47 protein-coding genes are annotated in these 46474 nt (G+C 65.5%); 24 read left to right on the top strand and 23 right to left on the bottom strand.

The window, feature by feature from the left end; translation table 11 throughout:
- The 3 genes from napA (IC66_RS0117365) to IC66_RS0117355 all read left to right on the top strand — a co-directional run.
- The coding region (gene napA, locus IC66_RS0117365; protein WP_038948475.1) for a nitrate reductase catalytic subunit NapA at positions 1 to 2460 on the top strand (2460 nt) is incomplete at its 5' end.
- A gap of 3 nt (positions 2461 to 2463) precedes the next feature.
- Positions 2464 to 2934, top strand: coding sequence for a nitrate reductase cytochrome c-type subunit (locus tag IC66_RS0117360; protein WP_028140228.1), 471 nt, complete (start codon positions 2464 to 2466; stop codon positions 2932 to 2934).
- The gene (locus tag IC66_RS0117355; protein WP_028140229.1) at positions 2931 to 3572 is read left to right on the top strand and encodes a NapC/NirT family cytochrome c; all 642 of its coding nucleotides are present in this window, start codon (positions 2931 to 2933) and stop codon (positions 3570 to 3572) included. The genes IC66_RS0117360 and IC66_RS0117355 overlap by 4 nt, the downstream gene beginning before the upstream one ends.
- A gap of 73 nt (positions 3573 to 3645) precedes the next feature.
- On the opposite strand, the gene IC66_RS0117350 is transcribed toward IC66_RS0117355, so the two are convergent.
- The 8 genes from IC66_RS0117350 to IC66_RS0117315 are packed head-to-tail and all read right to left on the bottom strand — an operon-like array spanning position 3646 to position 10357.
- Positions 3646 to 4257 carry a DUF2478 domain-containing protein gene (locus IC66_RS0117350; RefSeq protein ID WP_157158059.1) on the bottom strand — a complete coding sequence of 204 codons (612 nt, stop codon included), beginning with the start codon at positions 4255 to 4257 and terminating at the stop codon, positions 3646 to 3648.
- A gap of 5 nt (positions 4258 to 4262) precedes the next feature.
- Positions 4263 to 4979, bottom strand: a complete 717-nt coding sequence (locus IC66_RS0117345; protein WP_063615300.1) for a NapC/NirT family cytochrome c — start codon at positions 4977 to 4979, stop codon at positions 4263 to 4265.
- Between the two features lie 7 nt (positions 4980 to 4986).
- The gene (locus IC66_RS0117340; RefSeq protein ID WP_038948471.1) at positions 4987 to 5454 is read right to left on the bottom strand and encodes a nitrate reductase cytochrome c-type subunit; all 468 of its coding nucleotides are present in this window, start codon (positions 5452 to 5454) and stop codon (positions 4987 to 4989) included.
- Entirely contained in the window at positions 5451 to 6395 is a 945-nt protein-coding gene (gene napH / locus IC66_RS0117335; RefSeq protein ID WP_049806548.1) for a quinol dehydrogenase ferredoxin subunit NapH, read from the bottom strand. The genes IC66_RS0117340 and napH overlap by 4 nt, the downstream gene beginning before the upstream one ends.
- A complete protein-coding gene (gene napG / locus IC66_RS0117330) occupies positions 6392 to 7156 on the bottom strand; it encodes a ferredoxin-type protein NapG (protein WP_049806547.1) in 765 nt (254 codons plus the stop codon). Before napG ends, napH begins: the two co-directional genes overlap by 4 nt.
- A gap of 18 nt (positions 7157 to 7174) precedes the next feature.
- A complete protein-coding gene (gene napA, locus IC66_RS0117325) occupies positions 7175 to 9724 on the bottom strand; it encodes a nitrate reductase catalytic subunit NapA (RefSeq protein WP_038948467.1) in 2550 nt (849 codons plus the stop codon).
- A gap of 26 nt (positions 9725 to 9750) precedes the next feature.
- Positions 9751 to 10086 (bottom strand): chaperone NapD, encoded by a 336-nt coding sequence (locus IC66_RS0117320; RefSeq protein WP_049801838.1) that lies wholly within the window; start codon positions 10084 to 10086, stop codon positions 9751 to 9753.
- Entirely contained in the window at positions 10079 to 10357 is a 279-nt protein-coding gene (locus IC66_RS0117315) for a 4Fe-4S dicluster domain-containing protein (protein WP_157158058.1), read from the bottom strand. The genes IC66_RS0117320 and IC66_RS0117315 overlap by 8 nt, the downstream gene beginning before the upstream one ends.
- A gap of 482 nt (positions 10358 to 10839) precedes the next feature.
- On the opposite strand from IC66_RS0117315, the gene IC66_RS0117310 reads away from it, so the two are divergent.
- Positions 10840 to 11955 carry an ATP-dependent DNA helicase gene (locus IC66_RS0117310; RefSeq protein WP_028140233.1) on the top strand — a complete coding sequence of 372 codons (1116 nt, stop codon included), beginning with the start codon at positions 10840 to 10842 and terminating at the stop codon, positions 11953 to 11955.
- A gap of 208 nt (positions 11956 to 12163) precedes the next feature.
- Here the strand turns inward: IC66_RS0117310 and IC66_RS0117305 are convergent, their stop codons facing one another.
- A complete protein-coding gene (locus tag IC66_RS0117305; protein WP_028140234.1) occupies positions 12164 to 13846 on the bottom strand; it encodes a tetratricopeptide repeat protein in 1683 nt (560 codons plus the stop codon).
- 257 nt (positions 13847 to 14103) lie between these two features.
- On the opposite strand from IC66_RS0117305, the gene msrA reads away from it, so the two are divergent.
- From msrA to IC66_RS0117285, 4 genes are all read left to right on the top strand, one after another.
- On the top strand, positions 14104 to 14820 hold the full coding sequence (msrA, locus tag IC66_RS0117300) for a peptide-methionine (S)-S-oxide reductase MsrA (protein ID WP_028140235.1): 717 nt from the start codon (positions 14104 to 14106) through the stop codon (positions 14818 to 14820).
- 31 nt (positions 14821 to 14851) lie between these two features.
- Positions 14852 to 15271 carry a peptide-methionine (R)-S-oxide reductase MsrB gene (msrB, locus tag IC66_RS0117295; protein ID WP_028140236.1) on the top strand — a complete coding sequence of 140 codons (420 nt, stop codon included), beginning with the start codon at positions 14852 to 14854 and terminating at the stop codon, positions 15269 to 15271.
- Positions 15272 to 15377: 106 nt separating this feature from the next.
- Positions 15378 to 15542, top strand: a complete 165-nt coding sequence (locus IC66_RS43450; RefSeq protein ID WP_080670079.1) for a DUF3309 family protein — start codon at positions 15378 to 15380, stop codon at positions 15540 to 15542.
- 213 nt (positions 15543 to 15755) lie between these two features.
- Positions 15756 to 16049 (top strand): hypothetical protein, encoded by a 294-nt coding sequence (locus IC66_RS0117285; RefSeq protein ID WP_018318374.1) that lies wholly within the window; start codon positions 15756 to 15758, stop codon positions 16047 to 16049.
- Between the two features lie 135 nt (positions 16050 to 16184).
- Here the strand turns inward: IC66_RS0117285 and IC66_RS0117280 are convergent, their stop codons facing one another.
- The gene (locus IC66_RS0117280) at positions 16185 to 16739 is read right to left on the bottom strand and encodes a DUF4112 domain-containing protein (RefSeq protein ID WP_038948464.1); all 555 of its coding nucleotides are present in this window, start codon (positions 16737 to 16739) and stop codon (positions 16185 to 16187) included.
- 61 nt (positions 16740 to 16800) lie between these two features.
- Complete coding sequence (locus tag IC66_RS0117275) at positions 16801 to 17226, bottom strand: DUF5413 family protein (RefSeq protein WP_028140238.1); 426 nt, start codon at positions 17224 to 17226, stop codon at positions 16801 to 16803.
- Positions 17227 to 17368: 142 nt separating this feature from the next.
- Between IC66_RS0117275 and IC66_RS0117270 the strand changes: the two genes are divergently transcribed.
- The 3 genes from IC66_RS0117270 to IC66_RS43445 all read left to right on the top strand — a co-directional run bounded on the left by IC66_RS0117270 (position 17369) and on the right by IC66_RS43445 (position 18432).
- Positions 17369 to 17611: a hypothetical protein gene (locus tag IC66_RS0117270; RefSeq protein WP_028140239.1), complete on the top strand. Its 243-nt coding sequence runs from the start codon at positions 17369 to 17371 to the stop codon at positions 17609 to 17611.
- Between the two features lie 37 nt (positions 17612 to 17648).
- On the top strand, positions 17649 to 17879 hold the full coding sequence (locus IC66_RS0117265) for a hypothetical protein (protein ID WP_026202008.1): 231 nt from the start codon (positions 17649 to 17651) through the stop codon (positions 17877 to 17879).
- A gap of 259 nt (positions 17880 to 18138) precedes the next feature.
- Positions 18139 to 18432, top strand: a complete 294-nt coding sequence (locus IC66_RS43445; RefSeq protein WP_162832256.1) for a hypothetical protein — start codon at positions 18139 to 18141, stop codon at positions 18430 to 18432.
- A 64-nt stretch (positions 18433 to 18496) separates the two neighbouring features.
- Here IC66_RS43445 and IC66_RS0117255 read toward each other — a convergent pair whose 3' ends face one another.
- Together IC66_RS0117255 and IC66_RS0117250 are read right to left on the bottom strand one after the other, a co-directional pair.
- Positions 18497 to 20104 carry a hypothetical protein gene (locus IC66_RS0117255; protein WP_038948462.1) on the bottom strand — a complete coding sequence of 536 codons (1608 nt, stop codon included), beginning with the start codon at positions 20102 to 20104 and terminating at the stop codon, positions 18497 to 18499.
- A gap of 37 nt (positions 20105 to 20141) precedes the next feature.
- Positions 20142 to 21434 (bottom strand): adenylosuccinate synthase, encoded by a 1293-nt coding sequence (locus tag IC66_RS0117250; protein WP_028140242.1) that lies wholly within the window; start codon positions 21432 to 21434, stop codon positions 20142 to 20144.
- A 420-nt stretch (positions 21435 to 21854) separates the two neighbouring features.
- On the opposite strand from IC66_RS0117250, the gene IC66_RS0117245 reads away from it, so the two are divergent.
- The 3 genes from IC66_RS0117245 (at position 21855) to IC66_RS0117235 (ending at position 25224) form a co-directional block, all read left to right on the top strand.
- Positions 21855 to 22787, top strand: coding sequence for a DMT family transporter (locus IC66_RS0117245; RefSeq protein ID WP_038948461.1), 933 nt, complete (start codon positions 21855 to 21857; stop codon positions 22785 to 22787).
- Between the two features lie 289 nt (positions 22788 to 23076).
- Complete coding sequence (locus IC66_RS0117240; RefSeq protein ID WP_038948459.1) at positions 23077 to 24012, top strand: DMT family transporter; 936 nt, start codon at positions 23077 to 23079, stop codon at positions 24010 to 24012.
- Between the two features lie 234 nt (positions 24013 to 24246).
- A complete protein-coding gene (locus IC66_RS0117235; RefSeq protein WP_038948458.1) occupies positions 24247 to 25224 on the top strand; it encodes a Bug family tripartite tricarboxylate transporter substrate binding protein in 978 nt (325 codons plus the stop codon).
- A gap of 158 nt (positions 25225 to 25382) precedes the next feature.
- Here IC66_RS0117235 and IC66_RS0117230 read toward each other — a convergent pair whose 3' ends face one another.
- Positions 25383 to 27068, bottom strand: a complete 1686-nt coding sequence (locus tag IC66_RS0117230; protein ID WP_028140246.1) for a methyl-accepting chemotaxis protein — start codon at positions 27066 to 27068, stop codon at positions 25383 to 25385.
- Between the two features lie 258 nt (positions 27069 to 27326).
- On the opposite strand from IC66_RS0117230, the gene IC66_RS0117225 reads away from it, so the two are divergent.
- The 5 genes from IC66_RS0117225 to IC66_RS0117205 all read left to right on the top strand — a co-directional run bounded on the left by IC66_RS0117225 (position 27327) and on the right by IC66_RS0117205 (position 33233).
- Complete coding sequence (locus tag IC66_RS0117225) at positions 27327 to 28370, top strand: C-terminal binding protein (RefSeq protein WP_038948457.1); 1044 nt, start codon at positions 27327 to 27329, stop codon at positions 28368 to 28370.
- 83 nt (positions 28371 to 28453) lie between these two features.
- On the top strand, positions 28454 to 29800 hold the full coding sequence (locus IC66_RS0117220; RefSeq protein ID WP_038948454.1) for an ABC transporter substrate-binding protein: 1347 nt from the start codon (positions 28454 to 28456) through the stop codon (positions 29798 to 29800).
- 140 nt (positions 29801 to 29940) lie between these two features.
- Entirely contained in the window at positions 29941 to 30897 is a 957-nt protein-coding gene (locus IC66_RS0117215) for a carbohydrate ABC transporter permease (RefSeq protein ID WP_018317857.1), read from the top strand.
- Positions 30890 to 31792 carry a carbohydrate ABC transporter permease gene (locus IC66_RS0117210; protein WP_038948453.1) on the top strand — a complete coding sequence of 301 codons (903 nt, stop codon included), beginning with the start codon at positions 30890 to 30892 and terminating at the stop codon, positions 31790 to 31792. The genes IC66_RS0117215 and IC66_RS0117210 overlap by 8 nt, the downstream gene beginning before the upstream one ends.
- Positions 31793 to 31877: 85 nt before the next feature.
- Entirely contained in the window at positions 31878 to 33233 is a 1356-nt protein-coding gene (locus IC66_RS0117205; RefSeq protein ID WP_038948452.1) for an esterase-like activity of phytase family protein, read from the top strand.
- Between the two features lie 213 nt (positions 33234 to 33446).
- Here the strand turns inward: IC66_RS0117205 and IC66_RS0117200 are convergent, their stop codons facing one another.
- The 6 genes from IC66_RS0117200 to IC66_RS0117175 all read right to left on the bottom strand — a co-directional run bounded on the left by IC66_RS0117200 (position 33447) and on the right by IC66_RS0117175 (position 38839).
- A complete protein-coding gene (locus IC66_RS0117200; protein WP_038948451.1) occupies positions 33447 to 34277 on the bottom strand; it encodes an energy transducer TonB family protein in 831 nt (276 codons plus the stop codon).
- The gene (gene exbD, locus IC66_RS0117195) at positions 34277 to 34723 is read right to left on the bottom strand and encodes a TonB system transport protein ExbD (protein ID WP_028140253.1); all 447 of its coding nucleotides are present in this window, start codon (positions 34721 to 34723) and stop codon (positions 34277 to 34279) included. The genes IC66_RS0117200 and exbD overlap by 1 nt, the downstream gene beginning before the upstream one ends.
- Before the next feature lie 4 nt (positions 34724 to 34727).
- Positions 34728 to 35498, bottom strand: a complete 771-nt coding sequence (gene exbB, locus IC66_RS0117190) for a tonB-system energizer ExbB (RefSeq protein WP_038948450.1) — start codon at positions 35496 to 35498, stop codon at positions 34728 to 34730.
- A 26-nt stretch (positions 35499 to 35524) separates the two neighbouring features.
- Positions 35525 to 36040, bottom strand: a complete 516-nt coding sequence (gene hutX, locus IC66_RS0117185) for a heme utilization cystosolic carrier protein HutX (protein WP_038948449.1) — start codon at positions 36038 to 36040, stop codon at positions 35525 to 35527.
- Between the two features lie 24 nt (positions 36041 to 36064).
- Complete coding sequence (locus IC66_RS0117180; protein ID WP_028140256.1) at positions 36065 to 36397, bottom strand: antibiotic biosynthesis monooxygenase family protein; 333 nt, start codon at positions 36395 to 36397, stop codon at positions 36065 to 36067.
- A gap of 93 nt (positions 36398 to 36490) precedes the next feature.
- Complete coding sequence (locus tag IC66_RS0117175; RefSeq protein WP_038948448.1) at positions 36491 to 38839, bottom strand: TonB-dependent hemoglobin/transferrin/lactoferrin family receptor; 2349 nt, start codon at positions 38837 to 38839, stop codon at positions 36491 to 36493.
- Positions 38840 to 39106: 267 nt separating this feature from the next.
- Here IC66_RS0117175 and IC66_RS48315 point away from each other — a divergent pair, with 267 nt between their 5' ends.
- From IC66_RS48315 to IC66_RS0117155, 4 genes are read left to right on the top strand one after another with little or no spacing between them, the layout of a single operon-like run.
- Positions 39107 to 39313 carry a hemin uptake protein HemP gene (locus tag IC66_RS48315; RefSeq protein WP_028140258.1) on the top strand — a complete coding sequence of 69 codons (207 nt, stop codon included), beginning with the start codon at positions 39107 to 39109 and terminating at the stop codon, positions 39311 to 39313.
- 6 nt (positions 39314 to 39319) lie between these two features.
- Positions 39320 to 40273 (top strand): heme/hemin ABC transporter substrate-binding protein, encoded by a 954-nt coding sequence (locus IC66_RS0117165; protein ID WP_038948446.1) that lies wholly within the window; start codon positions 39320 to 39322, stop codon positions 40271 to 40273.
- Positions 40270 to 41355, top strand: a complete 1086-nt coding sequence (locus IC66_RS0117160) for a FecCD family ABC transporter permease (protein ID WP_038948445.1) — start codon at positions 40270 to 40272, stop codon at positions 41353 to 41355. The genes IC66_RS0117165 and IC66_RS0117160 overlap by 4 nt, the downstream gene beginning before the upstream one ends.
- Entirely contained in the window at positions 41352 to 42179 is an 828-nt protein-coding gene (locus IC66_RS0117155; RefSeq protein WP_049806545.1) for a heme ABC transporter ATP-binding protein, read from the top strand. Before IC66_RS0117160 ends, IC66_RS0117155 begins: the two co-directional genes overlap by 4 nt.
- A 4-nt stretch (positions 42180 to 42183) precedes the next feature.
- On the opposite strand, the gene IC66_RS0117150 is transcribed toward IC66_RS0117155, so the two are convergent.
- Positions 42184 to 43860 (bottom strand): mucoidy inhibitor MuiA family protein, encoded by a 1677-nt coding sequence (locus IC66_RS0117150; RefSeq protein ID WP_038948442.1) that lies wholly within the window; start codon positions 43858 to 43860, stop codon positions 42184 to 42186.
- Positions 43861 to 44031: 171 nt separating this feature from the next.
- Positions 44032 to 44652, bottom strand: a complete 621-nt coding sequence (locus IC66_RS0117145) for a response regulator transcription factor (protein WP_038948441.1) — start codon at positions 44650 to 44652, stop codon at positions 44032 to 44034.
- Between the two features lie 205 nt (positions 44653 to 44857).
- On the opposite strand from IC66_RS0117145, the gene IC66_RS0117140 reads away from it, so the two are divergent.
- Positions 44858 to 45892, top strand: a complete 1035-nt coding sequence (locus IC66_RS0117140) for an AraC family transcriptional regulator (RefSeq protein WP_038948440.1) — start codon at positions 44858 to 44860, stop codon at positions 45890 to 45892.
- 3 nt (positions 45893 to 45895) lie between these two features.
- Here IC66_RS0117140 and IC66_RS0117135 read toward each other — a convergent pair.
- Positions 45896 to 46474 (bottom strand): NnrS family protein (locus tag IC66_RS0117135; protein WP_038948439.1); only part of this gene is annotated, 579 nt, incomplete at its 5' end.

Raw genomic sequence — 46474 nt, 5'->3', positions numbered from 1 at the left:
GCTGCCGCGATCGCGGCCGCCGCTGCCGGCATGCCGGTCCCGGCGCTCGCCGCCAATCTCGCCGCCGAGCGGGAGGCGAGCGAATTGAAATGGGACAAGGCCGCCTGCCGCTTCTGCGGCACCGGCTGCTCCGTGATGGTCGCCACCAAGGACAACCGCGTGGTCGCGACCCACGGCGACATCAAGGCCGAGGTCAATCGCGGCCTCAACTGCGTCAAAGGCTATTTCCTCTCCAAGATCATGTACGGCCACGACCGCCTGACGCAGCCGATGCTGCGCAAGGCGAACGGCAAGTACGACAAGAACGGCGAGTTCACGCCCGTGTCCTGGACCGAAGCCTTCGACATCATGGAGGTGAAGTGGAAGGAGGCGATGAAGAAGCGCGGACCGAACGGCGTCGCCATGTTCGGCTCGGGCCAGTGGACGATCTGGGAAGGCTATGCCGCCTCGAAACTGTTCAAGGCCGGCTTCCGCACCAACAACATCGATCCCAACGCGCGGCACTGCATGGCTTCGGCCGTCGCCGGCATGATGCGCACCTTCGGCATCGACGAGCCGGCCGGCTGCTACGACGACATCGAGGCGACCGACGCCTTCGTGCTGTGGGGCTCCAACATGGCGGAGATGCACCCCATCCTGTGGACGCGCCTCGCCGACCGCCGGCTCTCGGCGCCGCATGTCCGCGTCGCCGTGCTCTCGACCTTCGAGCACCGCTCGTTCGACCTCGCCGACATCGGCATGGTGTTCAAGCCGCAAACCGACCTCTACATTCTCAACGCCATCGCCCATCACATCATCAAGACCGGCCGGGTCCACAAGGACTTCGTCGCCGCACACACCATCTTCAGGCGCGGCCAGACCGACATCGGCTACGGCCTGCGGCCCGAGCATCCGCTGCAGAAGAAGGCGACGGGTGCGGCGAAGGCCAATGACTCCACCGACATGAGCTACGACGAATTCGTCAAGTTCGTCTCGGACTACACGCTGGAGAAAGCGGCGGAGATGTCCGGCGTGCCGCTGAACCGCCTCGAGGTGCTGGCCGAGCTCTATGCCGACCCGAAGACCAAGGTGGTCTCGTTCTGGACCATGGGCTTCAACCAGCACACCCGCGGCGTCTGGTGCAACAACCTCGTCTACAACATCCATCTGTTGACCGGAAAGATCTCCTCGCCCGGCAACAGCCCGTTCTCGCTGACCGGGCAGCCCTCCGCCTGCGGCACCGCGCGCGAGGTCGGCACCTTCTCGCACCGCCTCCCCGCCGACATGGTGGTGACCAACAAGCAGCACCGCGACCACGCCGAGCATCTCTGGCTGCTGCCCGAGGGCACCATTCCCGACAAGCCCGGCGCACATGCCGTGTTGCAGAGCCGGATGCTGAAGGACGGCCTCATCAACGCCTATTGGGTGCAGGTCAACAACAATCTCCAGGCCGGGCCCAACACCAACGAGGAGACCTATCCGGGCTTCCGCAATCCCGACAATTTCATCGTGGTCTCGGACGCCTATCCGTCGGTGACGGCCCTGGCCGCCGACCTGATCCTGCCGACCGCGATGTGGGTGGAGAAGGAGGGCGCTTACGGCAACGCCGAGCGGCGCACGCAGTTCTGGCACCAGCTCGTCAACGCGCCCGGCGAGGCGAAGTCCGATCTCTGGCAGCTCATGGAGTTTTCCAAGCGCTTCAAGATCGAGGAGGTCTGGCCCGAGGAGCTGATCGCCAAGAAACCCGAGGTTCGCGGCAAGACCCTGTTCGACGTGCTCTACAAGAACGGCCAGGTCGACAAATTCCCGACCTCCGAGATCGAGAAGGGCTACGCCAACGAGGAATCCAAAGCATTCGGCTTCTACGTGCAGAAGGGACTCTTCGAAGAATACGCCTCGTTCGGCCGCGGCCACGGCCACGACCTCGCGCCGTTCGAGACCTATCACCGCGAGCGCGGCCTGCGCTGGCCTGTCGTCAACGGCCAGGAAACCAAATGGCGTTTCCGCGAGGGCAGCGACCCCTACGTCAAGCAGGGCACCGACGTGCAGTTCTACGGCTATCCGGACGGCAAGGCGCGCATCTTCGCCCTGCCCTACGAGCCGCCGGCGGAATCGCCCGACGGCGAATATCCGTTCTGGCTCTCGACCGGCCGCGTGCTGGAGCACTGGCATTCCGGCACCATGACGCGCCGGGTGCCCGAGCTCTACAAGGCCTTCCCCGAGGCCGTGTGCTTCATGCACCCGGACGATGCGCAGGAGGCCAAGCTCCGTCGCGGCGACGAAGTGAAGGTGGTCTCGCGGCGCGGCTTCATCCGCGCCCGTGTCGAGACACGCGGCCGCGACCGGCCGCCGCGTGGGCTGGTCTTCGTGCCGTGGTTCGACGAATCCAAGCTGATCAACAAGGTGACGCTGGACGCCACCGATCCGATCTCGCTGCAAACCGACTACAAGAAATGCGCCGTGCGCATCGAGCGGGTGTGAGCCATGATGAAGCGACTTGGCATTGCCGTGCTGGCGCTCGCGATTGCCGCGGGGGCGAGCGCGCTGACCGCGCAGACGCTCAATTCAGGCCTGCGCGGCCCGACCCCGCTTAACGACGAAGGGCCGGCGCCGACGATGCTGCCGAACCGCAACACCTCCGAGAAGGAGACGCGCAACTACCCGGAGCAGCCGCCGGTGATCCCGCATACGATCGACGGCTACCAGATCGACCTCAACGGCAACAAGTGCCTGTCCTGCCATGCCCGCGCGCGCACGGCGGAGTCGCAGGCGCCGATGGTCTCGATCACCCACTTCATGGACCGCGACGGCCAGTTCCTGGCCTCGATCTCGCCGCGGCGCTTCTTCTGCACGGAGTGTCACGTGCCGCAGAACACCGCCAATCCGCCCGTGAGCAACGACTTCGTCGACATCGACACGCTGCTCTCGCGCGCAAGCCCCGGTGGCCGCCGATGAGCGCGACCACGGAGGAGTCCAAGCCCAGGCGCGGCTTCATCGCGCGAACCTGGAGCTTTGTGCTCGAGCTCTGGGGCGTGCTGAGGCGCCCGAGCTCTGTGTTCGCGCTCGGCACGCTCGTGCTCGCGGGCTTCGTGGCGGGCGTCATCTTCTGGGGCGGCTTCAACACCGCGCTGGAACTGACCAACACCGAAAAGTTCTGCACCGGCTGTCACGAAATGAAGGACAACGTCTATGCGGAGCTGAAGTCCACCATCCACTTCTCCAACCGCTCCGGTGTCCGCGCCACCTGTCCCGACTGCCACGTGCCGCACAACTGGACCGACAAGATCGCGCGCAAGATGCAGGCGTCCAAGGAAGTCTGGGGCAAGATCTTCGGCACGATCGACACCCGCGAGAAATTCATGGATCACCGGCTCGAGCTGGCCGCGCATGAATGGGCGCGCTTCAAGGCCAACGATTCACTGGAATGCCGCAACTGCCACAGCGCGGATTCCATGGACATCACGAAGCAGTCGCCGCGGGCCTCGGTTGCGCATCAGCGCTACCTGTTCAGCGGCGAGAAGACCTGCATCGATTGCCACAAGGGCATCGCGCACAAGCTGCCCGACATGCGCGGCGTTCCCGGCTGGCAATAGCGCTTCTGCCCCCGCTTGAACCAGCGGGAGCAATGGCGCCCGCCGGTCCGGTGGGACGAGCCGGGATGCGGCCTCAGGCCACGTGCAGCTGCTCGCTGCCGGCCTTCGCGCGACCAGTCTTGGGCTGAGCGAGCAGAGCCGCAAGAGCCGCGATCGCCTCCTGGCTCGGCTCCGGCGTTGCCGCGACCGTCCTGAAATACTCGCCGCAGAAATCGGTCCAGGCTTGCTGATTGCCGCTGGGAACGCCGATCACGAGGCTCTTGCCGGACTCGATGCAATGGGCAATCAGGTCGCGCAGCCCTCCGCCTTCCGCCTCGGCCTTGCCGAACTTGTTGAGAAACACGATCTCGGCGTCGGCGAGCTGGGCTTCGACCAGTTGCGCCGCTTCGAGCAGGCGCGGCGTGGACAGACGGCAGGAGGTCGCACCTGCGCCGAGATCCTCGGAGATCGACATCGACCGGCCGGTGGCGAGCTCGTGCAGAACCATGTCGCAGCGTGTGCGACCCGGCTGCGGCACGTCCTCCTGGATCAGGCCGGCCAGGCTCTTGCCCGAGCCGCGAAGCTCGGTGACGAGACCGGCGAACCACCGGTTCACGGCCGGGCCCGAATCATAGACCAGGGCAACGCTGACGGCGGCGGAAGGCCGGGGCGCGCTATCCGCCGTATCGCGGGATTGCTGAAGCATGTCCATCACCTCGCCGCCTTCGCCTTGGCGACGTCGGCATCCTGCAGGAAGTCGATCATGCGCTGCACGGGGCCGACCTCGTCGATATGCTCGAGCATATCGCGATATCCCTCCTGCGCCTTGGGCGGCAGCTTGTGCGCGATGCCCTGGTGGCAATCGATGCAGGTCTTGCCCTGCGCGAACGCGGTCTGGTGCAGCTTGGAGGCGCGCGGCTCCTGCACCGCATACTCCATGTGGTCGAACTTGTGGCAGTTGCGGCACTCACGCGAATCCGTCGTCTTCATGCCGCGCCACACGCTCTTGGCAAGGTCGATGCGGTGGGCGTTGAACTTCTCGGGCGTGCCGATGGTGCCGAGGATCTTGTGCAGCACCTCGTTCGAGGCCTGGATCTTGCGGACGACCTTGTGGCTCCATTCCTTCGGCACGTGGCAATCCGGACAGCTGGCGCGCACGCCGGTGCGGTTCGAATAGTGAACCGTGTTGCGGTATTCGAGATAGACGTTTTCCTTCATCTCGTGACAGGAGATGCAGAACTGCTCGTTGTTCGTCATCTCCATCGCCCAGTTGAAGCCGCCCCAGAACAGGACGCCGCCGGCGAATGCGACGATGGCGATCAGTCCCCAGGCGTAGCGCGCGGTCGGCGAGAAGAACCATCGCCACAGCCGTTTCAGGCGACCCGGCTGCGCTGCTGCGACGGCGGCAGAAGTGCTGGTGTCCTGCATGTCAGCCTCACTTCGCCTGCGTCGCGTTCTGGAAGATGTTGCCGACCAGCGGCTTCGCGTCGGCCTGCGGCACGTGGCATTGCTGGCAGAAGTAACGCGTGCCGGCGACCTTATCGAGCCGCACGCCCTGGCGGTCGACGTAATGCGTCTCCGAGATCTTCGGCGCGTTGACGCGGGTATTGCCGGGCCAGTCGTGGCAGCCCATGCACGCGTTGTTCTCCGTCGTGATCTGGTAGCCGTCGATCTTGTGGGGGATCAGCGGCGGCTGCTGGCGATAGGCACGCTCGAAGCCGCTTGCCGGCACGGACTGCTTGGTCACGTCGGGCGGCGCCGACATCTCGGTCAGCGGGGCCTCGCGCAGCGCCTTGGGCTGCTTGGCCTCCTGCGCAAGCGGGCCCGACGCCGCGAACGGAATTGCAACTGCGACGGCGACGGCCGCCGCCGCGATCAACGGAATCAGTCGAACAAACGTCATGGGAGGTCCCTTTCAAGGACGGCCGGCTGGGAAGAGACGACGCGCGCCGCTGGCGATGGCGCGGTCATGGAGGGGTCCGGACGCGCCGCATTGCGGCCGCGCAGACCGAGATGAAAGACCTGCTTGGAGCAGACGTCGATGCAGGCTCCGCAGAGCGTGCAATCGCCCGCGATGATGACCGGCGTGGCGCCGCTGCGCTCGCCCCTGAGCGCGGGGCCGATGACATGCGGCTCCGGACAGACGGCGAAGCAATCCATGCAGTCGTTGCAGGCGGCACGGTTGTCGGCGGTGACGCGCAGCAGCGCGACCTTGCCGATCTGGCCGTAGAACGCCCCGACGGGACAAAGATGACCGCACCAACCGTGCCTGGCGACGAGGAGATCGAACACGAAGATCGCCGCCGTGCCGCCGGCGCCGAACCAGAGACCGAACACCAGCGCGCGATGCAGCGCCGTCACCGGGTTGATCAGCTCCCAGGCGATCGACCCTGATAGTGCGGAGGCCGCGAGCACCGCGCCGACGAAATAGAGCCTGAGCTCCGGGCGGATCTTGGCCGTGAAGGTGATGCCGAGCCGCCGCCGCAGCCAGGCAGCAAGATCGGTCGCCGGATTGACCGGGCAGACCCAGGAACAATAGGTCCGGCCGCCGAACAGCAGATAGGCGGCGAGCACGATCGCGGCGCCGATCACCGAGAGGGCCTCCGGCCAGTGGCGCGCCGCGAGCGATTGCAGCAAGACGAAGGGATCGGTCAGCGGCAGCGTGCCGAGCGTCATCGACGAGGCCAGCGTGCCCTTGGCGATCCAGACGCCCAGAAGCGGCCCCGACAGGAACAGCGCGAGGAAGAACAGCTGGCTCGCCCGCCGCAGCACCAGAAACCGCGAGGCGGCCCAAAGTCCCTTGACCGCGCGCGCTTCGACATAAGGCCTGGCATTCGCCGTCATGGCGTGCCTCCCTCGGGTCTGCGCACCGGCAGCTTGAGCGGCGCATCGACCAGGGCTCCGCCGGCCCTGGACTTCTCTTCCCAGCCGCGCTTGTAGTGCTCATCCTGCTTCAGCGCGGCGACCTCGATCGGCAGCACCTTGATCGCGGCATCGGTCAGCACGCAGGACTTCTCGCACTTGCCGCAGCCGGTGCAGGACTCGGCGTGAACGACCGGCTCGAAGATCGCGTGCTTGGTCGTGCGCGCATTGTGCGAGACCTCGAGCGTGATCGCCTTGTCGATGGCCGGACAGACCCGATAGCAGACGTCGCAGCGCAAGCCCTGCAGATTGAGGCAGGTCTCGCGGCTGGTGATCACCGCGACGCCCATCTTGGCCTTCGCGATGTCGGTCAGCGCATGCTCGAGCGCGCCGGTCGGGCAGGCCTTGACGCAGGGAATGGTGTCGCACATCTCGCAAGGCACGTTGCGGGCGACGTAGAACGGCGTTCCCATCGCGGGCCCGCCGGCCCAGTCCGCGAGCTTCAGGGTGTCGTAAGGACAGTCGCGAACGCACAGGCCGCAACGGACGCAGGCCGCCAGAAAATCCTTCTCGGGAAGCGCACCCGGCGGCCGCAGCGTCTGCGCGGGCTTGGCCCGCGAGGACACGCCGAATGCCGTCAGCATCGTTGCGGCGACGGCTGCGCCGCCGCCGAAACGCGTCATATCCTGCAGCGCCTTGCGGCGGCGCGGATCGCGCGGGATGCCTGAGCTGGAATCCGACATGGCTCGTCCATCGAGGGTTTAGGCCGACGTCACGCGGCAGGCGCACTTCTTGAAATCGGTCTCCTTCGAGATCGGACAGGTCGCATCGAGCGTGAGCTGGTTGGCGAGCTGGCTTTCGTCGAAGAACGGGAAGTAGACGAGGCCCCGCGGCGGCTTGTTGCGGCCCTTGGTCTCGACCCGCGTGACCACCTCGCCGCGCCGCGTCTGGATCTTCACCGGCTGTCCGCGCAACAGCTTGCGCTCGGCCGCGTCGTCCGGATGCATGAACAGCGTCGCGGCCGGCACGGCACGGTGCAGCTCGGGGACGCGGCGCGTCATCGAGCCGGAATGCCAGTGCTCCAGCACGCGGCCGGTGCACAGCCACAGATCGAACTCCTTGTCGGGCGTTTCGGCCGCCGGCTCGAACGGACAGAAGATGATGCGCGCCTTCTTGTCCGGCTTGCCGTAGAACGACACGCCCTCGCCCGGCTTGACGTAGGGATCGTAGCCCTCGCGGAAGCGCCAGAGCGTCTCCTTGTTGCTGACGACCGGCCAGCGCAGGCCGCGCGCCTGGTGATACTGCTCGAAATCCGCCAGATCGTGACCGTGACCGCGGCCGAACTTGGCGTATTCCTCGAACAGGCCCTTCTGCACGTAGAAGCCGAATGCGGCACTCTCCGAATTGTCAAAACCCTTCTGGCACTCGGTGATCGGGAACTTGTTCACCTCGCTGTTGGCATAGAGCACGTCGAACAGCGTCTTGCCGCGCACCTCCGGCTTCTTGGCGATCAGCTCCTCCGGCCACACGTCCTCGATCTTGAAGTACTTGGAGAACTCCATCACCTGCCAGAGATCCGAGCGCGCCTCGCCCGGCGCCTTCACCTGCTGGCGCCAGAACTGGGTGCGCCGCTCGGCATTGCCATAGGCGCCCTCCTTCTCCATCCACATCGCCGTCGGCAGGATGAGGTCCGCAGCCAGCGTGGTCACGGTCGGATAGGGATCGGAGACGACGACGAAGGCAGCCGGATTGCGATAACCGGGATAGCCCTCCTCATTCATGTTCGGGGCCGTCTGCATGTTGTTGTTGCACTGGACCCAATAGGCGTTGAGCTTGCCGTCCTTCAGCATCCGGTTCTGCAGCACGGCATGGTAGCCGATGTTGCCCGGGATGGTGCCCTCGGGCAGCTGCCACACCTTCTCGGCCGTCTCGCGGTGCTTCGGGTTGGTGACGACCAGATCGGCCGGCAGGCGATGGGCAAAGGTGCCGACCTCGCGCGCGGTGCCGCAGGCCGAGGGCTGGCCGGTCAGCGAGAACGGGCCGTTGCCGGGCTCCGAGATCTTACCCATCAAGAGGTGCACGTTGTAGATCATGTTGTTGACCCACGTGCCGCGTGCATGCTGGTTGAAGCCCATCGTCCAGTAGGAGACGACCTTCTTCTTGGGATCGGCATAGAGCTTTGCGAGCCGCTCGAGATTCTCCTTCGGCACGCCCGACATCTTGTGAGCATAGTCGAGCGTATAGGGCTCGAGCAGCCTCTTGTACTCGTCGAATCCGATCTTGTCCTTGAACCCGGCCGGATCGAGCGCGCCGTCCTTGCCGGCCTTGTGCGAGGCGTTGAGCGCCTTGATCTCGAGGGCGTGCGTCGGCCGCAATCCGTAGCCGATGTCGGTCACGGTCGATGCGAACTCGACGTGCTTCTCGACGAAGTCCTTGTTCGTCGCACCGGAGTTGACGATGTAGTTCTGGATGTAGTTGAGGATCGCCATGTCGCTCTGCGGGGTGAACACCAGCGGATTGTCGGCGAGCTCGAACGAGCGGTGCTCGAAGGTGGAGAGCACGTGGACTTCGCAGCCCTCATGGGTCAGACGGCGGTCGGTCAGGCGCGACCACAGGATCGGATGCATCTCCGCCATGTTCGAGCCCCACAGCACGAACGCATCGGCATGCTCGATGTCGTCGTAACAGCCCATCGGCTCGTCGATGCCGAAGGTGCGCATGAAGCCGGTGACGGCCGAGGCCATGCAGTGGCGCGCATTCGGATCGAGGTTGTTGGAGCGGAAGCCGGCCTTGTAGAGCTTGGCGGCGGCGTAGCCTTCCCAGATGGTCCACTGGCCCGAGCCGAACATGCCGACGGTCGAGGGACCACCGGCCTTCAACGCGGTCTTCCATTTCTCGGCCATGAGCTTGAAGGCGTCGTCCCACGAGATCGGCGCGAACTCGCCGTTCTTGTCGAACTTGCCGTTCTTCATGCGCAGCATCGGCTGGGTCAGCCGGTCCTCGCCGTACATGATCTTGGACAGGAAGTAGCCCTTGATGCAGTTGAGGCCGCGATTGACCGGCGCATCGGGATCTCCTTGCGTCGCCACGACCTTGCCGTTCTTGGTGCCGACGATCACGCCGCAGCCGGTGCCGCAGAAGCGGCATACGCCCTTGTCCCAGCGGATGCCGTCGGTCTTCCCCGGCTGCGCGATCGCCGCATCCGGCAGCGTCACACCGATGGTCGAGGCGGCAGCAACCGCTGCGGCTGCCTTCAACGCATCGCGGCGGGTCGCCGTGGCTTCATTTCCGTTCGTCAACTTCGTAACCATCGTCGGTCTCTCCGGCTCAACGAATCTCAAATTGCGGAAGGGCGCGCGTGCGCGCCGGAATTCTGGCAGAGGCCGCCGCAGCAGGCGGCCGGCTCGGTCTCGATCGCGCTCTCGTCGTCGGGCGCATCGAAGGCGTGAAAGATCAGCGAGGCACTGACGACGCCGGGCAGGCGATGCATCGCGGCGATCTGGTCGATCGCCAGCGAGGCCGGCGTATCGACGACGGTCAGCGCAAGCCGGTTCTCGCCGGATGCGGCCTCGAGCTCGACGCCGGGCAACGCCAGGATCCGGTCCGTCAGACCGTCCGCGGCATCCGGTGCGAGATAGACGGCAACGCCGCAGATGTTGGTGGCCTCAGCCATTGTGCACGACCAGGTTTGCAAGTTCGGATACCAGCGCGATCCGGTCCCGCGGCGCGAGCGCGATGGCTTCGACCGGGCAGACCGGGATGCAGTCGCCGCAGCCGGTGCAGGCCGCGGCATCGATGACGGCGCCGAGCTTCTCGCGCGCGAGAATGCGGATGGCGGAATGCTCACAGGCTTCGACGCAGCGACGGCAGACCACGCCGTGTCTTTCGACGCAGGCGCTCGCGCTGGAGACGGTCGCCACCTGTTCGGGGCACGACTCGTTCACGCGCGGCGCAAGCGCGTCGCGGCCGGATGCGAAAGGCAGAACAGCAGAGAATAGTGAGCGTCGCGACATTGGTCTCGGCATATCCGAATCCTCACGGGCAGACCCGTGTTGAGGAATTTTCCAGGAGAATGCGCCCCATCGGGCACATCTCGGTCGACGCCGTTGTCACCGCTGCGGACCATAGGTTCGCGCTGTCCATGTTGCATTGCGCTAGATCAACCGGCGTCGCGAACGCGCGCAAGCAACGATTAACCTGCGGGTCGTTTGCCGCACGAAATTGCGCAAACCGGGCAAGGCGTTTACTTCGCCTTCACCTGCGACGTGATGAGGCGGATTTGCGGCCGCGAGGCGGGCCAGCGAAAGCTGACGACCGCCCGCTGACGCCTCGATCTTCGCTGCTGCATCCGGCTTGAAAGCGGGGGTCGAATGATTAACTTGGGGCGTAGCGAATCGCCGCCTTTTCGCCCTTCCTCAAGACAGATATGGCCAGTTTCACACCGCATCAGGATGCCGCTCTCAAGGCCGTCGGCGACTGGCTGAAGGCCAAGCCGGGCCGCAATGGCACGCCGCCGATCTTCCGCCTGTTCGGCTTTGCCGGCACCGGCAAGACCACGCTGGCGCGGCACATCGCCGACGGCGTCGACGGCGAGGTGAAGTTCGCCGCCTTCACCGGCAAGGCCGCCCTCGTCATGCGCAACAAGGGATGCGACGACGCCTCCACCATCCACTCCCTGATCTACCGCGCCCGCGAATCCGGCGAGGAGCAGCCGAGCTTCGAATTGTGGGACGACGCGCCGGCCTCGAAGGCGAAGCTGATCGTGATCGACGAATGCTCGATGGTCGACGCCGAATTGGGCCGCGACCTGATGTCGTTCGACTGCCCGCTGCTGGTGCTGGGTGATCCCGCGCAGCTGCCGCCGATCCAGGGCGGCGGCTTCTTCACCAACACCGAACCGGACGCGATGCTGACCGAGGTGCACCGCCAGGCGCAGGACGATCCGATCGTGCGGATGTCGATGGACGTGCGCGAGGGACGCGAACTCGACATCGGCCGCTACGGCGAGAGCGAGGTGGTGTCGCGCAAGGAGCTCGATCCTGACAGGGTCATGGGCGCCGACCAGGTGCTGGTCGGCCGCAACAACACCCGGCGCGCCTACAACATGCGGGTGCGCCAGCGCCAGAACATCGAGGACGTCTTCCCGGTCGCCGGCGACAAGCTGGTATGCCTGCGCAACAACCGCAAGAAGGGCCTGTTCAACGGCGGGCTATGGCGCGTGAAGTCGCGCAACACCTCGCGCGCGAAATCGCGCATCCTCAGCATGCGGCTGTCGCCGGACGAGGATTTCGGCCACAAGGTGACCAAGGTCTCGGTGCGCGCCGATTGCTTCGAGGGCGGCGTCGAGCAGATCGCCTGGGAGCAGCGCAAGCCCTATGACGAGTTCGACTACGGCTACGTGCTCACCGTGCACAAGTCGCAGGGCTCGCAATGGGACGACGTCGTGCTGTTCGACGAGAGCTTTGCGTTCCAGGACTCAAGGGCGCGGTGGCTGTACACAGGCATCACGCGAGCGGCGAAAAGGTTGAGTATCGTGGTTTAGGCGCCGAGGCCCGAGCCTCGACCTCCGCTGTCGTCCCGGACAAGCGTAGCGAAGCGGAGCGCCGATCCGGGACCCATACCCACAGGAAGATGATTGACGAAGACTCGGAGTGGGAGTTTTGCCTCACGCTCCTCCCTGGGGTTATGGGTCCCCGCGTTCGCGGGGACGACAGCGGTTATGAGGTGGCGTTGCCGCGCCTCACGCTCAGTTACTTCCCCGCGACAAAATAAAAATCTTCCCGTCCCGGCGGCGAGCCGTAGGTGAACGGCTGCTGCTCGTGCCTGGTGGCGGCCCAGACGTCGTCGCGGATGATGTCGAACAGTTTTCGGATCTCGATGCGCGGCTGCTTGATCTCGCGGGCCAGCGCGGTGGCGAACGGGCTGTTGGCACTGCCGTCGCCGTCCATCGCGGTCTCGCCGTGCTTGGCGGCGTAGACCACCATGAAGCCGGCGCCGGGCTCGATGTTGGAAAAGCCCTTGTCGACCAGCTTCAGCGACAGCGTGCGCTGCATGCTCGGCGCGAACGGATTGTCGCGGCAGGCATCCAGGACCACGAGACGCATTTTTCGCGCGGCACCGACCGCGGCGATCACCTGCTCGAGGGCGACCGCCTGGGTCTCGGCGTCCTTGTCGGCGGCGAGCTTGGCGTCGACGGGAACGAGATAGTTCACCCCGCCGATCTCGAAGCCGTGGCCGGCGTAATAGACCACGGCCCAGTCGGCCTTCTCCGCTTCCTCCGCGAAGGCCTTCAACGCGTCGAAGAACTTGTCGCGGGTGAGGTCATTGACGGAAATCACGCTCTGGAAGCCGACGTCGCGCAGCACGCTCGCGATCAGTTTGGAATCGCGCGGCGGATTGGGCAAGGCGTGGACGTTCTTGTAGGCGCCGTTGCCGATCACCAGCGCCACGCGGCGCCCGGTTGCCCCGGCCGGCGCCTGCGGCGTCAGCGCGGCGAGCCGCTCCTGCGCGACGGCACGGGCGCGGGCGACGTCGGGCTCGTCGAACTTCGTCAACGAATAGGCGGCCGCGCGGAAATCGGCGCGCGCCTGCGCGAGATCCTTCTTCCGCTCATAGATCTGGCCGCGACCGGAATGCGCGCGGATGTTGTTCGGATTGATCTGGATCGCCGTGTTGTAGTCCTTCAGCGCGGCGTCGAGGTCGCCCTTCATCATGCTGACGTCGGCGCGGTTGTTGATCGCGAACACGTTTTTCGGCTGCCGCTCGATCAGGCCGTTGCAGTCGGCAAGGGCCTGCGCGTACCTGCCCATCATGCCGTACGTGATGCAGCGGTTGCTGGCGATCTGCGGCGCGGCCGGGTCGATCTTCTCGGCCTCCGCGAAATCCGCGATCGCGCCGTCGAAATCCTTCATCAGCGTCCGCGCGCGGGCGCGATTGGTCCAGCCGAGCAGGAATTTGGGCGTGTATTTGATCGACAGGCTGAAATCGTCGATCGCGCTTTGCAAAGCGCCGCGGCGCGCATAGATGACGCCCCGATTGTTGTAGGGGACACCGTAGGTGGGGCGCTTCTGGAGGGCGAGGTTGTAGTCCGCCATGGCGAGATCGTCCTGGCCCTTGCGCTCATAGGCGAGGCCGCGCAGGTTGAGGGCAATGACATAATCCGGATCGAGATCGACCGCGATGGACAGGGTCTCGATCGCGTGGTCGTAATCGCGCTTGCTGATCAGCGTGTTGCCGCGCACGGAGAGCGCGATGGCCTTGTCCTTGCCGCTGAGCTTGTCGGCCTTCAGCAGATTGTCGCAGGCGCTCGCGCGGGCCTGGGCCTCCGCCTGGCGGTCACGGCAGAGGGTGAGATCGTCGGCCTGCGGGTCGGCCGCCGCGCTGAACAGGCCGGCCGTCAGGATGACGAGGGTCAGGGAAACGACGCGCAGCATGGGTCAGGCCTGCTCCAGCCAGATTCTTCTTGAGTCGATCATCGATCGCACCGGTTCATCTAGCGCGGAGTTCCCGGTCTCGCCAAGCCGCCGGCGCCCGGCTATCCCGCGCGGCTCATTTCACAGACTCGTGTCCGTCCCGTCGTAACAATCGGCGGCCGCGTCCGTACCTCGGATGGTGCGAAAACGCAGCCGGGCAACTGTTCGTCCGGCCCCGACCGCCCTAGACTGTCAGACCTTCCGAAAGAGGATCCGCCATGCGCCGACCTGCCCTCGCCTCCCTGCTCGCCGCAACCACCGCCCTCTCGCTTGCCTTTGCGCTGGCCTTTGCCGCGCCGTCCCGGGCCGCGGAGGATGCGGTCGTGATCCCCGCCCCAGCCATGGATGCGGCACCCGCGAGCGGGATCCAGACCGCCGTGATCGCCGGCGGCTGCTTCTGGGGCGTGCAGGGCGTCTTCCAGCACACCGCGGGCGTCGTCAACGCGGTCTCCGGCTATGCCGGCGGCACCAAGGCGACCGCCGACTACCAGACGGTCTCGAGCGGCCGGACCGGCCATGCCGAGGCGGTCGAGATCAAGTACGACCCGAAGAAGATCTCTTACGGCAAGATCCTCCAGATCTACTTCTCGGTGGCGCACGACCCGACCCAGCTCAACCGCCAAGGCCCCGACGTCGGCACGCAATATCGCTCGGCCGTCTTCACCACCTCCGACGAGCAGAAGAAGGTGGCGGAGGCCTATATCGCCCAGCTCAACGGCGCCAAGGTGTTCAGCAAGCCGATCGTGACCAAGGTCGGCGCGCTGGAGGCGTTCTACCCGGCGGAGGCCTACCACCAGGACTATCTGACGCTGCACCCGAACCAGCCTTACATCGCCTATAACGACCTGCCCAAGGTCGAGAACCTGAAAAAGCTGTTCGCGGATAACTACATTGAAAAGCCGACGCTGGTGAGCGCCAGCAAGGCCACCAACTGATCGCGAGATCACCGAAACAAACGGGAGACCCATGCCCGACACCAAAATGAAAACCACTGATAACAAGGTCATCAAGAGCGAAGAGCAGTGGCGGCGCGAATTGTCGCCGATGCAGTACGCCGTGCTGCGCGAGAAGGCGACCGAGCGTCCCTTCTCCGGCGAGTATGAGCACGACCACCGCGCCGGCACCTACACGTGCGCCGGCTGCGGCAATGTGCTGTTCGAGTCCGACGCCAAGTTCGATTCCGGCTGCGGCTGGCCGAGCTTCACCCAGCCCGCCGTCGAGAGCCATATCGACGAGGAGCGGGACGTGAGCCACGGCATGGTCCGCACCGAGGTGCTCTGCTCCAAATGCAGCGGCCATCTCGGCCACGTCTTCCCCGACGGCCCCGGGCCGACCGGCCTGCGCTACTGCATCAACTCGGCCGCGCTGAAGCTGGAGCCGAAATAAGGTTGCGCGCGGCCCGGTTCCTTCGTGGAACCCGGCCGCGCGATGTGCTTTTCTTGTCTGGCGGTGCGGCCGATCATCGCATTTGGCGGCCGCCAGGGAGGATGCCATGTCACTCGGGACCGTCCTGATCATCCTGGTGATCATCTATCTGCTCGGCGGCCTGTCCGGCCGCATCGGCGGTTACGGCTATGGGATGGGCCATTCCGGCATGGGCATCGGCGGCGTCGTGCTGGCGGTGCTGGTCGTCCTGCTGCTTCTTGGCAAATTGTAATCCATATAAGCCATTGTAATAATTTGATTAATTTCATCCGCGGAGCTGCCATGCGCGGATTCATCATCTCCCATCGCGGGGGTCGCATTTTTGTCAAATCGGCCTATATTAGAGGGCGAAATGGCATGTGCGGCGGGCTCGCTCGATGGCGGCCCCTGCCCTCCCAAACCCCACGCGCTTAAAGCCCCAGAGAAGATCACGAGGTCTTTGACCATGCGTCCACTGCGTCCGTTCAACTTCAACACCTCCGCCGAACTCTTCCCCGCCGCGATCCGCAAGAAGAAGCGCGCAGGCTTCACCTATCGCCGGTTCGGCACCGCGGCCGAAGCCGTGCAGTTCGCGATGGAGCAATTGCCGACGGATTCACTGAACGGCGCCTATCTCCAGGTCGAGGAAGCGCGTTTCGACCAGAACGGCATCCGCTCGCTCTATGAGAGCGAAGCCTTCCCGTTGCCCCGCCGTCCCAAGCCGGCGCCGGCCGAGACCGACGCCGCCGACGCGGCCTAAGTTTTCGCAAGCCTCCGATGTGCGCAGAAAGCGCGATGGCCGAAAGGCTGTCGCGTTTTTTGCGTTTGGGGGTTCTCCCCGCAGCGGCGCATCATCGACCAGATGGACTCGCGGCAAGCGCTCCCAGCCGCCGCGCTAAATCCGCGGCTGCTTGTCGAGCCAGCGGCGGAGCAGACGCACGTTGCGCATGTTGGCGCGGAACATCACGTCGAAAGCGTCGCCCGCGAACGGGACCATGCCGACCACGCCGTCGAGCGCGACATTGCCGAGCATGCGGGTGGTGATGTACCAGGGCGCGCCCAACGCGCGGGCCTCCCGCACCAGCCACAGCGAGATCGCCGTGGTGATGATGTCGCCGACGACGGGGATCAGGCCTATCAGCCCGTCGATGCCGTAGCGGATGTTGGTGCCGGGCAGGATGAAGGCGACGTCGAGCAGCTTTGCGATCGCCTCGATCCGCGCGATCCGCTGCTCGCGCGTCAGATTGCCGAACGGACTCCCGGCGAATGGATTGTCCTTGCCAAGCTCGAAACCGAATTCGCGAAACCCCTGCTGCAGCGTCTCGGGGCGGATTTCCCGGCCGTCCTGGTCGATGATCGGCCCGCGTGCCTCGGTGCCGGAAGAGGTCGCGCGCGAGCTCCCCGGACGGGATCTGCGTGGAGCTAGGATGTCGTCGTCGGACATGGTCATGGCCTTCAGGGAACGCGCGGACGCGGCTGAGGTTGCTGCGCCGCGTCCGAACGTCGCGCGCTCACGTCGGCGCCGCCACCGGATGCGGCTCCTTGATGTATTTATGCACGAGCCAGGACGAAATCACCGCCGGCACGAACCCGACGAGGCCATACAGGATGAACTGCACCGCGCCCGAATCCGGCCCGCGCGAGCTGTAGGTGAGCGAGGCCAGCACGAAGGCGAACAGGCCGACCAGGAGCATCCGCAAGCCCGGGCCGATCCGCCTGACATGGGTCAGGATGTCATCGACTGCGCCGATCATCAGCGAAGGCAGGAAGCCGAACAGATAGCTGTACTGCAGGGTCTTGAAGAACACCGCGAACAGCTTGCCGACCTCGCCGAGACTGGTCTGGGCCCAATAGCCGGACTGATAGGTCGTCGTCAGCAGCAGGAGGAACCCGCCGACGAACGGGCCCACCAGCGCAAACACCAGATAGCGTTTCATCAAACACCTCACGTTTCGCCGGTGTTATAGCAGCGCCCCGGGAACCTTGAATAGCGGGGCGAGCTCTGCCTTTGGAGGAACAAGTGGCAAGGCGACGAGTTCAGACAGGACCTGAATTATCCCTGTCAGATTGGAGCCGCCGATGGCCCGCAGATTTCTCCTGGCGACGATCACGCTGGCAGCCCTGAGTGGCCTGTCGAACGCACCCGCTCTTGCGCAAGGCCACATGGGCTCGCCCCAGGAACAGCAGGCCTGCTCGCGCGACGCCTCGCGCTTCTGCCGCAAGGACCTCGGCAATGACGGCGCCGTGCAGGGCTGCCTGCAAGCCAACCGGGCCAAGCTGTCGCGCTCTTGCAGCAAGGTGTTTCAGAGCCACGGCATGTGAGGACCGCGACCATCCCCAGCGAACGGAGAGTGAAGCCATGTTGCGCGACGAACAGCTCTCGATCCTGCGGGACATCAGCCAGTCCGTTGCCTTCGCCGACGACCGCCACGGCAAGATCGGCGAGCTCATCGCCGACGGCTACGTGATGAAGGACGGCGATTTGTTCGAGCTGACTGCCAAAGGCGTCACCGCCGTCGAGGAACACGCCGCCGCGCTCGGCGCGAGCGATGTGGAACAAGCGAGCGCCTCCTTCGATCGGATGATCTGATCGCGCGCGCACGCTTTGTGCGTGACGTCCACGCAACAGCTGCAAATTCCTTTGCACCTGCCATTGCAGCCGCGTGACAATGGCGCATACTTCGCTCGGGCGGCGCAGCACTTTTCGATTCGAACATCAAGAAATCGAGCGACCACATGCGGGACCAAAGTTCCCGACGTGAAGGCTGTGACATGCGGCAGATCAAGCCGTGTGCGGCGCCCCAAAAACCAAGTGGCTCAAGCTCACGGAACTCGGGGACGCATTCTGCATGACACGCTATCAGACGATCGCTTCGCTGCTTAAGACCACCGCTTCGCTGTTGGCCGTAGCAACCACGGCCATCGCACTCCAGACCTCACCCGGCCTCGCCTTCTCGTCCGAAGCGCAGCAGATGTGCACGGGCGATGCGATGCGGCTGTGCTCAAGTGAGATCCCCGACATTCCCAGGGTCAGGGCCTGCATGGTGCGGAACAAGGCCCAGGTCAGCCCCGGCTGCCGCGCCGTGATGGACCGCGAAGCCGCGGCATCAGCATCCCGCAAGCGGGAAGCGGCGGCGCAATAGTAATCCATGAAGAATGTCATTCCGGGGCGGTGCGCAGCACCGAGCCCGGAATGACAGCAATGCCTCAGTCGCCCCACTGTGCGAAGGCGTCGTTGAAGGCGCGTTCGCCGGGGGCGCCCTTCTCGATGGCGATGATGGCGCGGCGCTGATTGGCATAGACCAGCGGCACGTCGAACCACGAGCGCTCCTTCAGGAGCTGGACGTTGCGGGAGCGGTCGGCGTCGACATTGGACAGGCCGACCAGGAAGAAGCCGTCGGTGACCTTGACCGCGAGGCCGGCGAGCGGCGTGCCGCGCGCCTGCTCGTTCGACTTCATCAGAATGCCCGGCACGTTGGAGACACTGCCGCCGGGAAAATCCGGCGGCAGGATGAAGGTCAGCTCCGCCGTGTGGCTCGCCGGCAGCGAGGAATCGGTGTTGCGGCGGAACGACATCGTCATCTTGAACTTGCGGTCGGGGATCTCGATGTCGGCACGCACGGCGACGTCGGCCTTCTGGTTGCCCGACGCCTTGATCGGCTCGAGCCGCCCCACCACCGAGCCGACATATTGCTTGCCCTTCGGATCGGACGGATCCTCGTCATAGAGCACGACCTTCTGCGCCACCGGCGCGACCGGCTGGTCGCTGGCCGAGGGCTGGCCGACGCGATCAGGAATCTTGGGCTTGCTCTGCGGCTGGGACGGATCCTTCGGCGCCTCCACCACCTGGGTCGGCGAGGACTTGAGCAGGTTGGTCGCGATCTGGACCAGCTGCTTGCCCCAGAGGATGCCGGCGCCGACCAGGATCAGCACGATGCCGACGGCGATCGCACTCTTGAACGGGAAGGCGGAGCGCGTGCGGGCGCGCTTCTTGGCGTCGCGCTCGGGCGCGATGCGCGGACGCGGCGACGGCGGCTGCGGCGCGTAGCGCTCGGCCTCCTCGACCGACTCGTCGTAGGAATAGGGCGCGTCCTGCTCGCCGGCGCGGTTTTCCAGGCTCGGCTCGAGCCGGTCGAATTCCGGCGAGGGCGAGGGCACGTTGGCGTAGGTGCGGCGCGCGGCGCGGCTGGCCTGGGCGGCAGCGCCGCCGAGATCGTTGGCGTCCGCCGTGATGTCGCGGAAGCCGCGCACGCCCGGTGCCGGCGGCAGCGGCGGCGGAGGTCCGACATCGGGCGGACGGCGCGCACCGGCGCGATCGCGCCCGGCCGCCGGCTCCGGCATCGGTGGCGGGGCGGACGGTCCCGGTTGGCGCGGGGCGTCGAAACGGGGCGCACGCGGCGGACGCGGGGCCTCGCTCTGGTCATCGACGTTGAAGGAGGGACGGTCGGCGCGCGGCGGCGGCGGAGCCGGACGCGTCCGCGGCGGGGCCGGCGCGGCCGCGGCGGGGCTGCCTTCGGCAGCTCGGGTGCTGGCGCGGCGGAAGGCATCTCCGCTGCTGCCGCCGCGGGCGCCGCCACCGGGGCGCGAGGCCTCGCGGGCGCGCTGGGCAGCCTCCGATTCGACCTTGCGGACGGCCTCCTCCAGCGACAACCTTTCGCGGGTGATCTCGGATTCGGAGAGCGGCGGCTGCACGCTGCGCAACTGCGCGATCAACGCCGTGCGCGCCCGCTCATAGAGCGCGCGACGGCTTTCGCCGGGAGCGTTCGGGTCCAGGGCGGCAATAGCGCGGGCGATCAGCGGATAGTAATCAGCCATTTCAACTCAACTATACGCGCGTCCCGGTAAGATATCGTTAAGCCTCAAACGGATTTTGCACCAGGATAGTATCTTCGCGTTCGGGGCTGGTGGAAAGCAGCGCAACCGGGCACCCCACCAATTCCTCGATCCGCCGGACATATTTGATGGCCTGGGCCGGCAGGTCGGCCCAGGACCGCGCATTGGCGGTCGGCTCCTTCCAGCCCTCGATGGTCTCGTAGATCGGCTCGACCCGGGCCTGGGCGCCCTCGCCGGCGGGGAAGTGGTCGATCTCCTTGCCGTCGAGCTTGTAGCCGGTGCAGACCTCGATCGTGTCGAAGCCGTCGAGAATGTCGAGCTTGGTCAGCGCCAGGCCGTTGATGCCGCAGGTCCGGACCGCCTGACGGACCAGCACGGCGTCGAACCAGCCACAGCGGCGCGGACGGCCGGTGTTGGTGCCGAACTCGCGGCCGCGCTCGCCGATCCGGCGGCCGGTCTCGTTGTCCTGCTCGGTCGGGAACGGGCCCTGGCCGACGCGGGTGGTGTAGGCCTTGCACAGGCCGAGCACATAGCCGACCGCCCCGGGTCCGAGGCCCGAGCCGGTCGCCGCCTGCGCCGCCACCGTGTTGGACGAGGTGACGTAGGGGTAAGTGCCGTGGTCGACGTCGAGCAGCGCGCCTTGCGCGCCTTCGAACAGCATGCGTTTGCCTTCACGCCGCTTGATGTCGAGCAGCCGCCACACCGTCTCGGCGTAGGGCAGCAGCTCCGGCGCCAGCGCGCTCAACTCCTTCAAGATCACCTTGCCGTCGAATTCGGGCAGGCCGAGGCCGCGGCGAAGCGCGTTGTGGTGGGCAAGCAGCCGGTCGATCTTGTGCGGGAGCGTGTCGAGGTCGGCGAGGTCCATCAGGCGGATGGCGCGGCGGCCGACCTTGTCCTCATAGGCAGGCCCGATGCCGCGGCGGGTGGTACCGATCGCGGTCGCCGCACTGGCGGATTCGCGATGCGCATCGAGCTCGCGGTGCAGCGGCAGGATCAGCGTGACGTTCTCGGCGATACGCAGGTTCTCCGGCGAGACCGCGACGCCCTGCGCTCGCAGCTTGGAGACCTCGTCGAGGAAGGCGGCGGGATCGAACACCACGCCGTTGCCGATCACCGACAGCTTCTGCTCACGCAGGACACCGGAGGGCAGCAGCGCGAGCTTGTAGGTCTTGCCGTTGATCACCAGCGTGTGGCCGGCGTTATGACCGCCCTGGAAGCGGACGACGATGTCCGCCTGCTCCGACAACCAGTCGACGATCTTGCCCTTTCCTTCGTCGCCCCACTGGGCGCCGACGACGACAACATTGGCCATTCGCGGGTAATCCTTCGAAGATTTCTCTGTAGGTGGCACGATCCGAACGGAAAATTGGTACCCATTTTTCCGGAATCATGCCTGCGCCCAGCCCAATTCCCGGCCAGAGGCCGTTCGCACCGAGGCAGCCCAACCGGATAAAGGAAGCAGCCTCTCTAGGCAAGCAAGAACGGGGCATTTTCAGGGCTTCGAGGCTACTCCAAGCCTTTGATATCCCCGGAAAATCCAGAAACCTTCGCGGCCAGCGCGCAGGCTTCGACCAAAGCGTGAGAGGCTCAATCCGCCGCTGCATGGTCGCGATGCGTCCGCCCCCCGTTGATGCAGCTCCGATTTCCGTGTCTTTGGGCAGCGCCGGGCGATCAGCCGGCCCGGATCCCGCCGGGCTGGATGCCTCGGCGCACGCGGGGCACGCCAATCCCAATGTCCGCCACCGGCCAGACCACGAGCGCGGAGACATCCGGCCACAGCTGGATCGCCAACCAGCCTTATCTGCTGCTCAGCATCACCGCGCTGTGCTGGGCCGGCAACGCCATCGTCGGCCGGCTCGCCGCCGGCCACATCCCGCCGGTCACGCTGTCGTTCCTGCGCTGGTTCTTTGCCTTCCTGCTGGTGCTGCCGTTCGCCTGGAAACATCTTGCCCAGGACTGGCCCGCGATCCGCGGCAGGCTCGGCCTGATGATCACGCTCTCGGTCACCGGCATCGGCGCCTTCAACACGCTGCAATATTGGGCGTTGGAGCATACCCAGGCACTCAATACGCTGCTGCTGCAGTCGGCCGCGCCCCTGGTCGTGGCGCTGTGGTCGCTGGCCATCCTCGGCATCCGCCTCACCGTGGCGCAGGCGTTCGGCGTGCTGCTGTCGATGTGCGGCGTGCTGACCATTCTGCTGCACGGCGATTTCACCACGCTGTCGAACATCGAGTTCAACAAGGGCGACCTCATCTTCATCGTCGCACTCGTCATCTTCGCGCTGTATTCGGTGCTGACGCTGAAACGGCCGCCGATGCACGGCCTGTCGTTCCTCGCCTTCACCTTCGGGGCCGGCGCGGCCTGCCTCATTCCGCTAGAGATCTGGGAATTGTCCGCGCGCCCGGTCATGAAGCTCGACGGGCCGAACCTCTTGACGCTGTTCTACGTCGCGGTGTTTCCCTCGACGCTGGCCTATCTCTGCTTCAATCGCGGCGTGCGCCTGATCGGCGCCAACCGCGCCGCGCCGTTCTTCCACGTCGTGCCGGTGTTCGGCTCGATCATGGCGATGGCGTTCCTGGGCGAACACCCGCAGGCATTCCACTTCATCGGTTTTGCGCTGGTGCTGTCGGGCGTGTTCGTGGCGTCACGAAAGCAGGCGACGTAATTTATTCGAACTCTCGTAGGGTGGGCAAAGCGAAGCGTGCCCACGCATTTTTGCGATCGAGAGAGACGGGGGGCACGGCGCAAGTGCGCCTTTGCCCACCCTACGAGTCCAAGCGAGCGGAGAGATACCCCTCATCCGCAAGGGGAGAGGGGCAAAGCCAACGCCGCGTCACCTTGTTCAACATATTAGCCGCCAAAGGCGCCTCCTCAGGGTTTGCCTGCATTGTAGCATTGCGGCCGCGTGACTTGTGCCGCGACGGCAATCCGGCACAAGCTCGTATCCAACGCCAATGACGATTGCCTCGCCCGCGCCACCTGCCTCCAGTCCGGCCAGCTGGCTCAACAACCAGCCTTATCTGCTGCTCAGCCTGAGCTCGCTGTTCTGGGCCGGCAACATCGTGCTCGCGCGCCATGTCGGCGCGCATGTGCCGCCGCTGACGGTGACCACGATCCGCTGGTTCGGCGTTTTCCTGATCCTGTTGCCGTTCGCCTGGCCGCATCTGAAGCGCGACTGGCCCGCCTTGCGCAACAGCCTGCCGCTGATGCTGTTCCTGTCGCTGGTGGGCTTCGCCTTCAACAACGCGATCTCGTACTGGGCGATGCAGTACACGGAGGCGCTGAACGCGCTGCTGATCCAGTCGGCCGGACCGCTGTTCGTGGCGCTGTGGTCGCTGGTGCTGTTCGGCGTGCGGCTGACGGGTGCCCAGTTCGCCGGCATCGCGATCTCGCTTCTCGGCGTGTTGATCATCATTTTGCGCGGCGATCTCGCCGCGCTCGCGAGCATCAGCTTCAACAGGGGCGACATCATGTTCGCCTCCTCGCTGGTGGCGTTTGGGATCTACTCGGCCTTCATCCCGCGTCGGCCCAAGATCCACCAGCTCTCCTTCCTGTCCTTCACCACCTGCTGCGGCGCGACGATGCTGCTGCCGACCGCGATCTGGGAGGCGGCAAGCGGCCGCGTGCTGCAATTCGACGGGACGACGCTGGCGACGCTGGGCTACATCCTGATCTTTCCCTCGACGCTGGCCTATCTGTTCTTCAACCGCGGCGTCGCGCTGATCGGCCCGAACCGCGCCGCGCCGTTCTTCCATCTGGTGCCGGTGTTCGGCTCGGCGATGGCGATCGTGCTGCTCGGCGAAAAGCTGCAGCCGTTTCACCTGATCGGCTACGCGCTGGTGCTCGCCGGCGTCGTGATCGCCTCACGCCAGGGCTCGGCGGTGAAGTAATTCCGCGCGGCGGACGATGCGTGCTCGTGTCCCGGACAAGACGCAGCGCGCAAGCGGTGCGTCGCAGAGCCGGGATCCAGTTTGTGGCAGCATGGGCCCCCGTTCGGCAGCGCATCACGCCGCGAACGGCGGCGCGCTGCACTGCGCCCGGGGCACACGAGACAACTCGCGTCTTCCGATTTTGGCGAAGAGACGCTAGGTTCCCCGCCAACGAAAAAGAGGGAACGTCTCGATATGATTTCAGGGCTGATTCGAAACCTGCGTGCCGTCGGCGCGGCTGCATTGTGCCTCGTCGCCGCATCCACTGCACAGGCCGATACCTGGCCGAGCCGCAACATCACGCTTGTTTTGCCGTTCGCGGCCGGCAGCGGCACCGACACGACGACACGGCTGATCTCGCAGCATCTGTCGCAGGCGCTCGGCGTCGGCATCGTGATCGAGAACAAGGCGGGCGCCAACGGCATGCTCGCCGCAAGCTATGTCGCGAAGGCCGCCCCCGACGGCTACACGCTGCTGGTGACGACCAACACCACGCATTCGGCCAATCCCTATCTGCTCAAGAGCCTCACTTACGATCCGGTCAAGGATTTCACGCCGATCGCGCGCACCGGCGACCTGCCTTTCATGCTGGTCGTCAATCCGGAAGTGCCGGCCAAGACCGTTGGCGAGCTCGTCGCCTACGGCAAGGCCAATCCGGGCAAGCTGAGCTACGCCTCGGGATCGTCCTCCGCGATCGTGTCGGGTGCGACCTTTGCGCACAATGCCGGGCTCGACCTGCTGCACGTGCCCTACAAGAGCTCGCCGCCGGCGCTCAACGACGTCATGGGCGGCCGCGTCTCGATGATGTTCGTCGACATCCTGACCGGCCTGCCCCACGTCAACGGCAACGCGCTGCGCGCGCTCGCCGTCACCACCAAGGACCGCTCGCCGCTGGTGCCGAACCTGCCGTCGATGCAGGAGGCCGGCGTGCCTGATTTCGACATCTCGTCCTGGCAGGGCTATTTCGGCCCCGCCGGCATGCCGAAGGAGATCGTGACCCGGCTCAACGCCGAGATCCGGAAGATCGTCGAGAAGCCGGAGATCAAGGCACAGCTCGCCACCCTCGGCATGGACGCGTTCTCGGGCACGCCGGAGCAGCTCGGCACGTTCGTGAACGAACAGCTCGTGCTGTGGGAGAAGCTGATCACCAACGCGAAGATCGAGAAGCAGTAAGGACGGTCTCGTGTCGCGGACGCGGCGCTGAGCCCGGGGCACCGCTCTCGTAGGGTGGGCAAAGCGAAGCGTGCCCACCGTCAGGTCGTCGCAAAAAGAAAAGGTGGGCACGGCGCTTCGGCGCCTTTGCCCACCCTACGAATTTCGAGCGTTTGGCCTTACGCCGCGCGCACCTTGGCGAGGAAGCCGTCGACGGCGCTGCGCAGCGCGCCGGACTGGCTGTCCAGTTCGCGGGCGTTGGTGAGCACGTCGGTTGCCGCGGTGCCGGTCGCTTCCGCGGCCGAGGTGACACTGCCGATATTGGCGTTGATCTCGTTCGAACCGGCCGCGACCGACTGGATGTTGCGGGCGATCTCGCGGGTCGCTTCGCCCTGCTGCTCGATCGATGCGGAAATGCCGGCGGTGATCTCGCTCATCTCGGCGATGGTCTGGGTGATGCCGGAGATGGCCGTGACCGCGTCGCTGGTCGAGGTCTGCATCGCCGCGACCTGCGCGGAGATCTCCTCGGTCGCCTTGGCGGTCTGGTTGGCCAGCGCCTTGACCTCGGAGGCGACGACCGCGAATCCGCGGCCGGATTCACCGGCGCGTGCCGCCTCGATGGTGGCGTTGAGCGCGAGCAGATTGGTCTGCGCTGCGATCGAATGGATCAGCTTGACGACTTCGCCGATCTTCTCGGCGCCGGTCGAGAGCACCTGCACGGTGGCATTGGTACGCTCGGCGTCGCTGACGGCGCGGCTGGCGACTTCGGTCGAGCGCGTGACCTGGCGGGAGATTTCCGCAACCGAGCTCGACAGCTCTTCGGCGGCCGCCGCAACCGTGCCGACATTGCCGGAGGCTTTTTGCGAGGCAGCGCCGACCGTCGCCGCGCGCGAGGAGGCGTCGCTGGCGGTCGCGGTCATCGACTGCGCCGTCGTCTGCATGCCGGCCGCGGCCGAGGAGACCGAGCGGACGATGCCGTTGACGCTGCGTTCGAAGTCGTTGGCGATGCCTTCCATCGCGCTGCGACGTTCCGCCGCGACGCGTTCCTTGGCATCGGCTTCGGTCCTTTCGAGGTCGCGGATGCGGACCGCGTTGTCCTTGAAGATCTGGACGGTGGAGGCCATCGCGCCGACCTCGTCGCCGCGGCCGACGCCGGGAATGTCGCCCTCGAGCTTGCCGTCGGCGAGATCCTTCATGCGGGCGCCAAGCAGCGCCAGCGGGCGGCTGATGCCGCGGCCGATCAGCCAGGCGACGCTGCCGGCGACAATGAATATGCCGAGCATGGCAAAGCCGAGCAGCCAATAGACCGGACCCATCTTGGCGTCGATGTCGTCGAGATAAGCGCCGGTGCCGAGATACATGTCGAAGCCGGGCACCGCCACCGCGTAGCCGATCTTGCGGATCGGCGTCGGCTGACCGGGCTTCATGTATTCATAATGCAGCAGGATCGAACCGTTGGCCTTGACGCCGTCCATCAGCTCGACCGACAGCTTGCGGCCGTTGGTCACGACATCCATGCGGTTGGTGCCGATCTGCTTGGGATCCGGCGCGAGCTGCGTGATGCCTTCATACGACGTACCGAACAGATAGCCCGCGCCGTTGTCGTAGGTCATCGAATTGCCGTAGCGGCGAAGCTCGGCCATGGCCGCGTCCTTCGTCAGCTCGCCGGCGTCGACGCGCTTCTTCAGAGCGCCCGCATAGTTGCGTGCCAGCTCGACGATCGCCTTGGCCTGATCGATGCGCGCATTCACCATCTCGCGCTTCATCAGATAGCCGGCGAGGACACCGGAGATGCACAGGCCGAACAAGGTGACGCCGACAAGGATGCCGAGCTTCGGGGCGATCTTCAGATTGCTCAATTTCACGATTAGCTCCGGCAATAATGGGATACGGGCGCGCGACAGATCGATCGAAATCGAAATAACTTTTAGGGAGAGAGCCTTAGCAAGTTACTTACGTGCCTCCGTAGAAGCCCGGACGCAGCCGCAATAAACGGCAATTTATCTCCGCACCGGCAACCAACGATTGTACGCGACCGCTCCGATTTCGCGTAAAAGACGCAAAGGCCCGCCCGCGGAGACGGGTCACAACAAGAACCGACAAACCAAATCGGGAGCGAGAAAATGCCGAAATACAGGGTGGTGACGCCGAAGGGCGCGAGCTTCACGGTCGCGGGCAGCGACTATTCCTTTGAGCGCGAGGCGCTCGATCCGATCGACGCCGAGATCATCGAGGCTCCTGCCGACGAGGCCGGGTTCATCGCCGCCGCAAAGACCGCGGACGCCATCTATGCCAAGGGCATCCCGATCACCAAGACCATCATCGACAGCTTGCAGACCTGCAAGGTCATCACGCTCGGCTCGGTCGGCGTCGACAGCGTCGACGTCAAGGCTGCCACCGCGCGCGGCATTCCCGTCACCAACATTCCGGACACCTTCATCGAAGAGGTCGCCGATCACGCCATGATGCTGCTGCTCGCCAGCTTCCGCCGCCTGGTCGAGCAGGACCGCATGGTGCGTGACGGCCGCTGGGCGGAGGGCCGGCCGGCGCTGCTCAAGGTTCCGAGGCTGATGGGCCAGACGCTCGGCTTCGTCTCGTTCGGCCGCGTCGCGCGTGCAGTTGCGAAACGCGCCGCGCCGTTCGGCCTGCGCATGATGGCCTACGATCCCTTCATCCAGGAAACGCTGATGTACGATCACGGCGTGATCCCGGCGACGCTGAACGAGGTGCTGTCGCAATCCGACTTCGTCTCGATGCATGCCCCGGCAAGGCCCGAGGTGCATCACATGCTGACCGAGAAGCACTTTCGGCAGATGAAGAAGGGCTCGATCTTCATCAACACCGGGCGCGGCGCAACCGTGGACGAGGAGAGCCTGATCAAGGCGCTGCAGGAAGGCTGGATCGCGCACGCCGCGCTCGACGTGCTGGAGAAGGAGCCGCCCTCGCACAACAATCCCCTGCTTGGCATGGAGAACGTGACCCTGACCGCCCATGTCGCTTCGGCCTCGGCACGGTTTGACGAAGCGCGCAAGCGCCGCGTGGGCTACGAATTGTCACTGGTGCTTCAGGGCATGTGGCCGGTAAGCTGCGTCAATCCGTCGGTGCTGCAAGACACCACGCTCCGCCGCTGGCAACCCGTCAGCATGGATCGCGGGCCGAACAGCTAGGCGGCCGGCGCCAAGGCGCCAGAGGCGAAACGGCCCTTCACCGGCGATCAACGCCGGGAAGGGGACATCATAGGGAGGAACTGATGAGGAACGACATCACACGTCGTGATGCCTTGGCGCTGGGCCTGTCCGCTGCAACGCTCGCGGCCACCGGTGCTGCAGCGCAAACAACATCATCGACAATCAAGGCCGCCGACGTGGCGGCGCCCAAGCTTGCGATCGAGAAGGGCGCATCCTTGCGCATGCTGCGCCCGGTGCGCTTCGTCCAGGCCGACGAGGACGTGTTCCGTGCCAATGCAGCAAAGTTCACCAAGGAGACCGGCGTCGAGGTCAAGGTCGATTTCGTCGGCTGGGAGGACATCAACCAGCAGACCGCGGTCACCTCGAACTCCGGCGCGGGCCCCGACATCATCATCGGCTTCTCCGACGCTCCCCACATCTACGTCGACAAGCTGATCGAGCTGACCGACGTCGCCGACTATGTCGGCAAGCGCTATGGCGGCTGGCTGCCGCTTGCGCAGCGCTACGGCAAGAAGAACAAGAGCGACGCCTGGATCGGCCTGCCGTTCGGTGCAACCGCAGGGCCCCTGATCTACCGCAAGTCGATCCTGCAATCGGTCGGCTTCGACAGGGTGCCGGAAGACCATGCCGGAATCCTCGACCTGTGCCAGAAGCTGCACAAGGCCGGCAAACCAGCCGGCTTCGCGCTCGGCAACGCCAAGGGCGACGGCAACGGCTTCGCCAATTGGGCGCTGTGGTCGCACAATGCTTCCCTGCTCGACGAGGAAGGCAATGTCGTCATCAACAGCAAGGAGACCATCGCGGCGCTGAACTGGGTCAAGCAGATCTACCCGACCTTCATCGCCGGCACGCCGTCGTGGAACGACGTCAGCAACAACCGCGCCTATTCCTCGCAGGAGATCTCCCTGACCGCCAACGGCGTCTCGCTGTACTTCTCGCTCAAGAACGACCCGGCGACCAAGGCGATCGCCGAGGACAGCGAGCATCAGCTGCTGCCCAAGGGCCTGGCCAAGGTCTCTCCGATGGCGGGCCTGACACTCAACGCGATGGTGTTCAAGCACAGCCAGTACCCCAACGCCGCAAAGGCCTTCCTGCAATACATGCTGGAAAAGGACCAGTACGAGCCCTGGCTCAATGCCAATTCCGGCTACTGGTCGCAGCCGCTGGCCGCCTATGCCGAGGCCGCGGTGTGGTCGCAGGATCCCAAGGTGAAGCTGTTCAAGGACACGATGAACAGCACTTACTATGACGGCTACAAGGGCCCGATCTCGACGGCGACCGGAGCCGTCAGCGCCGACTACGTGCTGATTCAGATGTGCGCGTCCGTTGCGACCGGTGCGGCCACGCCGGAGGCCGCGGCCGCGGAAGCCGAGCAGCGCTGCAAGCGGTACTTCCGGCGGCAGCGGTAACGCGCGACGATAGAGCCGTCGTCATTGCGAGGAGCACTTGCGACGAAGCAATCCAGACTGCAGCCGCGGCGACAGACTGGATTGCTTCGCTTCGCTCGCAATGACGGTGTGGTGACGTTCAACGATAGGACAACACACTGATGTCCGTGACGACACTTTCCTCTCCCGTACTTGCCCAGCGGCAGCCGAACTGGCTGGTGCGGCTGTTCGACTACAAGCCGTTCCTGATCGTGATGTGCCTGGCGCCCGCGATCGGGCTGCTCTCGGTGTTCCTGACCTATCCGCTCGGCCTCGGCATCTGGCTCGCCTTCACCGACACCACGATCGGCCGGCGCGGCGTCTTCGTGGGCCTGGAGAATTTCCAGTATCTGCTCACCGATCCCTTGTGGTGGAACGCCGTGTTCTACAGCGTGGTCTATACCGGCATCGCGACCTTCGGGAAGTTCGCGCTCGGCTTCTGGCTCGCGCTGCTGCTCAACAACCATTTTCCGTTCAAGAGCATCCTGCGTGCGATCATCCTGCTGCCCTGGATCGTGCCGACCGTGCTCTCGGCGCTGGCGTTCTGGTGGATCTACGATCCGCAGTTCTCGATCATCTCCTATTTGCTGGTCGACGTGCTGCACTGGCGGTCGGGCAATGTCGACTTCCTCGGCTCGCCCTGGCCGGCGCGCTTCTCGCTGATCGCTGCCAACATCTGGCGCGGCATTCCCTTCGTCGCGATCTCGCTGCTCGCCGGCCTGCAGACCATTTCGCCCTCGCTCTACGAGGCCGCGATGCTCGACGGCGCCAGCGCCTGGCAGCGCTTCCGCTACATCACCTTCCCGATGATGATGCCGATCCTCGCCATCGTCATGACCTTCTCGATCATCTTCACCTTCACCGACTTCCAGCTGGTCTACGCCATCACCCGCGGCGGGCCGGTCAACTCGACCCATCTGCTGGCGACGCTGGCGTTTCAGCGCGGCATCGCCGGCGGCGAGCTCGGCGAAGGTGCGGCGATCGCGGTGTCGATGATCCCGTTCCTGATCTTCGCGACGCTGTTCTCCTATTTCGGCCTGGCGCGCCGCAAATGGCAGCAGGGAGAGGCCAATGACTGATACCGTCGCGCAAACCGCCACTGTGGCCGACGCGAAAGCGGCACCTGACACCATGGCCTGGGATTCCGGGCTGCGGCGGCTGATGATGATCTATCTGCCGCTCGGCTGCTTCGTGCTGATCCTGCTGTTCCCGTTTTACTGGATGGCGATCACCTCGTTCAAGCCGAACGCGGAGCTGATGAACTACAAGGACCACAATCCGTTCTGGATCTCCTCGCCGACGCTTGCCCACATCAAGCATCTGCTGTTCGACACTGCCTATCCGCGCTGGCTCAAGACGACGATGCTGGTGGCGATCGGCTCGACCACGCTGTCCCTGATCGCGAGCACGCTCGCTGCCTATGCGATCGAGCGCCTGCGCTTCCGCGGCAGTCCTTATGTGGGCCTCGGCATTTATCTGGCCTATCTCGTGCCGCCGTCGATCCTGTTCATTCCCCTCGCCACCGTCGTTGTGCAGTTCGGCCTGTTCGACTCACCGCTGGCGCTGATCCTGGTCTATCCGACCTTCCTGGTGCCGTTCTGCACCTGGCTGCTGATCGGCTACTTCAAGTCGATCCCCTACGAGCTCGAGGAATGCGCGCTGGTGGACGGCGCAACACGCCTCCAGATCCTGCGACGGATCACGCTGCCGCTCGCGGTGCCCGGGCTGATCTCCGCCGGCATCTTCTCCTTCACGCTGTCCTGGAACGAGTTCATCTACGCGCTCGCCTTCATCCAGAGCGGCGCCAACAAGACCGTGCCGGTCGCAATCCTGACCGAGCTCGTCACCGGCGATGTCTACCAATGGGGGGCGCTGATGGCAGGCTCGCTGCTGGGCTCGCTGCCGGTCGCGATCTTCTACTCGCTGTTCGTGGACTACTACGTGTCCTCGCTGACCGGCGCGGTAAAGGAGTAGATCGCGGCTGCGGCGTTTGGCCCGGTTTCACAAAACTGCAACACGCGATCCGCATAACGCGTGCGTCCGCCAACAGGAGACGCACATGCACGCGACTTTTCTTGCCACCGTCGCAACGATCATTCTCGCCGTGAGCCCAGCGCTCGCGCAGAGCGAAGGTGAATTCCCCGCCAAGCTCGCCGGCCACGTGGTGATGCCGGCCGCCACGTTCATCGACGCCCCCGCCGATGCCCCCGCCGATCTCAAGACTTCAGGGAAATACACCACCGGCAAGCGGGTCGACGCGCTCGGCACCGTGATGGGCAAGTCCTATGAGCGCGCGACCGGCGTGTCGCTGCCGTTCAAGGGCCAGCCGCTCCAGGGCCATTCCGGCATCAAGACCATGCCCGACGGCAGCTTCTGGGTCATCACCGACAACGGCATGGGCGCGCGCGCCAACTCGCCGGATTCGATGCTGTACCTCAACCGCTACAAGATGGACTGGGCCGGCGGCAAAATCGAGCGGCTGGAGACGATCTTCCTGCACGATCTCGACAAAAAGGTCCCGTTCCGCATCGTGCACGAGGACACGCAGAAGCGCTATCTCACCGGCTCCGACTTCGACACCGAAGGCTTCCAGATCATCGGCGAGACCTTCTGGATCGGCGACGAGTTCGGTCCCTACATCCTGAAGACCGACAAATCAGGCAAGATCCTGGCCGTGTTCGATACGGTTGCTGACGGCAAGCCGGTGCGGTCGCCGGACAGTTGGGCCGTGGCGACGCCGGGCGCGCCGGGCGCGACCTACACCAACGTCAACCTCCGCCGCTCCAAGGGCTATGAGGGCTTTGCGTCCTCCAAGGACGGCAAGTTCCTCTACGGCCTGCTCGAGGGACCGCTGTGGGACGCCGAGAAGAAGGACTGGGAGAAGGTCGACGGCAAGGAAGCCTCCCGCATCCTCGAATTCGACGTCGCTGCGGAGAAGTTCACCGGCCGTTACTGGCAGTATGTGTTCGAGCAAAACGGCAACGCCATCGGCGATTTCAACATGATCGATCAGGCCTCCGGCCTCATCATCGAGCGCGACAACGGCGAAGGCACGGCGGACAAGGCCTGCCCGCAAGGCCAGCGCGGCGAGAACTGCTTCCCGGATCTCGCCAAGTTCAAGCGCATCTACAAGATCGAGCTCACGGAGGCCAATGTCGGCAAGCCCGTGCGCAAGATCGGCTATATCGACCTCTTGAAGATCAAGGATCCCGACAAGAAGGCGAGGAAGCCGCTCAACGACGGCGTCTACACCTTCCCGTTCTTCACCATCGAGAACGTCGATCGCGTCGACGACACCCACATCATCGTCGGCAACGACAACAATCTGCCGTTCTCCTCCAGCCGCGATCCCAACAAGGCCGATGACGACGAGTTCATGCTGCTCGAGGTCGCGGATTTCCTGAAGGCGAAATAGGGCAACGGTCGCTCTTCAGCCGCCACAAACTCCGCCGTCGTCCCGGACAAGCGCAAGCGCAGATCCGGGACCCATAACCCCAGGCGGGGTTGTGGCACGAGATGGTGGCGACGAATCTTCGCCAAACGCTCCCCTGTGGTTATGGGTCCCGGATCTGCGCGCGCTTAGGGCGCGCTTGTCCGGGACGACGGCTGAGTTTGTTGGGACGGCCGACTACCTCACCGTAAACTCCACGGGGATCGAAAAGCTCATCGACCCATTCTTGATCTCGTCTGGCACCGGCGGAAACGGCGAGGCCTGGCGGATCATCGACATGGCCTGGGCATCGAAAGCGGCAACGCCGGACGAGCCGCCGATACGGCTGGACGTGACCTGCCCGCTGCGGCTGAGGGTGAAGCTCAGCCTGGCAACGCCGCGCTGACCGCCGCCACCGCTGGGATATTGGTGAAAGCGCATCAAATGCGCGCGGACGCGTTGATTGTAGGATGCAATCACGGAGGCCGCCGCGCCGGCGCTCGGGGCCGATGCCATCGGCGCCTCGCGCTCGGCCCGCGGGGCTGCGCTGGTGCGCGGCGCGGGGGTCGCCTCCGAGGGCTTCTTGGCCTCGCGGCGAACCACCTTCGGCTTCACCGGGGCCGGCTTTTCGACCGGCACGATCTTCGCGGGCTCCGGCCTGGCAGGTGTCGGCTCCGGCTTCTGCTCCGGCGGCGCCACGACATCCGGCTTCTCCTGCGGCGGCGTCGGCGCGATCGTCTCCTCAGCCATTTGCTGCTGCACGGGCTCCGGCGACGAGGCGTCGGCCTCCTGCATCACCGGTCCCGGCGCAACATCATCCTGCGTCGACTGCGGCGCCGAGGTCACCTGTGCCATGTCGACCATGATCGCCGGGAGGCTGACGCCCTGTTCCGGTTGCGACCTGATCCAATTCACCGCAAGCAGCGCGACAGCCACATGCAACATCACGACCACCGCCGCCGATGCGCCCCAGCGCGCGGTCTCGCGCTCTCGAAGCGGCTCGTGCAGGGCAAAGGCGTTCGCGGCCATCAGTTGCGTCCATCGAGGCCGACGAGGGCGACCTTGAGGTAGCCGGCGTTACGCAGGGTGTTCATCACCTCCATCAGGTCGCCGTAGGAGACGGCCTTGTCGGCGCGCAGATAGATGCGCTCGTCCTTACGGCCTTTGATGACGGCATCGAGGGCGGCGGCGAGACCGTCGCGGGCCATCGTGTCCTCGCCAACGGCAATTGTGAGATCCGGCTTCACCGTCACGAAGGTCGGCTTGTCCGGCCGCGGCGCCGGCTCGGCTGCGGTCGCGGGCAGCTCGACACCGATATCGACGGTGGCGAGTGGGGCTGCCACCATGAAAATGATCAGCAGCACCAGCATCACGTCGATGAACGGCGTGACGTTGATCTCGTTGACGACGTGGAGATCATCCGGGTCACCGCGCTTGAGCGGCGATCCCGCGCGCGCGCCGAGCTTCGCACCCATGGGCCTACTCCGCCGCCCGCGCCAGGCGGAACTCCCTGTGGTCGCGCTGACGGCTGACCAGCAGCATCAGCTGCGCCGAGGCATCGCCGAGCAACGCGCGGTAATTGGCGATGCCGCGGACGAGGTGATTGTAGATCACGACCGCCGGGATCGCTGCGACGAGCCCGAGCGCGGTGGCGAGCAGCGCCTCCGCGATGCCCGGCGCGACCACCGCGAGGCTGGTGGTGTGGCTCTCGGAGATGCCGATGAAGGCGTTCATGATGCCCCAGACGGTCCCGAACAGGCCGACGAAGGGCGCAGTGGCGCCGATGGTCGCGAGCACGCCGGTGCCGCGCGCGATCTGCCTGGACATCGCCGCCTCCACCCGCTCGAGCCGCAGCGCCACCCGCTCCTGAAGGCCGTCGTCGAGGATGCCGCCCGAGAGCTCGGCTTCCCTGGCGCAGGACTGGATCAGCTGGGCAACGGCATCGTGCGCGTCACCGGCCCGTGACGATGCCTCAGCCAGCGTCATGTTGCCTTCGAGCCCGCGCGTCCGCTGCAAGGCGAGCATGCCCTTGCGGCGCAGCTCGATGGTCTTGGCGAGCCACACCGTCCATGTCACCAGCGAGGCGACAGCGAGCCCGATCATCACCGTCTTCACGATAATGTCGGCGCTGACGAACATGCCCCAGGGCGACAGATTGCGCGGTAACAGGGCTTCGTCGATCGCGAAGGCCGGTGTCGGCACCAGCGCGATTGCAACGACCATTTGCCGAAGCCTGGACTTGCCTTGCATCCTGATCTCCCGACAACAAAAGAAAGCTACGCAGCCGGCTGCGCCGCGATCCGGGCCGCGAGCTGCCGGAACCGCGCCAGCTGATCCGTCCGCAGCGCCCTTGTCTCGTCGCGGCCGACGAAGACCTTGAACATGATGCCGCCGTCGGCGTTGACGAACGCGATGAAGGCCGACGATTTGCCCATGAACGGGCGCTCGACGAAGGCGACGCCAGCGCAGCGCTCGTGGCGAAGATGGCCGTGCAGACCCTTCGGCTGCATCAGGTTGAAATAGCCGCGGCCGATCTCGCCCGCAGGAACAGCGCCCGTGAACTCGAAGATCGCATCATCGGTGTGCACGATCAGCGTGACCTCGCCCCACTCCGCGATGTCCTGCATGGCAGCGGCAAAATGCTCGCCGCGGCCAATGTGCACCATGGAGGATGGCAGCGCCTCGATCACGCTGCGCGGGCTGACCTTGCGCTCGCGCGCAACGTCCTCGATCACCGCGCCCGGATTGTCGGCCATATGGACCTTGAGATCGGCAAGATCGGTACTCAACATGTCCGGCTCCTCTGCCATTGCAATCTAGGCGGCCGCGGCCTTGCGCTCGCTCTGGATCACCTCAAAGCCCTCGAACTTGGGATGGCCGAGATACAGGCTCTCGCCGGTCGAGTTGTCGGCGCGGGCATGGGCACGACGAAACTGGTCCGAGCGCGTCCAGGCCTCGAACGCCGCCCTGTCGACCCAGGTGGTGTGCGACGAATAGAGCGTGTGGTCCTCGGCCTCCGGGCCCTTCAGCAGGTGAAACTCGACGAAGCCCGGCATGCTGCCGAGATAGGATTCACGGGTGGCCCAGACGGTTTCGAACGCGGTCTCCGCGCCCTTCTTCACCTGGAAACGATTCATGGCGATGAACATCAAAGTCTCTCCTTCTGATCAAAACGAAACGCGCCGGAGCCGCGCTGGAGCATCAGCGCGGCCCGGCGGAGATGTGGTGCTGCGAAGCTGGCGCTACGCACCTCCAAAATGGATCTTCATGCCGGCCTTGTAGACCCGGCCCGGTCCGGGGCTCGACCACAGCACGTCGTTCTGCGTGGTGCCGTCGGTCGACGTGCCGGGAATGGCGTAAGGCCGGTAGTACTGGTTCAAGAGATTGTCGATCGACGCCGAGAACACGATGTCCTTCGTCGCGTTGTAGGTCATGTACAGATTGACCAGCTCGTACCCGGTCGCGGGCAAATAGCCGGCGGGTACGTCGTTGTTGGCACCGAACGAGGCCCATTGCGCCGTCAGGATCAGCGTGCGGTCGAGCAGGCGGACGCCGCCGGTGGTGACGACCTTGCGCGGGGTGATGGTCGCGAGCCCGACATTGGTGACGGCGTTCTTGCCCTGGATGTAGTGACCGGCGACTCCGATGAACCAGCTGCCGGCATCGTACATCGTCTCCGCCTCGAAACCCTGGATGCGGGCCTGCGCGATGTTCTGGTACTGGTAGAACTGGCTGAACGAGCCAAACCCGGTCGGGACCGGCGTCGAGGCGACGAGGTCGATGTAATCGCTGACGTCGTTGCGGAACAGGTTGATCTTGCCGCGGAAGGAGTCACTGGCGCTGAAGATGTTGTCGTACTTCAGGTTGATGCCGACTTCCTTGTTCTTGCCGACTTCGGGACGAAGATTCGGATTGGGCAGGAAGCAGAACAAGCCGACGGTCCCGTCAGGACAGGGGAAGAAGGCCGGCCCGCCACCGGTCGCATGCGCGCCTGAGATCACGGTCTCGGTGATCGAGGGAGCGCGATAGCCTTCGGCGTAGCTGACATATGGCTGGAAGCCGGGAACGGGCGTGACGCCAAGCGTGATCTTCGGCGAGAAGCGGTCGCCGCTGCCGTTGGTTTTGCCCGACTCCAGATCGTAGCGATCGTAACGGATCGCGCTCACGGCCTCGAACCAGGTGCTGTAGTTCTGCTTCAACTGCAGGAAACCGCCCGACACGGTGCGGATGCCGCTCGGCGTGGTGATGTTGGAATTGCCGCGGCTGTCGGTCGTGATCACATCGTCCTGAAACGCATCGAAGCCCACGGTGAGTGCGTTGCGCCAGTCACCGACGTTGAACCGCGTGGTGTTGTTGGCGTCGATGCCGTAGGTATTGAGGACATAGCCGCGCTTGTCGCCGACGCAGCCGGAGATGTTGTTGCCGAAATTGCCGGTGCCGCACAAAGCCGCACCCGAGGTCGAATAGTGGTAGGTCTTGGTCTGGTCGTTATCGACGCGGTTTCCATAGATTGACATGTGCCAGTCGAACAAATTGTCGCTCGGCAGCGCGTAATTCCAGGTGATCGTGCCGGTGTAGTTCTTGGCATCGGAGGCGTAGACCGACGAGCCCTGATAGAGCGCGCGCTGGGCGGCGGTCGCGACGGGGCCCCTGTTGAACTGGCCGACATCGTATTGATAGTCCTGGAAGATGGCGCCGAACTTGACCTCGTGGCCGAGGGCGGGACGCACCGTGAGCTTCATCAGGCCACTCTCGACCTGGTTGCCGGTGTTGCCGATCTCGGTGCCGTTGCCGTCCTTGTAATTGCCTTGCGTGCGATAGACCGCGCCGCCGAAGATATCGACGTCCGGTGTGGCGCGTACGCCGCCGAAGACCGAGCCGAGGCCGCGATTGTTGTTGGAGCCATAGGAGCCCGAGAGATCGACGCCCCAGCGCTCGCCGGGACGCAGCACATCGTCGATGTCCTTGGTGCGGAACGAGACCAGGCCGCCGATCGCCCCGGAGCCGTAGATGTTGGCGGTCGGGCCGCGCACGACGTCGACGCCGCCGACCAATTCAGGATCGAGGAAGAAGGAGCCGCTGGCGTTATGACCGGTGCGCTGGTAATTCTGCCGCGCACCATCGACGACCACCGCAACGCGCCCGAACTCCTGCAGGCCGCGGATGTTGATGACGGTCGCGGGATCGTCACCGCGCTCCTGGAACGACACGCCGGGGACAGCATAGAAGATGCCCGACAGCCGGTTGGGCTGGATTCCCTGGATCTGGTCGAGCGAAATGGAGCTGACCGGCGCGAGCGCATCGATCGCGCGCTCCTTGGTTTTCGTTGCAGCGACCGTGATGGTGTCGAGCGTCTGAACCGGCGCGGTGCCGCCGGCCTGGGCTCGGGCGTTGAGGACCTCCGGCGCTGCCTGCTGCGCGACCAGCGGCTTGGTCGGCTTGCGCTTGGCCTGCTTCGGCCGCTCCGTCGACGCGCGTTCAGCCTGCGGCTCGGCGGTCTGTGCAAGACCGCTCTCCGTCGTCATTGCCGCAAATGAAATCACCGACGCGCCCAAAATCAAGGCGCGCGAATACCTAGCCCCGTCAGCCATATCAGCCCCAGCCTGCACTTCACTCTATTATTTCAGGTCTTTTGGCTGGCGTGCGTTCGCAACGCGAACGACTGGCTGGCTGATTTCTCAAGACGCGGGCAAGTCACCCCGCCGCCATAATTGGTTACGTGGCAACACTCTGACGGTCAATGACATCAGGTTGCAGTTTATATCGATTGTAAATTGCAGCCGTTGGAATGCGCTTCGTGCCGCTTATACAAACAAGCAAGCAGCACTCCAGAGTTTCGAAAGCGCATCACAGCCTACATGTCAGCAACATCAGGAGACAGCAGCGGCGGCGCGGCGGGGTCGGCAGGAAGCCCTGCTGCGACAACGAGAACCCTCACCATGCGTGGGAGCCGGATCGACAGTCGCGAGCTGTTTGCGGCCGAGCGCGAGATCATCATCGCGCATGGCGAGGACAGCTATCGGCTTCGCCTGACCTCGCAGAACAAGCTGATCCTGACGAAGTAACCTGTAATGACATTTTGTCGCACCCTCGCAAGCCTCCTGCTCTCCAGCACGATCGCGGTCGCCTCTGCCGCGCACGCCGCCGGCATCACCGTGCATGACGCGCGCAATCGCGACGTCGCCGTGACCGACTTCGCGCGCACCGTCTCGATCGGCGGCGCCATCACCGAGATCATCTATGCGCTCGGGCTCGAGAGCCGGCTGGTCGGCGTCGACACCACCAGCCTTTATCCAGCGGCGGCACTGCAGGACAAACCCAATGTCGGCTACATGCGCCAGATCTCCGCCGAAGGCGTGTTGGGCCTCAACCCCACCCTGATCCTGGCGATCCAGGGCTCGGGCCCGCACGCGACCATGGAGATCCTGGAAACGGCGAAGGTGCCGTTGGTGCTGGTGCCCGACACCTTCTCCGAGGACGGCCTGATCGAGAAGATAAAACTGGTCGGCCACGCCATGGGTGTCGATGCGCGCGCCGCGTGCCTCAGCGCCGCGGTCGGCGCCGATCTTGCGCAGCTGCGCGCCCTGCGCGCCAAGGTGACCAAGCCGGTGCGCGTGATGTTCGTGATGTCGCTCCAGAACGGGCGCGCCATGGTCGCCGGCCACAAGACCGCGGCCGACGAGATCATTCAACTCGCCGGCGCAGCCAACGCCGTCGACGATTTCGACGGCTACAAGATCATCGGTGACGAGGCCATCGCGGCGGCAAGACCCGACGTGGTGTTGTCGATCGAGCGCGGCAAGGACTCGCTTCCTGCCGACGCGATCTACGCCCATCCCGGCTTCGCCCTGACGTCGGTCGCGGCCAACAAGAGCCTCATCACAATGGACGGGCTCTATCTGCTCGGCTTCGGGCCACGGACGGCGGCGGCGGCGCGAGATCTCTCGGTAAAACTCTATCCGGCATTGGCCGAACCGGGCGATGCATTCACCTCGGCGCTGTCGGCGGCGAATTGCCGGCAATGAGGGTGGCGATCGGCACGGAAGCGCGCGGCACGGAACGACGCCCCAGCTCGCGGTCCGCATCGTTCGCAATCCCTCTCCTGATCGCGGTGCTCGCGGTCGCTGCGATCGTGGCGCTGAGCTTCGGCGCCGCCGGCATTCCCCTCTCCCGCCTGCCTGCCGCACTCGGCCTATCAGGCGAAAGCACGGCCATGACGGCCCGCGACCAGCTCGTGCTGTGGTCGATCCGCGTCCCCCGGATCGCGGCGGCGGCGATGGTCGGCGGCCTGCTCGCCGCGGCCGGCGCGATCATGCAAGGGCTGTTTCGTAACCCGCTCGCCGATCCCGCGCTGGTCGGCGTCTCCAGCGGCGGCGCGCTCGCAGCCGCAAGCGCGATCGTGTTCACCGATTCGCGCTTCGGCGAGACGCTGCGCTTCCTCCAGGCCGAGCTCCTGCCGCTCGCGGCATTCGCGGGATCGCTGGCCACGACCGCGATCCTCTACGGCATCTCGAGCCGCTCGGGCCGCACCTCGATCGCGGTCTTCCTGCTCGCCGGCGTCGCCATCACCGCCATCGCCAATGCCGGCATCGGGCTTCTGGTGTTCATCGCCGACGACCGCCAGCTCCGCGACGTCACGTTCTGGCTGCTGGGCTCGATGAGCGGGGTGACCTGGACCAAGGCCGCCGTGCTGGCGCCCATCCTCGTCATCGGGCTTGGCGCCTGCGCCTTCATCGCGCGCGGCCTCGATCTCCTGGTGCTCGGCGAGGCCGACGCCTTTCACGGCGGCGTTGACGTCGAGCGTCTCAAGCGGATCTCGATCGTCATGGTCTCCGCCATGACCGGCGTCGCGGTGTCGATCAGCGGTGTCATCGGCTTCGTCGGCATCGTCGTGCCGCATCTGCTCCGTCTCGTCATTGGACCTGCGCATCGGCTGTTGTTGCCGGCCTCGGTGCTATCAGGCGCGATCCTGATGGTCGGCGCCGATACGCTGGCGCGCACCATCGTGGCGCCGGCGGAGATGCCGATCGGCATTCTGACCGCAGCGGTCGGCGCGCCGGTCTTCCTCTTCATCCTGCTGCGGCAGCGCGGGCTGGCCTCGCTATGAGCGCCGCAATCGAGGCGCGTGCCTTGAGCAAGCGCGCCGGCCGCGCGACGCTGCTCGATGGCGTCGGCCTGACGGTTGCGGCCGGCGAGATGGTCGCGATCATCGGCCCGAACGGCGCCGGCAAGTCGACGCTGCTGCGGTTGCTCTCCGGCGATCTCCGCCCAAACGCAGGCGAGGTGCGCCTGAAGCAGCGGGATATCAGCGGCTATGCGCCCCGCGAGCTTGCCGCGCACCGCGCCATGCTGTCCCAGCACATCAACGTCACCTTCCCCTTCACCGTCGAGGAGATCGTGCTGATGGGCGCGGGCGAGCGCAGCGCGCGTGAAGCAGGCGCGCTCGTCGACGCGGCCCTCGATGAGGTTGGGCTAGCCCATTTCCGCGAACGGCAATTGCCAACGCTCTCAGGCGGCGAACAGCAGCGTGCCCATTTCGCCCGCGTGCTGGTGCAGCTCGCCTGCGGCGAAGCCGAGCATGGCCCGGGACTTCTGCTGCTGGACGAGCCGACCTCGAGCCTGGATCTGCGCCACCAGATCGACCTCGTCGAAGCAGCGCGCCGCCGCGCGGCCGGCGGCACCGCAGTCATCGCGATCCTGCACGACCTCAATCTCGCGATCCGCTTCGCCGACCGGCTGGTCGTGCTGGCTGGCGGCAAGCTCGCCGCAGATGGCCCGCGCGCGGATGTCGTCACCCGCGAGATCATCCGCGAGATCTTCGAGATCGATGCCGTCGTCCATCAAGGCGACGACGGCGTGCCTTACGTGCTGCCGCAGTCGATGCGGGCGGCGCTCCTCACCTCTTCCCAGCGGGGAGAGGTGAGGGCCTAGCCGCCTACCCCGCCGGGACGATCACCATGCTCTTGTCCTTCGGCCAGCGGATGCGCCAGGCGAAGTTGATATCCTTGACTTCGCCCGGCTTGGCGTCGAACGACCATTCCAGCACGCCGCGGCGGTCACGGATGTTGCTGGCGGTCGGCGGCGTGGTCGCGGGCAGCATTTCGACGACGATGTCCTCGCTCTCGCTGACCGGCAACTGATCCTCGATCGCGACCTTGATCGGGAAATCATGACCGTTGCGGATGGTGGTCTTGAACGTACGCTCATCGGTCTTGGATGTTGTGACAAGCAGGCCGGCCGAACCCTCGTTGCGCTTGAGCACGGCGCGCTCGATTCTCACCTTGTCGTCGGCGCCGAAGCCGAGCCGCACGATGTCGTCCTTGGCGGAAGCGGAGAGCTTGCCGCGGCCGACAAAGACGCCGTCGCGGTAGATCGCGACCTTGCCGGGCAGCAGAGCCGAGTCGTCGGTCTGCTTGAAGCTGGCCTCGAGGAAGGCGGTCGGGTCCAGCACCGGTGCGGCGCGGACCGCGAGGTCGGCGGGCACGGTCATCGCTGCAATCCGCAGGCTCTTGGCGCCCTCGGCGGCGCCGAGGCTGACGCGGCCGGGAATTTTGAACGTCGCCTGGAAATCCCCGATCTCGGCAATTGCCTGCTGCTCGTCGGCACGTTCGCGCGGCTCGGCCGCCTCCGCGATCTTGGCCATCGCTGGCGATTGCATCTGGCGCAGGACCGGCGCGGGCCGCGCCAGATCGGAGACCGAGCCTGCTGCCAGCGGCTTCGGCACCTGGGGATATTGCGCGACCAGCGAATGCAGCTCGGGCGCACTGCCGCCGCGGCTGACGCGGGTTGTGGAGACGCCGAGCGTCACGTTGGACCAATCCTCGCCGGTCGATTGCGTGATCTCGGCGCGACGAATGAGTTCGAGCTGCGGCTTGCGATCCTTGGCGCCGGTGTCGAGCCGGGCGTCATAGAGCGGCATCCAGCGCGCATTGCGCACGGCATACGTCACGCGCAGCGTCGCCTTCACCGCAGCGGCCGCGGCAACGTCCATGCGAACCTCGAGCTTGCTCGGCGGCTTGGCCTTGCGCTCGACCTCGAGTTGGGCGATCTGCCGGTCGATCTCGCGCGTCTTGCGCGTGGCGTCGCGGACGGCGGTGTCGGCGCTCGCAATTTCCTCGCCGACCGCAGCAAAAGCCGCGCGCCATTCGGCGATCGGCCGCGCCTCGCCCTTGTCGCCGATCCCCGCCGGGGAGGTTTCCGCAAAGTGCTCCGCAAACTTGCGCCGCGCATTCGCCGAGTCGATCGCGCCTTGCAAATCGGCGCGCTGATCGTTCAAGGCCTCGATGCGCTTTTCCAGCTCGGGCAGATTGACCGGCGCGGCGCGAGGCGACCGCGCATCGATCGTGCCGATGGTGAGCTTTGCGCCGCCCTCACCCTCGACCCGGATGGAGGAGGCATCGAGACCAAGCGGGAAGTCCTTGGCAACAAGCGTCGAATCCCCGGACGGCAAATCGACCGTGATGACGCGCGTGACGGTGGCACCATCGGGGTAAACCGTGACCGTATCGATCGCCGAAATGGCGTCCAGATCGGCGGCCCATGATGGCGACGACGCCGCCATGGTGACCAGAACCAGGCTCGTCGTTGCCAAATATCCTGCGGTGATGCGCATGAAGTCCCTCCTGCCGTATCGCCGCGCCGCCAGCCGGACGCGCGCGATCAAATGCCTCGCCAACATGGTTGGACGCGGCAGGAAAGGAACTGGTTCGATGGGGGTTTCCGTGGGGCGCCGCGGCGGCGGCACCAAGGCCGCGGAACGGAACGTCGTCCCGTGGCGAGCCCGCTAAACCTGGGGCGACGCCCCCTGGCCGAAGATGCGGCGGAGCAGATCGGTCACGTTCCTGGCTCCGGCCTTCTTCAGGATGCCGGCGCGATAGCCCTCGACGGTCCGTGCGCTCAGATGCATGCGCCGGGCGATCTCCTTGTTGGTCAGGCCGGCAGCGAGGTGCTCGAGCACGTCGCCCTCACGCTCGGTCAAGGGCTCGCAGCCGGGCAGCCAGCGCTGCCGGCTCGTGCCGGGCTGCGCAAATTCGTCGATGGCGGCATCGATCCGGCCGACGATGTCGTGGGTGCGGAACGGCTTTTCGATGAAGTCGGCCGCGCCGCTCTTGATGGCGTCGACCGCCATGGCGATGCTGCCATTCGCGGAGGTCACCAGCACCGGTGCCATGCAGTTTTCCTCGCGCAGCCGCCTGAGCATGTCGAGGCCGGAGCGATCGGGCGGCAGCTCCATCAGCACGCAGGCCGGCATCCGCGCCTTCGCTTCCGACAGAAGTGAGGCACCGTCAGCGAAGCAGATCACGTCATAGGCGCTCTGTTGGAGCGCGGTCGAAAGTTGTTCGCGGGAGGCAGCGTCGGTGTCGATGACGAATACCTCGCCCTTGGAAAGCATGTTCCCCGGCATAATCCCGATCCAGCAATGTCTTGGTCAAATGGTCCGAGACGGAAAGCGGGCCGCATCGCCCTGCCGCGCCGTCGTGAGCACGGCATTCACGCCAGTGCTTCGGTTTCCCCTATGTATGTTCCGGCCGGTTCCTGGATTTGACGGATCGAGACAGAAACTTTACATTTCGGGACATCTGCGGGAATGGCTGGCAGGAACGGTTCGCATGACCGACCTCGTTCGCAGCGCAGGCTTGAGCTATTACCCGGAGATCGCCCGGTCGGTCGGGCTCGATCCCAAACAGATGATGCGCAAGGCCAGGCTGCCGCTGGCCTGCCTCGACAAGCCCGATACGCCCATTGCCGTCGCCGGCCTGCGCCGTCTGCTCGAATTGTCGGCGGAGGCCTCCGGCGCCGAAGATTTCGGCTTGCGTCTCGCCGAGCGCGGCGGCCTGACCAATTTCGGTGCGGTCGGCCTGATCGTGCGCGAGCAGGCGACCGTCGGCGAGGCGATCGATGCATTTTCGCGCTTCATCCACATCCATCATGACGGCATGCGGCTGGATGTTGCACGCGACGGGCAGATCGTGACGGCCACCCTGCACCTGCGCGGCCGGCGGCCGAGCGCGCCGCGCCAGGCGATCGACATGGTGCTCGGCAGCATCCACCGCATCATCCAATCGCTGTACGGCCATGACTGGCGGCCGCAGGAGGTCCACCTGCATTACCCGCCGCCGCGCGATCGCAAGCGCTATCGCGAATTCTACGGCTGCCGCGTGACCTTCAACGCCGAACACGATGCGATCCTGCTCTCGGCGCGCGACATGGAGCGCCGGATCCCGAGCGCGCATCCCCTGATCGCGAGCTATCTGCGCAAGCGGATCGAGGCGATCGAGACCCGGCCTGCAAGTTGGGAAGGGAAGGTCGACGAGGTCGTGCGGACCCTGCTCGCCGGCGGCGACTGCACCGTCGAGCGCGTCGCCGAGCATCTTGCCTGCACCCGCCGTACCATCCACCGGCATCTGGCCGCATCAGGCACCAGCTTCTCGGCCATCCTGGATGCGCAACGCGCCGATCTCGTGATCCAGCTGATCGAGGACCCCGACCGGCCGCTGGCTGACATCGCGACCCAGCTCGGCTTCTCCGCGCAGAGCGCCATGGCACGCTGGTTCCGCGGCCGGTTCGGCTGCACCGTCACCGACTGGCGCAAGGGCATTCGGCCTCCGACACCGTCCGATGCGCCTTCGGCGACCGCAGCTTGAGTTTCAGCGCGCCGGAGCAGGCACGCCCATTACGGCAAGGGCACGCCGCCGGCTGCCGGCGAGCAGCGGGCCGAACGCGACGGCAAATCCGAGGAACGCGACCAGCCAGCCGCAGGCGGCGATGTGCAACAATAGATCGCTGTGCGCGGGCAACACCACGGCGGCGACCCGTGCCAGAGCCGCGATGATGATCGCAGCGTAGATTCCCTGGGTCGCCGGCGAAGCGGTCAACGCCTGTCCGGTGTGGCCGAGGCTCGCGCGGGTCATCACCGCCAGCGTCATGGTTCCCGCCGCGCCCGTCATCCAGGCGTGGATGCCGGCGCTTGGCGGCAGCGCTCCGAAAACCGCGACGGCGTGCAGGATGAAGCCGAACGGCACGAAGACATAGCCAATATGCAGGATCACCAGCAGTCGCTCGCGAAAGGTGCGATCGCCGGCCCAGCGCGCAAGCCGCACCAGATGCAGCCCGCCGACCAGCGCCATCAGGACACCGGTGACGGCATTCAGCGGCGCCACGATCCAGAAGATGAGCGCGAGCGCGCTGCATCCGATCACTGCGCCGTCGAAGCGTCCGAACGGCAC

This window comes from Bradyrhizobium genomosp. III, assembly GCF_000261705.1.
GTDB classification, from domain to species: Bacteria; Pseudomonadota; Alphaproteobacteria; order Rhizobiales; family Xanthobacteraceae; genus Bradyrhizobium; species Bradyrhizobium ottawaense.
This window is presented reverse-complemented; position numbering and strand designations above follow the sequence as displayed.

Excerpts from the sequence above, each read along its gene's own strand:
- IC66_RS0117360 (WP_028140228.1), top strand. The coding sequence starts at position 2,464 with ATGATGAAGCGACTTGGCATTGCCGTGCTGGCGCTCGCGATTGCCGCG.
- IC66_RS0117355 (WP_028140229.1), top strand. The coding sequence starts at position 2,931 with ATGAGCGCGACCACGGAGGAGTCCAAGCCCAGGCGCGGCTTCATCGCG.
- IC66_RS0117350 (WP_157158059.1), bottom strand. The coding sequence starts at position 4,257 with ATGCTTCAGCAATCCCGCGATACGGCGGATAGCGCGCCCCGGCCTTCC.
- IC66_RS0117345 (WP_063615300.1), bottom strand. The coding sequence starts at position 4,979 with ATGCAGGACACCAGCACTTCTGCCGCCGTCGCAGCAGCGCAGCCGGGT.
- IC66_RS0117340 (WP_038948471.1), bottom strand. The coding sequence starts at position 5,454 with ATGACGTTTGTTCGACTGATTCCGTTGATCGCGGCGGCGGCCGTCGCC.
- napH (WP_049806548.1), bottom strand. The coding sequence starts at position 6,395 with ATGACGGCGAATGCCAGGCCTTATGTCGAAGCGCGCGCGGTCAAGGGA.
- napG (WP_049806547.1), bottom strand. The coding sequence starts at position 7,156 with ATGTCGGATTCCAGCTCAGGCATCCCGCGCGATCCGCGCCGCCGCAAG.
- napA (WP_038948467.1), bottom strand. The coding sequence starts at position 9,724 with ATGGTTACGAAGTTGACGAACGGAAATGAAGCCACGGCGACCCGCCGC.
- IC66_RS0117320 (WP_049801838.1), bottom strand. The coding sequence starts at position 10,086 with ATGGCTGAGGCCACCAACATCTGCGGCGTTGCCGTCTATCTCGCACCG.
- IC66_RS0117310 (WP_028140233.1), top strand. The coding sequence starts at position 10,840 with ATGGCCAGTTTCACACCGCATCAGGATGCCGCTCTCAAGGCCGTCGGC.
- IC66_RS0117305 (WP_028140234.1), bottom strand. The coding sequence starts at position 13,846 with ATGCTGCGCGTCGTTTCCCTGACCCTCGTCATCCTGACGGCCGGCCTG.
- msrA (WP_028140235.1), top strand. The coding sequence starts at position 14,104 with ATGCGCCGACCTGCCCTCGCCTCCCTGCTCGCCGCAACCACCGCCCTC.
- msrB (WP_028140236.1), top strand. The coding sequence starts at position 14,852 with ATGCCCGACACCAAAATGAAAACCACTGATAACAAGGTCATCAAGAGC.
- IC66_RS43450 (WP_080670079.1), top strand. The coding sequence starts at position 15,378 with ATGTCACTCGGGACCGTCCTGATCATCCTGGTGATCATCTATCTGCTC.
- IC66_RS0117285 (WP_018318374.1), top strand. The coding sequence starts at position 15,756 with ATGCGTCCACTGCGTCCGTTCAACTTCAACACCTCCGCCGAACTCTTC.
- IC66_RS0117280 (WP_038948464.1), bottom strand. The coding sequence starts at position 16,739 with ATGACCATGTCCGACGACGACATCCTAGCTCCACGCAGATCCCGTCCG.
- IC66_RS0117275 (WP_028140238.1), bottom strand. The coding sequence starts at position 17,226 with ATGAAACGCTATCTGGTGTTTGCGCTGGTGGGCCCGTTCGTCGGCGGG.
- IC66_RS0117270 (WP_028140239.1), top strand. The coding sequence starts at position 17,369 with ATGGCCCGCAGATTTCTCCTGGCGACGATCACGCTGGCAGCCCTGAGT.
- IC66_RS0117265 (WP_026202008.1), top strand. The coding sequence starts at position 17,649 with ATGTTGCGCGACGAACAGCTCTCGATCCTGCGGGACATCAGCCAGTCC.
- IC66_RS43445 (WP_162832256.1), top strand. The coding sequence starts at position 18,139 with ATGACACGCTATCAGACGATCGCTTCGCTGCTTAAGACCACCGCTTCG.
- IC66_RS0117255 (WP_038948462.1), bottom strand. The coding sequence starts at position 20,104 with ATGGCTGATTACTATCCGCTGATCGCCCGCGCTATTGCCGCCCTGGAC.
- IC66_RS0117250 (WP_028140242.1), bottom strand. The coding sequence starts at position 21,434 with ATGGCCAATGTTGTCGTCGTCGGCGCCCAGTGGGGCGACGAAGGAAAG.
- IC66_RS0117245 (WP_038948461.1), top strand. The coding sequence starts at position 21,855 with ATGTCCGCCACCGGCCAGACCACGAGCGCGGAGACATCCGGCCACAGC.
- IC66_RS0117240 (WP_038948459.1), top strand. The coding sequence starts at position 23,077 with ATGACGATTGCCTCGCCCGCGCCACCTGCCTCCAGTCCGGCCAGCTGG.
- IC66_RS0117235 (WP_038948458.1), top strand. The coding sequence starts at position 24,247 with ATGATTTCAGGGCTGATTCGAAACCTGCGTGCCGTCGGCGCGGCTGCA.
- IC66_RS0117225 (WP_038948457.1), top strand. The coding sequence starts at position 27,327 with ATGCCGAAATACAGGGTGGTGACGCCGAAGGGCGCGAGCTTCACGGTC.
- IC66_RS0117220 (WP_038948454.1), top strand. The coding sequence starts at position 28,454 with ATGAGGAACGACATCACACGTCGTGATGCCTTGGCGCTGGGCCTGTCC.
- IC66_RS0117215 (WP_018317857.1), top strand. The coding sequence starts at position 29,941 with ATGTCCGTGACGACACTTTCCTCTCCCGTACTTGCCCAGCGGCAGCCG.
- IC66_RS0117210 (WP_038948453.1), top strand. The coding sequence starts at position 30,890 with ATGACTGATACCGTCGCGCAAACCGCCACTGTGGCCGACGCGAAAGCG.
- IC66_RS0117205 (WP_038948452.1), top strand. The coding sequence starts at position 31,878 with ATGCACGCGACTTTTCTTGCCACCGTCGCAACGATCATTCTCGCCGTG.
- IC66_RS0117200 (WP_038948451.1), bottom strand. The coding sequence starts at position 34,277 with ATGGCCGCGAACGCCTTTGCCCTGCACGAGCCGCTTCGAGAGCGCGAG.
- exbD (WP_028140253.1), bottom strand. The coding sequence starts at position 34,723 with ATGGGTGCGAAGCTCGGCGCGCGCGCGGGATCGCCGCTCAAGCGCGGT.
- exbB (WP_038948450.1), bottom strand. The coding sequence starts at position 35,498 with ATGCAAGGCAAGTCCAGGCTTCGGCAAATGGTCGTTGCAATCGCGCTG.
- hutX (WP_038948449.1), bottom strand. The coding sequence starts at position 36,040 with ATGTTGAGTACCGATCTTGCCGATCTCAAGGTCCATATGGCCGACAAT.
- IC66_RS0117180 (WP_028140256.1), bottom strand. The coding sequence starts at position 36,397 with ATGTTCATCGCCATGAATCGTTTCCAGGTGAAGAAGGGCGCGGAGACC.
- IC66_RS0117175 (WP_038948448.1), bottom strand. The coding sequence starts at position 38,839 with ATGGCTGACGGGGCTAGGTATTCGCGCGCCTTGATTTTGGGCGCGTCG.
- IC66_RS48315 (WP_028140258.1), top strand. The coding sequence starts at position 39,107 with ATGTCAGCAACATCAGGAGACAGCAGCGGCGGCGCGGCGGGGTCGGCA.
- IC66_RS0117165 (WP_038948446.1), top strand. The coding sequence starts at position 39,320 with ATGACATTTTGTCGCACCCTCGCAAGCCTCCTGCTCTCCAGCACGATC.
- IC66_RS0117160 (WP_038948445.1), top strand. The coding sequence starts at position 40,270 with ATGAGGGTGGCGATCGGCACGGAAGCGCGCGGCACGGAACGACGCCCC.
- IC66_RS0117155 (WP_049806545.1), top strand. The coding sequence starts at position 41,352 with ATGAGCGCCGCAATCGAGGCGCGTGCCTTGAGCAAGCGCGCCGGCCGC.
- IC66_RS0117150 (WP_038948442.1), bottom strand. The coding sequence starts at position 43,860 with ATGCGCATCACCGCAGGATATTTGGCAACGACGAGCCTGGTTCTGGTC.
- IC66_RS0117145 (WP_038948441.1), bottom strand. The coding sequence starts at position 44,652 with ATGCCGGGGAACATGCTTTCCAAGGGCGAGGTATTCGTCATCGACACC.
- IC66_RS0117140 (WP_038948440.1), top strand. The coding sequence starts at position 44,858 with ATGACCGACCTCGTTCGCAGCGCAGGCTTGAGCTATTACCCGGAGATC.